At 60.5% G+C, this 57,671-nt stretch carries 50 protein-coding genes, 2 pseudogenes and 1 riboswitch (1 of these 53 running past the window's edge); of the genes and pseudogenes, 34 read left to right on the plus strand and 18 right to left on the minus strand.

Annotated elements, in window-relative coordinates:
• Window positions 1-63: 63 nt before the first annotated feature.
• On the minus strand, window positions 64-1,521 hold the full coding sequence (locus tag AB5287_RS01560; RefSeq protein ID WP_007053226.1) for an MFS transporter: 1,458 nt from the start codon (window positions 1,519-1,521) through the stop codon (window positions 64-66).
• Between the two features lie 298 nt (window positions 1,522-1,819).
• On the opposite strand from AB5287_RS01560, the gene AB5287_RS01565 reads away from it, so the two are divergent.
• Window positions 1,820-2,806, plus strand: a complete 987-nt coding sequence (locus tag AB5287_RS01565) for a D-2-hydroxyacid dehydrogenase (protein ID WP_015713771.1) — start codon at window positions 1,820-1,822, stop codon at window positions 2,804-2,806.
• A gap of 124 nt (window positions 2,807-2,930) precedes the next feature.
• Here the strand turns inward: AB5287_RS01565 and AB5287_RS01570 are convergent, their stop codons facing one another.
• Window positions 2,931-3,350: a hypothetical protein gene (locus AB5287_RS01570; protein ID WP_007053229.1), complete on the minus strand. Its 420-nt coding sequence runs from the start codon at window positions 3,348-3,350 to the stop codon at window positions 2,931-2,933.
• 425 nt (window positions 3,351-3,775) lie between these two features.
• Window positions 3,776-4,468: a TM2 domain-containing protein gene (locus AB5287_RS01575; protein WP_007055619.1), complete on the minus strand. Its 693-nt coding sequence runs from the start codon at window positions 4,466-4,468 to the stop codon at window positions 3,776-3,778.
• A 49-nt stretch (window positions 4,469-4,517) separates the two neighbouring features.
• Here AB5287_RS01575 and AB5287_RS01580 point away from each other — a divergent pair, with 49 nt between their 5' ends.
• A complete protein-coding gene (locus tag AB5287_RS01580; protein WP_007053231.1) occupies window positions 4,518-4,883 on the plus strand; it encodes a phage holin family protein in 366 nt (121 codons plus the stop codon).
• 98 nt (window positions 4,884-4,981) lie between these two features.
• On the opposite strand, the gene AB5287_RS01585 is transcribed toward AB5287_RS01580, so the two are convergent.
• The 3 genes from AB5287_RS01585 to AB5287_RS01595 all read right to left on the minus strand — a co-directional run bounded on the left by AB5287_RS01585 (window position 4,982) and on the right by AB5287_RS01595 (window position 8,575).
• Entirely contained in the window at window positions 4,982-5,287 is a 306-nt protein-coding gene (locus AB5287_RS01585) for a YhbY family RNA-binding protein (RefSeq protein WP_007053232.1), read from the minus strand.
• Window positions 5,288-5,358: 71 nt separating this feature from the next.
• Entirely contained in the window at window positions 5,359-7,791 is a 2,433-nt protein-coding gene (locus tag AB5287_RS01590) for an energy-coupling factor transporter ATPase (RefSeq protein ID WP_131206563.1), read from the minus strand.
• A 130-nt stretch (window positions 7,792-7,921) separates the two neighbouring features.
• On the minus strand, window positions 7,922-8,575 hold the full coding sequence (locus tag AB5287_RS01595) for an ECF transporter S component (protein ID WP_007053234.1): 654 nt from the start codon (window positions 8,573-8,575) through the stop codon (window positions 7,922-7,924).
• Between the two features lie 6 nt (window positions 8,576-8,581).
• Window positions 8,582-8,733: riboswitch (FMN riboswitch) on the minus strand.
• A gap of 84 nt (window positions 8,734-8,817) precedes the next feature.
• Between AB5287_RS01595 and AB5287_RS01600 the strand changes: the two genes are divergently transcribed.
• Window positions 8,818-9,840, plus strand: coding sequence for a glycosyltransferase family 2 protein (locus AB5287_RS01600; RefSeq protein ID WP_007054002.1), 1,023 nt, complete (start codon window positions 8,818-8,820; stop codon window positions 9,838-9,840).
• Window positions 9,841-9,881: 41 nt separating this feature from the next.
• Here the strand turns inward: AB5287_RS01600 and AB5287_RS01605 are convergent, their stop codons facing one another.
• Entirely contained in the window at window positions 9,882-10,667 is a 786-nt protein-coding gene (locus AB5287_RS01605; RefSeq protein WP_007053236.1) for a nitroreductase family protein, read from the minus strand.
• Window positions 10,668-10,912: 245 nt separating this feature from the next.
• Here AB5287_RS01605 and ppgK point away from each other — a divergent pair, with 245 nt between their 5' ends.
• From ppgK to AB5287_RS01620, 3 genes are all read left to right on the plus strand, one after another.
• Window positions 10,913-11,680: a polyphosphate--glucose phosphotransferase gene (gene ppgK, locus AB5287_RS01610; protein ID WP_007053237.1), complete on the plus strand. Its 768-nt coding sequence runs from the start codon at window positions 10,913-10,915 to the stop codon at window positions 11,678-11,680.
• Window positions 11,681-11,950: 270 nt separating this feature from the next.
• Window positions 11,951-13,216 (plus strand): pyridoxal phosphate-dependent aminotransferase, encoded by a 1,266-nt coding sequence (locus AB5287_RS01615; RefSeq protein ID WP_007054004.1) that lies wholly within the window; start codon window positions 11,951-11,953, stop codon window positions 13,214-13,216.
• Window positions 13,217-13,263: 47 nt separating this feature from the next.
• Window positions 13,264-14,049 carry an energy-coupling factor ABC transporter ATP-binding protein gene (locus AB5287_RS01620; RefSeq protein WP_007054005.1) on the plus strand — a complete coding sequence of 262 codons (786 nt, stop codon included), beginning with the start codon at window positions 13,264-13,266 and terminating at the stop codon, window positions 14,047-14,049.
• A 166-nt stretch (window positions 14,050-14,215) separates the two neighbouring features.
• Here AB5287_RS01620 and AB5287_RS01625 read toward each other — a convergent pair whose 3' ends face one another.
• Window positions 14,216-14,767, minus strand: a complete 552-nt coding sequence (locus AB5287_RS01625) for an aryl-sulfate sulfotransferase N-terminal domain-containing protein (RefSeq protein ID WP_007056954.1) — start codon at window positions 14,765-14,767, stop codon at window positions 14,216-14,218.
• Between the two features lie 134 nt (window positions 14,768-14,901).
• A complete protein-coding gene (locus AB5287_RS01630) occupies window positions 14,902-17,163 on the minus strand; it encodes a hypothetical protein (RefSeq protein WP_013410302.1) in 2,262 nt (753 codons plus the stop codon).
• 97 nt (window positions 17,164-17,260) lie between these two features.
• On the opposite strand from AB5287_RS01630, the gene AB5287_RS01635 reads away from it, so the two are divergent.
• The 3 genes from AB5287_RS01635 (at window position 17,261) to AB5287_RS01645 (ending at window position 25,002) form a co-directional block, all read left to right on the plus strand.
• Complete coding sequence (locus AB5287_RS01635) at window positions 17,261-20,884, plus strand: tetratricopeptide repeat protein (RefSeq protein ID WP_368220439.1); 3,624 nt, start codon at window positions 17,261-17,263, stop codon at window positions 20,882-20,884.
• A gap of 64 nt (window positions 20,885-20,948) precedes the next feature.
• On the plus strand, window positions 20,949-23,711 hold the full coding sequence (gene ligA / locus AB5287_RS01640; protein ID WP_007058309.1) for an NAD-dependent DNA ligase LigA: 2,763 nt from the start codon (window positions 20,949-20,951) through the stop codon (window positions 23,709-23,711).
• A 175-nt stretch (window positions 23,712-23,886) separates the two neighbouring features.
• Window positions 23,887-25,002, plus strand: coding sequence for an Mrp/NBP35 family ATP-binding protein (locus AB5287_RS01645; RefSeq protein ID WP_007054010.1), 1,116 nt, complete (start codon window positions 23,887-23,889; stop codon window positions 25,000-25,002).
• Window positions 25,003-25,275: 273 nt separating this feature from the next.
• On the opposite strand, the gene AB5287_RS01650 is transcribed toward AB5287_RS01645, so the two are convergent.
• Complete coding sequence (locus AB5287_RS01650; RefSeq protein ID WP_007054011.1) at window positions 25,276-26,106, minus strand: hypothetical protein; 831 nt, start codon at window positions 26,104-26,106, stop codon at window positions 25,276-25,278.
• Between the two features lie 229 nt (window positions 26,107-26,335).
• Here AB5287_RS01650 and AB5287_RS01655 point away from each other — a divergent pair, with 229 nt between their 5' ends.
• The 6 genes and pseudogenes from AB5287_RS01655 to AB5287_RS01680 all read left to right on the plus strand — a co-directional run bounded on the left by AB5287_RS01655 (window position 26,336) and on the right by AB5287_RS01680 (window position 33,375).
• Complete coding sequence (locus AB5287_RS01655) at window positions 26,336-26,557, plus strand: hypothetical protein (protein ID WP_171844017.1); 222 nt, start codon at window positions 26,336-26,338, stop codon at window positions 26,555-26,557.
• Between the two features lie 166 nt (window positions 26,558-26,723).
• Window positions 26,724-27,539, plus strand: a complete 816-nt coding sequence (locus AB5287_RS01660) for a carbohydrate ABC transporter permease (RefSeq protein WP_368220441.1) — start codon at window positions 26,724-26,726, stop codon at window positions 27,537-27,539.
• A 110-nt stretch (window positions 27,540-27,649) separates the two neighbouring features.
• Entirely contained in the window at window positions 27,650-29,785 is a 2,136-nt protein-coding gene (locus AB5287_RS01665; RefSeq protein ID WP_007053249.1) for a family 20 glycosylhydrolase, read from the plus strand.
• A 162-nt stretch (window positions 29,786-29,947) separates the two neighbouring features.
• Entirely contained in the window at window positions 29,948-30,247 is a 300-nt protein-coding gene (locus tag AB5287_RS01670; RefSeq protein WP_007055628.1) for an extracellular solute-binding protein, read from the plus strand.
• Between the two features lie 111 nt (window positions 30,248-30,358).
• Window positions 30,359-32,186: pseudogene (locus AB5287_RS01675) on the plus strand (TIM-barrel domain-containing protein).
• A 214-nt stretch (window positions 32,187-32,400) separates the two neighbouring features.
• Window positions 32,401-33,375, plus strand: a complete 975-nt coding sequence (locus tag AB5287_RS01680; RefSeq protein ID WP_349051884.1) for a 3-hydroxyacyl-CoA dehydrogenase family protein — start codon at window positions 32,401-32,403, stop codon at window positions 33,373-33,375.
• A gap of 96 nt (window positions 33,376-33,471) precedes the next feature.
• On the opposite strand, the gene AB5287_RS01685 is transcribed toward AB5287_RS01680, so the two are convergent.
• Window positions 33,472-33,900: a TetR/AcrR family transcriptional regulator gene (locus AB5287_RS01685; RefSeq protein WP_229025390.1), complete on the minus strand. Its 429-nt coding sequence runs from the start codon at window positions 33,898-33,900 to the stop codon at window positions 33,472-33,474.
• Here AB5287_RS01685 and AB5287_RS01690 point away from each other — a divergent pair.
• Both AB5287_RS01690 and AB5287_RS01695 read left to right on the plus strand, forming a co-directional pair.
• Window positions 33,884-34,174 (plus strand): hypothetical protein, encoded by a 291-nt coding sequence (locus AB5287_RS01690; protein ID WP_007058682.1) that lies wholly within the window; start codon window positions 33,884-33,886, stop codon window positions 34,172-34,174. The genes AB5287_RS01685 and AB5287_RS01690 overlap by 17 nt on opposite strands.
• A gap of 58 nt (window positions 34,175-34,232) precedes the next feature.
• Window positions 34,233-34,940: a L,D-transpeptidase gene (locus AB5287_RS01695; protein ID WP_038426488.1), complete on the plus strand. Its 708-nt coding sequence runs from the start codon at window positions 34,233-34,235 to the stop codon at window positions 34,938-34,940.
• 76 nt (window positions 34,941-35,016) lie between these two features.
• On the opposite strand, the gene fetB is transcribed toward AB5287_RS01695, so the two are convergent.
• The gene (gene fetB / locus AB5287_RS01700; protein WP_075661989.1) at window positions 35,017-35,817 is read right to left on the minus strand and encodes an iron export ABC transporter permease subunit FetB; all 801 of its coding nucleotides are present in this window, start codon (window positions 35,815-35,817) and stop codon (window positions 35,017-35,019) included.
• Window positions 35,814-36,581, minus strand: coding sequence for an ATP-binding cassette domain-containing protein (locus AB5287_RS01705; RefSeq protein ID WP_007058669.1), 768 nt, complete (start codon window positions 36,579-36,581; stop codon window positions 35,814-35,816). The genes fetB and AB5287_RS01705 overlap by 4 nt, the downstream gene beginning before the upstream one ends.
• Before the next feature lie 125 nt (window positions 36,582-36,706).
• Here AB5287_RS01705 and efp point away from each other — a divergent pair, with 125 nt between their 5' ends.
• From efp to gmk, 6 genes are all read left to right on the plus strand, one after another.
• Window positions 36,707-37,273: an elongation factor P gene (gene efp, locus AB5287_RS01710; protein WP_007056243.1), complete on the plus strand. Its 567-nt coding sequence runs from the start codon at window positions 36,707-36,709 to the stop codon at window positions 37,271-37,273.
• Between the two features lie 54 nt (window positions 37,274-37,327).
• Window positions 37,328-37,900, plus strand: coding sequence for a transcription antitermination factor NusB (nusB, locus tag AB5287_RS01715; RefSeq protein WP_368220446.1), 573 nt, complete (start codon window positions 37,328-37,330; stop codon window positions 37,898-37,900).
• 190 nt (window positions 37,901-38,090) lie between these two features.
• A complete protein-coding gene (gene carA, locus AB5287_RS01720) occupies window positions 38,091-39,314 on the plus strand; it encodes a glutamine-hydrolyzing carbamoyl-phosphate synthase small subunit (protein ID WP_007053264.1) in 1,224 nt (407 codons plus the stop codon).
• A gap of 1 nt (window position 39,315) precedes the next feature.
• Window positions 39,316-42,699: a carbamoyl-phosphate synthase large subunit gene (gene carB, locus AB5287_RS01725; RefSeq protein WP_007056955.1), complete on the plus strand. Its 3,384-nt coding sequence runs from the start codon at window positions 39,316-39,318 to the stop codon at window positions 42,697-42,699.
• Window positions 42,699-43,619 (plus strand): orotidine-5'-phosphate decarboxylase, encoded by a 921-nt coding sequence (gene pyrF, locus AB5287_RS01730; protein ID WP_007053266.1) that lies wholly within the window; start codon window positions 42,699-42,701, stop codon window positions 43,617-43,619. The genes carB and pyrF overlap by 1 nt, the downstream gene beginning before the upstream one ends.
• Before the next feature lie 179 nt (window positions 43,620-43,798).
• The gene (gmk, locus tag AB5287_RS01735; protein WP_007053267.1) at window positions 43,799-44,389 is read left to right on the plus strand and encodes a guanylate kinase; all 591 of its coding nucleotides are present in this window, start codon (window positions 43,799-43,801) and stop codon (window positions 44,387-44,389) included.
• Between the two features lies 1 nt (window position 44,390).
• Here the strand turns inward: gmk and AB5287_RS01740 are convergent, their stop codons facing one another.
• Window positions 44,391-45,098: a PolC-type DNA polymerase III gene (locus AB5287_RS01740; RefSeq protein ID WP_007053268.1), complete on the minus strand. Its 708-nt coding sequence runs from the start codon at window positions 45,096-45,098 to the stop codon at window positions 44,391-44,393.
• 146 nt (window positions 45,099-45,244) lie between these two features.
• Here AB5287_RS01740 and AB5287_RS01745 point away from each other — a divergent pair, with 146 nt between their 5' ends.
• Entirely contained in the window at window positions 45,245-47,500 is a 2,256-nt protein-coding gene (locus AB5287_RS01745) for a GTP-binding protein (RefSeq protein WP_368220451.1), read from the plus strand.
• A gap of 8 nt (window positions 47,501-47,508) precedes the next feature.
• Here AB5287_RS01745 and AB5287_RS01750 read toward each other — a convergent pair whose 3' ends face one another.
• Window positions 47,509-48,159, minus strand: coding sequence for an alpha/beta hydrolase (locus AB5287_RS01750; RefSeq protein WP_007053270.1), 651 nt, complete (start codon window positions 48,157-48,159; stop codon window positions 47,509-47,511).
• Window positions 48,160-48,386: 227 nt separating this feature from the next.
• Between AB5287_RS01750 and AB5287_RS01755 the strand changes: the two genes are divergently transcribed.
• The 6 genes from AB5287_RS01755 to AB5287_RS01780 all read left to right on the plus strand — a co-directional run bounded on the left by AB5287_RS01755 (window position 48,387) and on the right by AB5287_RS01780 (window position 53,428).
• On the plus strand, window positions 48,387-49,046 hold the full coding sequence (locus tag AB5287_RS01755; protein WP_007058318.1) for an amino acid ABC transporter permease: 660 nt from the start codon (window positions 48,387-48,389) through the stop codon (window positions 49,044-49,046).
• Window positions 49,033-49,707: an amino acid ABC transporter permease gene (locus AB5287_RS01760; RefSeq protein ID WP_007058670.1), complete on the plus strand. Its 675-nt coding sequence runs from the start codon at window positions 49,033-49,035 to the stop codon at window positions 49,705-49,707. Before AB5287_RS01755 ends, AB5287_RS01760 begins: the two co-directional genes overlap by 14 nt.
• Complete coding sequence (locus AB5287_RS01765; protein WP_007053273.1) at window positions 49,700-50,491, plus strand: amino acid ABC transporter ATP-binding protein; 792 nt, start codon at window positions 49,700-49,702, stop codon at window positions 50,489-50,491. The genes AB5287_RS01760 and AB5287_RS01765 overlap by 8 nt, the downstream gene beginning before the upstream one ends.
• Before the next feature lie 65 nt (window positions 50,492-50,556).
• On the plus strand, window positions 50,557-51,459 hold the full coding sequence (locus AB5287_RS01770; RefSeq protein WP_007056925.1) for a cysteine ABC transporter substrate-binding protein: 903 nt from the start codon (window positions 50,557-50,559) through the stop codon (window positions 51,457-51,459).
• 235 nt (window positions 51,460-51,694) lie between these two features.
• On the plus strand, window positions 51,695-52,933 hold the full coding sequence (locus AB5287_RS01775) for a PLP-dependent aspartate aminotransferase family protein (protein ID WP_007053275.1): 1,239 nt from the start codon (window positions 51,695-51,697) through the stop codon (window positions 52,931-52,933).
• Window positions 52,934-53,176: 243 nt separating this feature from the next.
• Window positions 53,177-53,428, plus strand: coding sequence for a mycoredoxin (locus AB5287_RS01780; protein WP_007054033.1), 252 nt, complete (start codon window positions 53,177-53,179; stop codon window positions 53,426-53,428).
• Window positions 53,429-53,538: 110 nt separating this feature from the next.
• Here the strand turns inward: AB5287_RS01780 and AB5287_RS01785 are convergent.
• A pseudogene (locus AB5287_RS01785) lies at window positions 53,539-53,858 on the minus strand (Rrf2 family transcriptional regulator).
• A gap of 10 nt (window positions 53,859-53,868) precedes the next feature.
• Here AB5287_RS01785 and AB5287_RS01790 point away from each other — a divergent pair.
• From AB5287_RS01790 to AB5287_RS01805, 4 genes are all read left to right on the plus strand, one after another.
• Complete coding sequence (locus AB5287_RS01790; protein WP_041080713.1) at window positions 53,869-54,054, plus strand: NADPH:quinone reductase; 186 nt, start codon at window positions 53,869-53,871, stop codon at window positions 54,052-54,054.
• A 58-nt stretch (window positions 54,055-54,112) separates the two neighbouring features.
• Complete coding sequence (locus AB5287_RS01795; RefSeq protein ID WP_236717088.1) at window positions 54,113-54,367, plus strand: NIL domain-containing protein; 255 nt, start codon at window positions 54,113-54,115, stop codon at window positions 54,365-54,367.
• 165 nt (window positions 54,368-54,532) lie between these two features.
• Window positions 54,533-54,802, plus strand: a complete 270-nt coding sequence (locus tag AB5287_RS01800) for a PLP-dependent transferase (RefSeq protein ID WP_007053280.1) — start codon at window positions 54,533-54,535, stop codon at window positions 54,800-54,802.
• A gap of 159 nt (window positions 54,803-54,961) precedes the next feature.
• On the plus strand, window positions 54,962-55,861 hold the full coding sequence (locus AB5287_RS01805) for an SPFH domain-containing protein (RefSeq protein ID WP_007053281.1): 900 nt from the start codon (window positions 54,962-54,964) through the stop codon (window positions 55,859-55,861).
• A 66-nt stretch (window positions 55,862-55,927) separates the two neighbouring features.
• On the opposite strand, the gene AB5287_RS01810 is transcribed toward AB5287_RS01805, so the two are convergent.
• Together AB5287_RS01810 and murI are read right to left on the minus strand one after the other, a co-directional pair.
• Window positions 55,928-56,773 (minus strand): patatin family protein, encoded by an 846-nt coding sequence (locus AB5287_RS01810; RefSeq protein ID WP_013410436.1) that lies wholly within the window; start codon window positions 56,771-56,773, stop codon window positions 55,928-55,930.
• 128 nt (window positions 56,774-56,901) lie between these two features.
• Window positions 56,902-57,671 carry the 3' portion of a glutamate racemase gene (gene murI, locus AB5287_RS01815; RefSeq protein WP_007053283.1) on the minus strand. It continues 25 nt past the right edge of the window, so the window shows 770 of its 795 coding nt (coding positions 26-795); the start codon falls outside the window, past its right edge; the stop codon is at window positions 56,902-56,904.

Consider the following 57,671-nt stretch of genomic DNA (forward strand, 5'->3'; position numbering starts at 1 on the left):
GGGATTCTCCCGGGGCACGCCCCACACGTGTTTGGAAAGCTGGGACTCTATTGGTAATCAGATTTATGCACGCTTACGTGCCGCGCGAATGCGGAACGCGGTGGCCAGACAGCACCAGCCAATCAGGCAGATAACCGTCATCGTTGCAAACGTCCATGTGCCGCCGACGGCAGTGGCGTGAGCAAACTCAGCGGTGCCTTCTTCTCCTGCGCCGGCCTGAGCCACGGAAAGAATCGTGGAGAACAGTGCGGTACCGGCAGCGCCGCCAAACTGAAGACACGTGTTGAAAATGGCGTTGCCGTCCGGCTTGAACTCGGGAGAGACCTCCGACAGGCCACTGGTCATCACATTCGCATTGCCGATGGAATAGAACAGACCGAAAATGAAATAGAATCCGGCGAGCAGCAAGGGCGTAAGCTGCATCGAGAACACCAGCATAAGCACTGGGCCCAAAATAGCGATGCCGATCGGAATCAGAATCGGCTTGACCGCGCCGAACTTATCGTAGAACCAGCCGCCAAGCGGGGCACAGACAGCGCCGACCAGTGCTCCGGGCAGTACCAGAGAGCCGGCCACAAATGCCGTGGTACCGAGCGAGAGCTGTGCCACATTGGTGATGACATAGCCGTAGCCGATGGCGACCAATGGCAGCAGCAGATATGCGCAGGCGTGTAACAGTACGGCGGGATCCTTGAGAATGCCAAGGCGCAGCAGCGGGGAGAAGGCACGCTTGGAACTCATGGCGAACACGATCAACAAGGCGAGGCCCGCAATCAGACTGACAATGGCGATAATGCCGGAGCGTGTGGCTGACTTGCCGGACACCGCCGCACTGATGGCCACGCCACCTTGGTTGAGCGCCAGCACCAGACCGACCAACGCGACAACAATGGACCCAAGCTGAATCGGGTCAAGATAGGCAGCCTCGGTCGGTGTCTTCTGCTCAATGCACTTCATGCCGATGCATGCTGCGATTAGCACCAGCGGAATGGCGATGACGAAAATCGCGCGCCACGGCAGCACTGTGGTCACCGCGCCGCCGACGGTCGGGCCGATGGCCGGAGCCACGGTAATGACCAGCGATCCTACGCCCATCAATCGGCCGATTTTCGAACGAGGAGACTGCTCCAGGATGATGTTGATCATCAACGGCGTGGCCACGCCTGAGCCAATGCCCTGAATAATGCGGGCGACAATCAGCAGCGGGAAGGCTTGGGCGACGATCATGATCAGCGAGCCAACGATGGCCAGAATCACAGCCGCAAGAAAAATGGTTTTCAGCGCGAATCGGCGCTTCAAAAACGAGCTGATGGGCATGGTAGCGGCCACCGCCAACAGATAAATCGTGGTAATCCATTGCACAGTGGCCGTGTCGACATGGAATTCGCGCATCAGTGCGGGGAAAAGCACGGTCATCACGGTTTCGGTCAGAATGCCAATGAAGGCAAGTGAGCCGACAGCCACAATCGCGCCGATAAGACGTGTGGGAATCTTCTCGTTATCAATATGCTGCTCAGGCATACATGCTCCTAAACGTTCGGTTGCAAGGTATGGAATGTAAGGTTTACCAACCGGCGTAGGTACCTGTGCGTGCGGATAAACCGGCAATCGTACTGCCTTGGCTGCACGCTATGGAATCACAAAACCACCTGTGAGTGTACGGTTCGGGGCGGACGCTACGGTCGATGCGCAATGGGTTGTCCCTTGGTTTGGTGGGGTTTGATGGGGCGGATTCGGCATTGGTCCGGTAGCAGTTCGGCATTGGTTCAGCATGAGGAAACCGCGATAATATCTGCCCTGCCGCCTAGTTTGGTGAACCATGGGTATTGAGAACACGCATAAGCTGATTGTCAACTGCCTGCCACTCAACGAAGGAGAACGGCGGGCTTTCGCCAAGGCGGCTCGCGATGTGCCGCAGGAATTCGTGGGCGACGAAGCGCACCGCGGCGACATGGTCTGGTCGGCCGCTGTTCCCGAGGAGCTTCGCTCCCGAGCTACCGCAGTCATCGGCAACTTTCCGGTCTCGCAGGCTTCCCAATACACCCGTCTTGAATGGTTGCAGACCTTCAGCGCCGGTGTGGATGCGTACATCTGCCCGGGTGTGCTGCCTCGCGGCACCATGGTCACCAATGCGAGCGGCGCGTATGGCCAAAGCGTGTCGGAACACCTGTTCGCCACCATGTGGGCATTGATGAAGAACCTCAACCGGTATGCCTCCAATCAGCGTGATCATCAGTGGCAGGATGAAGGACCGGTATTGAGCCCGGAAGGTGGCATCGCGCTGATTATCGGCGTCGGTGACATCGGGTCGCATTTCGCTCAGCTTGCCCAATCCGTAGGTATGCGTACTTTCGGCGTGCGCCGTCATGCGGACGTGCCGGCCAAGGGCATTGAAAAGATGTATGGCTTCGAGCGGCTGGAGACGCTGTTGCCATTGGCAGACGTGGTGGCGATGGCGGTGCCGCGCTCGCCGCAGACCCATCATCTGCTGAATGCGGATCGTCTGGGTCGTCTGAAATCCACAGCCATCGTGATTAATGCCGGGCGTGGCGACGCCATCGATCCCGAGGCCTTGGCTGACGCCTTGCACAATGGACGGCTCCACGGTGCCGGATTGGACGTCACCGAGCCTGAGCCGTTGCCGGCGGAAAGTCCGTTGTGGGATGAGCCGCATTGCCTGATCACCCCGCATGTGGCCGGCGGCAATCATTTGGAAAAGACTTCCGAACACATCATCCGCATCGCCCTGACCAACGTTTCCCGCTATGCCAAACAGCAGGAACTGTTGAATCTCGTGCGATACTGATTCGCCTGTGTCGGGCGGCGGGCGGCCATCGCCTGACACTGAATACAGATAAGGGGCGTATAACACCGTTGTTATACGCCCCTTATCGGGCAATCCGAAAAAGATGGTTGATAGTCAGTACCAATCAGTACTGGTTCGCGCCGATACCCTCGAACTTCACGTTGAAGCCACGCTGGTAATGCAGGAACATGCTGGCGCCATAGCGGTCGACCGGACGGTGCGTGAACAGCATACGAATGGCGAATGCGGTCTGCACGTCCTTAGGCAGCGCCAGGAATGCTTGGTGGGCGTCCCAGTACGGGTCGTACACCACGGCGGCACCGGGCACGTAGGCGTAACCGTAGCCATCCTCGTTGACGTATCCCATGAACGGCAGATCCCAGGCGTTGTGTTTGGTGAGTTGTGCCTTGAAGTCCTCGACCTCGGCCAACGCCGCGTCGCTCAGGCCGAAGCTCTTGGCCACTTCATTGGCCTTGGTTGTTTTCGAATCCGGGTCCTTGCCGAACATATCCGGGTTGACGATGATGACTTTTCCCTCCGCCATAATGTGTTCCTTTCAGCATGGCGTTCCCCAAGCAAGCACCTAGGGAAGTACTGGCATTGTTCGATTCACATATGAATTGAACAACATGTTACCTTCTCTGTAGAAAAGGATTGTGCACTTTGTTGATGTGCTGGTTTCAAAGCCTAGCATGAAAAATGGCGGATATAAGCCGTTTTGCCGGTTATTAATCTATTGGTAATGCAATTGGGAAGTTATGGTAGTCTGTGATGTCTGATGTTCATATCTTGCAAAAGTGAACATGATAAATGTTTGTTTTGAGGGTGAAAGCAACAAAGAAAACGGCCGTGTACATGAACTCATGTACACGGCCGGCGTGTCGCATCCCGCTGCGACTGCGGCATCGAGATGATACCTGCAGAGGCGTGGTTGATCAGGGGCCCAATGAACGTGGCCCGAGGTTAGTTTCAGTCTGATAGTTCGTAGCCGTTGGCGTCTTTATGCCACGGTGAGCCGGGCTTGCTGCACAGAATGATGATGCCTTCAACAAAGCCCCAGATGGCGGCTGCGATTGGGCCAAGTCCGAGCAGAATCCAGCCGACAAGCGTCAGCAGCAGCTGGGCCACGGCCTTGCCGGTGTTGCCGAGATAGAAGTTGTGCACACCAAGTCCGCCGAGGAAGATGCCCAACAGGCCGGCAGCCAGCTTGGACTTGGACGATTGCCCCACCGGGGCGGCGGCATACGGAGCGGCGGTGTATTGCGGCTGCGCGTAGGCGTTCGGCTGCTGGTAAGCCTGTCCATAGCCGGGCTGCTGGCCGTAGCCCGCTGCGGGCTGTGCGGGCTGGCCGTACTGCGGCTGGCCGTACTGCGGCTGGCCGTACTGAGGCTGAGCGTATGCGCCGGCGGGCTGGCCGTATTGCGGTTGCTGCTGGCCGTAGCTTCCGGCGGCGGGTTGAGCGTATGCGGCGGGCTGTGGGGCGCCATAGCCCTGCGGCTGCTGTGCGGCATCTTGGCCGTAAGACGGTTGTGCCGGCTGTGCGGGCTGTGCCGGCTGCGGAACACTGTCCGAACCGTACGGTTGTTGTTGATTATCAGTCATGCGGGTCAGTCCCCTCTCAATCGGGAACGGCAATACCTTCTTACCGTTTCTGCACAACATCATCTCATGTTTTGCCCAATAGTAAAACCTGCCGCGCTACGATTGGGCCATGAGAAGTTTCCTGACCAGCTGGTTGATTATGACTATCGCCGCCGCCGTCATGGTCGCGGTGACTCCCGGCATGACCCCGGTGGGGGAGCCTCCGATTCTCGGCATCGCCGCGTTCGCTTTGTTCATGGCGCTGATTAATGCGTCAATCAAGCCGATTGTGCATCTGATCGCACTGCCGTTTGCGATTCTGTCTCTCGGGCTGGTCACCTTGATTATCAATTGGCTGTTCATGCGACTCGCCAGCTGGCTGGCGGTCAGTCTGTTCGGCGTGGGCGTCTTCGTACACGGTTTCTGGTGGTCGGTACTGGGGTCCTTGGTCCTGACCATTGTTGCGGGAATCGTCGGGTCCATCTTGGATCAGTGACGGTGCTCGCTGGGCGAATATGAGTAATGGCGGTTGGAATCGGACTGATTCCAACCGCCATTACTCATATCAAGCTACGGGATCGAGCGGGGCGAACATTACTCGCGCACCAAGCGGATATGCTCCACATCGTCGCGCCGGGAGCGACGGAACAGCACGAAACGATTGCCGATGGACTGCACCACTTCGGCGTTCAGCTGCTCGGCAAGCTCGGCGGCGGCTTCCTTGGCGGTCAGGCCAGAACCGTCCTGCACGGCGCACTTGATGAGCTCGTGCTTCTCAATGGTCTCATCGGCCTGATTGACGGCCGACTCGGTCAAATCGTTCTTGCCCACATAGAACAGGGGCTTCAGCGAGTTCGCCATCGCGCGCAGCTGCTTGATTTGCTTCTTGGTCAATGCCATGGGAATTTCCTTACATCTTTCGTATAACCACACCAGCATAGCAACCGGTGCTGTCTGCGCTGTTTGCCGCCCTACAGCGCGATGATGGCCGCGATGTAGATGATGACGGCAGCGGCGAATATGAGATCTCGCGCGGCGATGGTCAGGGCACGCCAGTGGGTGCGGCGGATGCCCTCCTCGTAGCAGCGGGCGTCAAGTGCGAGGCTCAGGTTGTCCGCGTGACGCAACGTGCCGGCGAAAATCGGCACGATAATCGCGCTCATCGCCTTGATGCGCTGGGCCAGTGAACCGGTTTCGATGGAACCGCCACGCGCGGATTGGGCGTCGACGATGGCGCGGGTTTCGTCGGTCAGCGTTGGAATGAATCGCAATGCCAGACTCATGACCAGCGCGATTTCTTGGGCATGGATACCGAGCCGGTTGAGCGGACTGATCAAGGTGGCGAAGGCGTCGGTCATGGCGGTAGGCGTGGTGGTAGTGAGGAACACCGCGCCCAGAATGATTACCAATGCGAAACGGCAGGCGTACAGCACGGCTATGGTCACGCCCTGATCGGTGATGCTTAGCGGGCCAAGCGCCACCACCGGCGTGCCGGTGCGTACCACAAACAGATTGACCACGCCCATCAGCACCAGCAGGATCAGAATCGGATGAATGGATTCAAGCACCCGTAACGGGTTCAGGCGTGCCGCCGCGATAACGGCCAGGGTGATGGCGATGCCCAGCGCGAGCTGGGTTGGCGTGTTCACCGCGAACATCGTGAACATGGCGGCCAGGAAGCCCACCATCTTCACGCGCGGGTCAAGTCGGTGTATCACTGAGTGCGCAGGGCCGTTGGAGGATACGGCCGGCTCGGTGACGGTGGCCGTGACGGGGCCGCCGGATGCGGGGGCGGCAATCGGCATACGGACCACGCGGTCGGCGATTTGCTCGGCCTCCTCCCGGTCATGGGTGATGATGAGCACGGTCACGCCACGCGATTTGAGCGTGCGCAACAGCTCATGGATACGCTTCTTGGCTTGGGCGTCCAGACTCGCGGTCGGCTCGTCCATGATGAGCACGTCAGGATTGCAAGCCAGCACGCCGGCAATGGCTGCCAATCGTTGTTGCCCGCCGGACAGGTCGAAGGGGGAGCGGTCGGCAAGATGCCCGATATGCAGCAGTTCCAGTGATTCGCGCACGCGGTCGGCTACCTCGGTCTCGCCAAGCCCTTGGTTGCGTGGGCCGTACGCCACGTCCTCGGCTACCGTGTCAGCGAACAGCTGATGCTCTGGATGCTGCATCACGTAACCCACATGCCGGCGCAATTGCGCTAATTGCTTGCGATTCGCCGACTTCGGGCGCACGTTGCGACCGCGCTTGCCGGTCGAGGCCACCGGAACACCGGCCACTTCGATGCTGCCGGCGGTCGGCGCAGTCAGTGCGCACAACATGCGCACCAGCGTCGACTTGCCCGAACCATTCACGCCCATCAGTGCCACGGTTTCACCGCGCGCGATGGTGAACGACAGGTCATCGATAACCGCCCGTTTGGCCGAAGGATAGCGATAGGTCAGATGCGAGACGCGAATAATGGGGTTCGTCATATCACCGATGCCATCGGAGAGCAGCGGCAGTTCGGAGCCGTCTTCGCGCTCCCGCTGGCGGGGGCTGTCGTTCGTAGGGCGACTGGGGGCGGCTTCTGTGCCGATACTACCCTCAGTCTCGCTTTGCGAGACAGCCTCCGCTAGCGGGGATCGATTATCGACGGCTGCAGTGATACCAATGATTCGCCCGGCCTCCATGTGCACGATGCGATCGGCATGAACGGTTTCATCTGGATGATGCGTGACATGCACAATAGTGGTGCCGCGCGCCTGCAAATCATCCAAAATGCGCATAACTTCGGCGCGTGCGGATTCGTCCAGCATGGCGGTCGGCTCATCCAATACCAGCATTGCCGGGTTCATGGCCAGCATGCCGGCGATGGAGGCGCGTTGCTGCTGCCCGCCGCTCATACGGGTCGGGTCGGACTGGCGTAAGTTCGCCAACCCCACGGCCTGCAATGAATCAACGATACGCTCGCCGATGAGCTCGCGCTCCAGCCCGAGATTCTCCGGGCCAAAGGCCACGTCATCCTCCAACACGGTGGTGACCAGCTGATCCTCGGGATTCTGGAACACCATACCGATGCCGTGGCGGGCAGCACGATAGGCATCGGCATTCGGGCCGGCTGCGTACACGCGTTGCCCCAGTAACGTCACTTCACCACCGTCCGGCGCGGTCAATCCCGCAATCAGACGGGCTAACGTGGATTTGCCCGACCCGTTCGGACCGACCAAGCATAGGCGCTCGCCGGCATGGACCGTGAGTGAAACGCCATCCAAAGCCCATGAGGTGCCGCGGTCATAGCTGAAACGAATGTCCTTGAGCGCGGCGGCGGGGGAGGCAGGCTCGGCGGAAGCGTGAGGTTCGGCAGAATCGTGGAACTCGTCGGCGTCGAAGGAATGGGGTGCAACGGTCATGAAACAGCAATCCGTAACTGATAGGCGAAAACGCAGAATCCCGGCCCGTGCCGGGATTCTGCGTTCTGGTTCTTTGAGTGGTCTTTGAGTGGTCGTTAGTCGTGGCGGGCATCGGCCCGTCTCAGGCCAGTCACTGCTGCTTGGACAGCAGGTTGGAGATCGGCTTGTAGATCAGGAAGGTGATCACGGCGTGAATCGCCATCTTAGCCACGTTGAACGGCAGCAGAATCGGCAGAATCATCGCGGCCACAGCTTGGTAGGTCATGTGCGCGTAAATCGGCGTGACAATCAGGTTGCTCACCAGCGCCACCACGATGGCCAGCACCGCACCCACCAGAATGCCGATGGCGGCACCCTTGCGCGTACGGATCTTACGGTAGATGAACGCGGCCGGCACAGACAGGAACAGCGCCACCAGCACAGCCATCAGCGAACCCCACGGATTGGCGAACATGTGCGGCACAAAGCCGAGCACAGACACGATTGCGGCGGCAGCCGGGCCATACGCAAAGCCGGCAATCAGGCAGACGATGCCGGACGGGTCGTACTTCAGCCAAGTGACCGGCGTAATCGGGAATTCAATGAAGCTGGTGACCATCGCCAGCGCCACGAACAGTGCATACATGGCGATACGGCGCGTGGACCAGCGGCCAGAATCGGCCACACCAGTGGTGTGTGAGCCAAGTTTGGCGCTGGTGCTGGCGGTGGACGTGCTGGCCGAACCCTCGGCCTCGGGTGCCACAGAACGAACAACTTGCATGCGAATACGCGAAGATACACTCATAATGAGCCCTCGTTTCTCCCATCCGGACTATACCGTTGGCTCCGGAATCTCACCGGATCAGCCGCTTGCGCGGGTCGCGGGCTTCCTGCCATCCCCGTTATGAAACCCGGGGTGCAGGTTACCGCCAGTAAGGAATTGCACCTTCCCTGAAACTGACAGGCTTATTCATACGCCATGCGCCGGACGTATGCAACCCGCGTTTCACTGTGCAGAAATTCGTCTTGTGCCGGTCAAGTGCAACAATGGGAGCCATGGCTGAAGTGAAGAAACCCAACAACACCATCGACAAGCTTGCCCTGATCGTCACCACCTACAAACGTCAGCAGTTGCTTGAGACACTGTTCGATTCGATTCTGGCGCTTGAACAGGCACCGTGGCGCATTGTCATCGTGGACAATGAGCAGTCCGATCAGACGGCGGACATGGTCGCTGCGTTTGCCGGCAAGGTGACCGGCCAATGGGGCACCACCGTGGCCGACCAGTCCGGTAACGAAGAACGTGTGGTCTATGCGCCGCAGACCGAGAACCTGGGTGGTGCGGGCGGTTTCTCCGCCGGCGTGGCCAAAGCCTACGAGCTGGGTGCCGCATGGTTCTGGGTGATGGATGACGATGTGGCCGTGCTGCCGGACGCCATTGCCAAGCTGTCCAAGTGGACCGACAAGCACGAGGTGATTCAGGGCTCCCGATTCGACTACGATGGCGGCCCGTTCTACTGGCAGTACGACTTCATTGTGCCGCTGGGCATCCCGAACCCGATTGCGCCCGCCGCATTCGGCCCGGCCGGATACCGAGTGATGGACACGCTGTGCTTCGAAGGCGGCCTGTTCAACCGCCGTGTGGTTACGGAAATCGGTCTGCCGGACCCGCGCTTCTTCATCTACTGGGATGACACGATGTATGGCTACCGCGCCAGCAAGGTCACCAACCCGATTGTGGTGCCCGACGTGATCCTGCGCCGTACGCGCGAAATCGGCAATTGGGATATCGCCGGCGTGCGCCAGCTCAACTCCACATCCGACATGAACCGGTATCACATCATGCGCAACCGCGGATACATGGCCCGGTACTTCATGACCTATGGTGACTTCCGTCCGCTGGTGTTTGGACTGGGTACCGTGCTCACCGCGGCCAAGGAAGTCATTCGCCTGGTGATGGTGGATCGCGAGCACCTCAAGACCGGTTTGGTACAGATTGCCAAGGGCTGGTGGGACTCGCGCAAGCTGATGCACGACCCCACCTGGAAGCCCATGCCGTCGCTGAAGTAGCCGTAGTAGTGGCTCCCCTCTATGAGGGGGGTCACTACAGGTTACTTATGGATGAACAGGCCACCGTCGCCCCAAGCCCACTGGCCTTGGCCGGCACCGATCTGGAAGTGCAGCTTGGCGATGCCCATGTCATTGAACGCGTGATGCTCATCTTCCGCACTCTGATCGATATGCGCGGCGGCGGTATCGTCGGCCGGATTATACGAGAAGGTGATTGGCTGACGGTTCATCGCGCTCGGCGCCTTCATCGCAGCCTCGACGCCGGACTTGAACCAATCCGGAGCGGCCTCGCGCCCCTCATCGCTCATTGTGGCGGTGAACTGCTCATAGGTCTTGGTGGCGCGGTGCGTGCGTTGCGCTTCGCATAGCTCCTCATAGGATTTCGCCTGATAATCCAGATGATTCTTCGGATGCCCGATCACCACACCGAGATACAGCTCCTGGCCAGAGGTGACGCGGCAATGCTTGGCCGCCTCCGCCTTGTCCCATGAGCCGGCGACCCATAAGGTGCCGAGGCCGCGCAACGTGGCCGTGAGCACCATGCGTTCGGCATAGAAGCCGGCACGCTCTTTGGCTTCCTCATCGTTCGCGGGGCCGACGATGGCCAGATAATTCGCCGCATTGGTCAGATGACCTGAAGCATTGGCTTCGGCGAACACCTTGGGCTGGTCGCGCACCAGCTGAATGTTGAGATCGCCGAGTAAGTTGATCGGCTGAAGCGCCATCTCGAGCTGGCGGGCCGTATCGTCGTCGATCGGCTCATCATCGTAGGCGCGTACGGCGGTGCGGATGTTAATTGCATCAATAAGTTGGGTATGTTCTGCCATACCTCCCATTATCGCGCGCGACACAGAGTCAGGCCACCATAGACGCCGATTTTTCCTAGTATGCGAAATCGCATGCATTGCCCATTGTCAGGCTTGAAAAACGATACGAATAGGGTACGTAGTGACCGGCGACGATGCACACGTTTGCACAATTGGTGTGTAATGGTTTCGTGTTGAGCGTAATTCGCGTTAAACTGGGCGCAACCTTACGAACTGATGAAAACGTATGGAAAGGAAGGTCAACGATGATTGAAACTGCACAGGCTTTCGGTGTTGACATTGGCGGTTCCGGCATCAAGGCCGCACCTGTCGATCTGACCAAGGGCGATTTCGCCGAGCCACGATTGAAGATTCTCACTCCCGAGGTCTCCACTCCTCAGGCCGTGGCCAAAATCGTCAAGCAGCAGCTCGACCACTTCGAAGTGCCTGAATCCGCACCCGTTGGCATCGCTTTCCCCGCGCCGATCAAGCCCGGCCAGAAGCTCGACTTCATGGCCAACCTTGACCAGTCTTGGATTGGCGTGGACGTTACTGAAGTGTTCTCCGAAGCCTGCGGCCGCCCGGTCGTCGTGGTAAACGACGCCGACGCCGCCGGCCTGGCCGAAGTCCAGTTCGGTGCCGCCAAGGGCCAGGATGGTCTGGTCATCGCCACCACACTGGGCACCGGCATCGGCACCGCCTTGATTTACAACGGCGTGCTCATCCCGAACACCGAACTCGGACACATCATCCTGAGCGCCAAGCATCTGGACGCCGAGAAGTATGCCTCCTCCGCGATTCGCGAGAATGAGGAACTGGGCTACAAGAAGTGGGCCAAGCGTCTGACCAAGTACTACGGCCTTATGGAGAAGTACTTCAACCCGGACCTGTTCACCGTCGGCGGCGGCGTGAGCCGTCAGAGCGAAAAGTTCCTGCCGTACGTGGATATCAAGACCCCGATCGTGCCCGCCAAGCTGCGTAACCAGGCCGGCATCGTCGGTGCCGCCTACTATGCCAGCACCAAGCAGCAGTGAGCCAGTGAGCGTGGGTGTGCAGCGCTGACCCGCGAATATGCTTCAGGCCGTCCGACTAGTCGGGCGGCCTTTTGCATTGCATAGGAAAGGTATGCGACGCGTTCCCGGGAATGTTGCGCAAAGTGGGCGTGTGTATGGAGGTCTGTGGCGACGCGTTCCCGGGAATGTGTCGCGTTTGAGGGTGTGATTCGGGTCCAGAGCGACGCATTTCCGGGAATGTTGCGCGTTTGAGAGCGGGGCAGGGGGCACCACGCTCTATCGTGGGAGGGTATGAGCGTGCATTTCTCTTCTCGTGTGGATATTTCTGCGCCGAATCCCATTGCGGCGGCCGAGGCGGCAGCCAAGGCAAACGGCATCGCACTCAGCAAACTCAACGATTCCAATCCGACCCGCCACGGGCTGGCACCTGAATTGGTGCCGAGCGTGTATACGGCCGACCCGCGTGGACCGCGTGCGGCGCGAGAAGCATTGGCCGCATTCCTCAATACGGCAAAGGCGGTAGACGCAAGCAGCCCTCAGTCGACTTCGCCCGCCGCCAGCGAGGGCGGGAACGAGCGCCATGCCGCTTTCAACAATGCGAATACCGCCATCGAGGGCGTTGACCCGGACGCCCTGTACTTGCTGAGCTCCACGTCCGAGGCGTATTCGTGGCTGATTAAGTTACTTTGCGATGCCGGCGACGCGGTGCTGGCACCCAAACCCGGCTATCCGCTGATTGAGTCGATTGCACGGCTTGAATGCGTTGACACGGTCGAATACCAGTTGCAATTCGACGGCTCCTGGTTCATCGACATCGCCGAACTCGAGCGGCTGCTCAGCGAGCCCGGTGGCGAACGCATCAGAGCATTGGTGCTCATCAACCCGAACAATCCGACCGGTTCGTACGTAAAACCAACCGAGCGTGCACGTATCGTGACATTGTGCCGTGAGCATGGCATCGCCCTTATCGCCGATGAAGTGTTCTTCGATTACTCTCTCGAACCTTTCCCCGGCAACGCACGGCTCGCAGGGGAGCGCGGCGTGCTCACCTTCGCCCTAGACGGATTCTCCAAAATGCTGGCCGCGCCGCACGCCAAAGTCGGGTGGATTCAGGTGTCCGGACCTGCCGAGGACGTTGCCGAGGCACAGCGTCGACTGGACGTCATCGCCGATGATTATCTGCCGATGAGCGACATCATCGCCGAACGGATTCCCGCATTATTGAACGCCGCGCCCGCACAGACCAGACGGGTGGGGGAGCGCGTGCGCAATAACCTGGCCAAGTTGCACGAGTTGCTTGACGCCGATCCCAACGGGCTGGTCAGCGTGCTACGGGCCGAAGGCGGCTGGAACGTGCTGCTACGAGTGCCTTCAGTCATCGATGAGAACGAGCTGGTGCTGCGGTTGATTGACGAGCACAAACTGACCGGACAGCCCGGCTACTTCTTCGACATGACTTCCAATGGATACCTGGCCGTTTCCCTGCTACCCGAACCGGACGAATTCGAGCGTGGCATCCGCGCCGTGCTCAATACCGTCGCCGCTTTGCTGCGATAGGCCGGTGTTTGCCGGCACCACGCCTGTACTCCACGTACAATAGCGGCATGGGATTCTTGTTTAGACCGAAAGAACTGCCACGCCCGGCGTCGCTGACGTTCACTTTGGATCAGGCCGGGCATACGTATGATGATGGGCACGTGGGACTTGCTCCCACGGACATCACCATCAGCGAGCTGCGGGTGGCTGTGATCGGACTGAACGGCGCAGGCAAATCCACATTGCTGGGTCTGCTGGACGGTTCGTTGAAGGCCAACGCCGGCACGGTGACCATTGCGGGCGGTGAGGAACGTCTTGACCCGGCTGTGAAGAAGGACGCGAAGCGCATCGATAATCTGGTCGGCAAAGTTCGCCGCGAGGAGATTCCGAACAGCTTTTACCAAGCGGCGAATATTTCCGAGGCTGTTTCCGAAGCGCTGAAAAAGCACAAGGTGCCCGAGTCAGAACGTCATGCGCGCATCGGCAATCTGTTCGCGCATTTTGATTTGGCGCAGGTCTCCAAGGCCAAGGCCAGCGAACTGGACTCCGAGAAACGGCACCTGCTGGCTATTGCGGCCGCGCTGAGCTTTGAGCCGAGTGCGATTGTGGCGGATGAGCCGAGCAAGGGATTGGATGAGATTGGCGCCGCGCATGTGGCCAAGGCGTTGTTCAGCTACAACAAGCAGGTGATTTTCGCCACGCATGACACGGATATGATCCGCCGGCCCGAATACGCCATCGACCGCGTACTGGTGCTGGACGAGCACGCGGTCGCGTTTGACGGAGCGCCGGCTGAGGCTGTGGCGTTTTATGAGGATCTGATTCGCCGCAAGTATGAGGCTGCGAAGCGGTAGCAGATAGGAATCGGCCGTTGGAGGATTGGAATCGGCCGTGAGGTCGATGCCAATCCTCACGCGAAGTAGAAGCCGCGGAAGCCGTACTGGTAGACGCGGCAGATGCATCCCGAACTGAGCACCATCTTGTACTGTGCCTTGAGGTTGCCGTCGGTGTCGGTGATGGTCAGGGTAATGGTGTTCTTGACCTTGGGATCAGTCCCAACACCAGAAACTCGTGCTCGGTGGAGGCGATGTCATTGCTCGATACCGTGGTCGTCTGACTCGCCGTGCTGGTACCGCCGACATTGCCGGAACCGTCGGCGTCGCCGGCGGCGGCCTCACGGTATGCGGCGGCCGCCTCATCGCTGGTGATGGCGTTGGCCGTGTAATCCGGGTACCCCTCAGCGGAAACGGTGTAGCTGACGGTGGAGGCCTGATCGGTGGTGAAGTACACGTACATGGACGTGGTGTTGGTGCCGTACGGGTTCACCTTGGTGTAGATGCTGTCGACTGTGCGTTCTTTGGCGTCGCGCTCGTCGGCGATCTCGGTGTCCATCATCTGCTGGTATTCGTCGGTATAGACGTTCTCGATCTGGGCGTTGAGCCGCTCCACGCGGCGTTCCTTGATGGAGGCGCTGACGTCGTCCTGTGAGAACAGGCACAGACCAATGGCGATGGCTGCGGTGACGGCTGCTGCGGATATTTTGAAGACGCGACTACGGACGGCAGTGGACACGGGGAAACCCTCACGACAGTATGGGTAAACGATTAGTGAATTACGTCACATACATTATGCCGCAGGTCTTGGAAAACACCGGCCGGAATGCTGGGAGAATACTGAAGCTTGGCGGGTCGCCGAGCGGTCCGGTCCTATAGCAGGGTGAACCAAGACTGAACCTGATGCCAGAGCGTCGGATTGTTGGCGATCATCGAATCGCTGCGCGACTGCACGAAGCAACTTAGTATGGCTATGCCCAGCGCCCACAATACGGCCAGCATCACGACCCAGCGCATCAGCCAACGCCACGGAGTGACGCGGGCGATGCCATCGCCTGAAGCGGCGTCGTTGGCCCCCGCCAATGAGCGGCTCGGTTCGCGCCCATTGACCAGCCACAGTAGCCCCGGTATGGACGCCAGCGAGATCAGCCAGCCGAAATCGGCGGAATACCGCCATCCCAAACCGCCGACGCGGCTGTCGAATACGACCAGCACCGCCGCCACGGCCAAGCAAGACATCAGCCATGGCCGCATGCCGTGTGTTTCCAATCTGCGCAGCAGGGGCAGCGCCAAAGCCATCAAGGTCAGTGGCGTGGCCGTGAAAATCGCGCCGACCATCACCTCGTAATAACCCCATTGCGGCATCGGGGCGGGAGAGCCCGCCAGCCACGGGAAACGATCCATGAAGCGCAGCGGCAGGAACAGGTAATACCAGATGTTGGCGGGCATATCCGCGGACGGGGTGGTATACCGGGTCATATCGGATATGGAGAACTGATACGCATTGCCGAAATTGAACGGGGAATCGAACCGAACCATGTTCCACGCCATCAGAGGCGTCACGACGAGAATGGCGGGAATGATTACCGCCAGCGGCGCGCGCAACGCCTGCAACGGCTTGATGCGGCGTGTGCGCAGACCGGTGCCCAGCGCGCGAATCTGCGGCCAGAACAGGGGGAACGCAAGCAATGCGGCCAAGGTGAACGTCGGTCGGCATCCGAAATTCGCCGCAATGCACAAGGCGCCCAAGGCCAGTCGTGGCAGGGAGAGAGGCTTGGCATCGCCCGCCTGCCATCGGTCCGATGGTCTCAGCGGACGGCGGGACGTGTCCGCGCCGAGCCATAGCCATAGTCCCAGCGACGTCAACGTCAGCGATGCGGCGAACGGTATCTGATAGAAGTTCGTGCGATACAGCAAATACCCCATTTGCGCGCTCACCAACGATGAGACCACTACTAACGACGCGGCCGCCACCGAAGTCTTCGGCATCACACGATGGATGACGCGCAGCACCAGCAAGGAGAAGAAGATGATGAACAGCAGCACGAGAATATACTCGGCGGCGGATGTCGGCAGATTATGACCGGCCAGCAGACGATAGGGGACGAACAGCAGCACTGCGGGCAACACGCCAAAATAGGAATACCAGTGACCGTCATAATACGCGTAATCCCAGTAGAGCGGACTGGCTCCATTGGCGAGTAGCTGGGCACGTGTGGCTACGTCATAGGGGTGCTCGGTGGCGGCCAGCTGTTCGGGAACCGGCAAGTCGAGCCAGGGCCGGCCGGCGACCAGCGCATCGGCCACATGCCCATACTGGTCGAAATCATAGGTGTAATCGCCGGAAACGTGGAAGACGAGCGAAGACGTGTACCACAGTTCGTGGATGATGGATACGCCGATAAGCAGGGTAGGAATCGCCAGAAGCCCCACGAAAGCAAGTCGTTGCCGAGTGCTGGACGGGTCAAGCGTGATACGCCACAGGCGCGATCCCGGCCTCCAGACGGCAATCATCAGCAACACCAAGGCCATGGCGAGCACGCGCATCCAATTGATGACGAACGGTACGCGCACGTTGGCGCGGGCGTCGGTGACCGGTACGATCGCGCCGCGCTCTTCCTGAATCCAAATACGCACGATGCCGGCACCCGGCGCCTTGACATAATGGCTGCGAATAGCGTCGGGATTCATCGACTGGGCCTTGCCGGTGATGCCATCGACATCCGCGCGCACATGAATGGTCGCCAGCGGTTTGAAGACTTCCTTATCGTCGTTCGCTTTGGATTCGGCCTCGGCCTGCTCGCGGGCCTTATCGATGACCTTGCTGCTCTCGGTATCGATGCGGAGGTAATCCGACGTGCCGTCCGCGGTCAGTTCAAGATAGGCCTTGGTCGGATCGGTGACGGTCAACATGCCATCATTCCGGCGCGTGAGACCCGAACCCAGCGTGTTATGCACGGCGTTCGTATCCGTGCTCGCTCCGAGCGTACGCCAGAACGGCAGGTTGAACACGATGCACTCCATGGCGGCGATGGCGGCGACGGCGGCCAGCAAGGCGATCAGCAGGCGCACCAAACGCAGCCGGTGCCGGGTATCCGGGCGGCTGGGCAGGTGCCGTTCATGATTCGACGGCATCGGACGGTCTGCGCGAGTGTGGTCTATGGAATGCACGCATTTATTCTATAGGCTTTATTCGGGCTTGATGTCGGGCAAACAAGAGACAATGTGAATCATGCCAAAACGTACATCGGACCATGGGAAGCACAACCGCACGCCACTGCTGGGCGGGCTGAAGGATTCGATGAACGCGCTCGCGGCCGATCTGGGACTGTCCAAGCCGAAGAAGCACGATACGAATCCGTTCGGCGATGCCTTGCGGGAGATCAGTGAGCGTAAAGGCGGCATTATCGACGAACTGACTCGCCATGCAGTGGCGCTGAGTCCTGTAATCAAGCGGCGCACCTTCCCCGAATTGGAGAACGTGCCGGAAGGGCTGGTGCTTGGATGGGCGCAGCTGCCCTCCACCAGAGGCCGTGGCTTTTCGCTTGGCATTTTCCCCGACCGCGATCATTTTGCGCAGGTGGCGTTCGCCGATACGCATGGCCGCGTATTCGTGGGCACCGACCCCAACATGGACGTGCAGGATATGCAGGCGCGATTCATGTTCGGCAAGGAAAAGGAAGTGACTCTGCCGGACGGTGAGCGGCTGGGCGAAAGCGACGAGCCGCGTTCACGTTCCGGTTTCTCCCGTGCAGGCCATGGCCTGGGAAGTGCGCTGCATCATGGGCGTGGTTTGGGGCGTGGCCTTGGTCATGGTGCTGACGGCGTGAAGGCCATTACCGGTGGCGTGGTGGGGCGTGACGACACCGGACGCATGACGTGGCTCGCCTCATGGCTCAAGGCCGGCAACCGGTACACGCTTGAGCAGATGCGTGCCAATCTGCCGCCTGTGATGCGTCATGATTTGGAATACCGCGATGCCATTACCATCGCGTTCTTCGCCACGTATATGTTGCCGCAGATCAATGGTCTGCTCATCGGATTCGGTTCCGGCAATATCTTCCGCCGTCTCAACCGTGAGGCGCCAATCGGTGCGATTCGCCGTTCGGTGCGTGACACTTTGGCGGCACGAGCCCACGGCATGCGGGCCTCCGGTCTGGAGGATCACTTCGCCGATCTGATGCGCGAAGCCGGCGCCCTCGACACCACGCCGGGACTGGAAGCGGTGCATGGCGCCGAACCGTTGCACCTGTACACCTCGACGTATTCGAGCGGCTATTTCTTTACGTGGGATAAGTCCTTGGCATTCGGGCAGGCGCTGAAATCCTTGAAGATCGAAGGCAACCTCAACCGATTCGCTGCGGTGAGCGCTTGGCTGGAGCGCAACGCTTCCTTGGGGCGCAACCCTACGGAAGATACGGTGACCCGTGCCGAGGCCGCGCAAATCGACATGAAACTCATTGAGAACCCTGCGATTATGGCGCTTGACCCGTATGATGGCGAGCAGGAGCGTCGGGCCGTGCTGAGCCTGGTCGATATCGCCGCACGCACGGCTGGGCAGATTCGCAGTGAATTCCCTGATCCTCGAGATGTGCTGACCCAGCAGAACGTGCCGGATTCGGGTGTGACGAATGCTGCGGGCGCTGAAAGTACTGAGAGTGTTGAGGGCGCTGTAGAACGGACCGATAAGAGCGACACCAACACTCAAGCCGCTCGTCCTTCGTATTCGCCGGCGAGGAGCGACGAATGGGTGTATCGTCAGACCCTCTCTTCACTGTTGCGCCGGTTACGGTTGCCGTATCGGTTTGATGTGGAGTTCCGGTCGCGCTTGGATTCGGGTGAAGTGGCCATTGGCTTCACCACTGCCGGCACCTCGATGATGCCCGATAGCCGGTATGACACCACTCGCCGTACGTGGCGTGCGCTGAGCAGCGCCGAACGCGCGTCGATGAGCGCCGCCTACAACCTGCGTGTCGGCCTGATGATGGCAGCGCTGAGTTTCGGCACCAGCGAATCCGTGCGCCAGGTGTCGTTGCACATCGATTCCATTGGTCTTGAAGAGGCGATTGCCGAACAGGATTCCGCCATCGAGGCGATGATGAGCGAGGCCCTAAGCGCCTTCGAACATCTACGCAGTGGCGATTTGGGGCGTGTGGGTTCCAAAGCCGACCCCAAAGATGGTGATTTCCATGGCGACCCGACCCGCCCCATCACCCATGAGGAGACGTTCGGGCAGACGGCGTCCGGTGACGAACGCGGCACGGCCGGGGGAGCAGGCAACGGTACCGGACCGTCTGCGGATGCTACGGATCAGGCCGCGGCCGAATCCGCTGACGCCGATGGCGCTGCGTCCATCGATTCGCAGTTCGAAGACCTGATGAAGGGCATCGATATCGACGAAATGGCGTTCGGCATGCCGGACGATACCGGCGCAGGCGACGACCTGGGCGGTATCGGCGGCGAGGGCGTCGGCACTGACGGTGCTGATGGGGCCGCCGGCATGGACGATGATCCGATGAGTGTGCTGCGCCGCAATCCCACCGTGCGCAATATGGTCACCGTCACCTTCACCCGTGATGCCTTCCTCAAGCGACTGGACACCGCTGGGCTTGACAATCCCGAGGAAACCTACCGCATGTTCGGTGCCGTGATGGACGTGGACGGCGAAGGTGGTCTGAAACCCATCAGCGCCGACTTCGACTTGGCGGACAGCCGGTTCTCTCCCACCGGATCCCAGGAGGAGCCCGAACTGGCCGACCGTCAATTCAGTCCGGCGACCGCTCACGTGCTGGGCGCACAGAATAGTGCCGGACTGGCTATCCAGCGAGTGGACCTGCTGCAGCATGGCGTCAACGAATTCCACGATATCGCCAGGAACACGTCGCTCGGCTCCGTGGAAAAGGCCCAGCGAGCCATGCAGGTCATCGAATCGATATGCGATCCCGAACTGACCGGTTTGGCCTCTCAGGTCACCAGTGCGTTGATCGATGGCAAGGACACGCCGGACTTCACGTTCACGCTTGCCGACGATCTTGACAAGGAGCGTCTGCGCGCCCGAGATATGCTGTTCTCGGGCCAAGCCGATCAGGCCATCGAAGCGGCCGAAGCGGCCGTGGCCCATTTGGACCAGGTGTATGCGGCAGGCCATGGCGTACCTCGATACTTCAACTCCTATGCCGAGCGCGTGGTCTACAACCGGCTGTTCGCCACATTGGACGAGCGTACGGTGCTTATCCCGGACAATCTGTTCTACGCGCACATGGAGCTGGCTGACGTGTTGAGTCAGATCAAGGGTGCCGAGGCGGCCATCCCGCATCTCAACCGTATGGTGGCGTACGCGCCCGCCTACCCGCTCTCACATCTGAAGCTCGCCATTCAACTGGCCCGCAATGAGGATTGGGATTCGGCACGCGCCGCCTGCCTGAATGCTCTGCGCGTGGCCTTGGACCGCGACGATGCCGCGTTCGCCTATTACCGGTTCGCGTACGCCGAATGGATGCTTGACCGGTTCGACACAGCCGCCGCAGCCTACATTATGAGCGATCACATCGCTCCCGGGGCCATTGGTTCGCTGGAAAGCGAACTGCAGGAACTGGTTTCCCGTGCGGACTCGCAGTGCATACCGGTGCCTGAATCGGTGGAGGCCGCCGCCCATGTGCTTGCCACGCATGATCTGCCGGTCTGGCCGCATATCGAAGTGGCTGACATCGTGCGTGACGCCGCTCGCGTGTGCGTGGATGAGGACATGTTCGTGCCGGCCCGCACGCTCTCGGTGGCTGTGGCCCGCATGAATGACGGCGAAGGCGATAACATCGACATCATCCAAGCCCAGTTCCTGCGCTCGCTATCCGCGTAGCCGCCTGAGGGGAGTTGACGGTATAGCCGGCCGAGGGGAGCCGAGCCCGCTAGGATAGACAACCATGAGCACGAACGAACAACTGGCATGGGATTTCGACGATGGGGATGTGGCCGAGGTCCGGCCTGATACCGGTATTGCACGTTTTGCCCCTGGCTCCGAACAATGGATAGCCGCACTGCAGCCCACTGACGACGACGCGATACGCCTCGACCGTTTCGACGTGAACACGATGACCGCTGAGGCCGCCGCCCGCCTGTGGGCTCGCGTGGCCGCATGGGTGGAATCCGATCAGATCGCCTACTACATCGACGACTCACCCGTCAGCTCCGACGCCGCTTACGATGCGCGCATGCGTTGCCTCGAACGACTCGAAGCGGCGTTCCCCTCACTGGACAATCCGCAGTCGCCCACCCATCGCGTCGGCGGTTCCTTCTCCAACGACTTCGCCTCCGTGCGCCACCCCAGCCGCATGATGAGCCTTGACGACGTCTTCTCCATCGAAGAACTCAAGGATTGGTACGACTCGGTGATTCGCGACCTCGATTGGCCTGAATCCAAGCCCCTGCCCATGAGCTGCGAGGTCAAAATCGACGGCCTCGCCCTGAACCTCATCTATCGCAACGGCGTGCTTGAACAGGGCCTGACGCGCGGCGATGGCGTTACCGGCGAAGACATCACCCTGAATGTGCGAACCATCGGCTCCATTCCCGCAAACCTCGGCGGCCCCAAGGAAGACGTTCCGGACTTCGTGGAAATCCGAGGCGAAGTGTTCATGCGTTGGGATGATTTCCACACCCTGAACAACGAGCAGGAGGACGCCGGACGAGCGCCCTTCGCCAACCCACGCAACGCGGCTGCCGGCTCGCTGCGTCAAAAAGACCCTCGCATCACCGCCACCCGTCGCCTGAGCTTCTATGCGCATGGTCTGGGGCAGCTCACTTGGGGGCCGGACCATCCGCGCGGCACCCATGACGTGGTCGCCGACCAGTCGCAGGCCTACGATCTATACACCAAGTGGGGCGTGCCGGTCTCCCCGCACAATCGTGCGGTGACCTCATTCCAGGAGATCCTGGACATGATCGAGTACTACGGCGAGCATCGTGGCGACATCGAGCATGCACTTGACGGCATCGTCGTCAAGGTCGATGACCTGGGCCTGCAGCGTACCCTCGGCGCCACTTCGCGCGCGCCGCGCTGGGCCATCGCCTACAAATACCCGCCCGAAGAGGTCAACACCGAACTGCTCAACATCACCGTGCAGGTGGGGCGTACCGGCCGTGTGACGCCGGTCGCCGTGCTCAAACCTGTCTACGTGGCCGGCTCCACCGTGGCTCGTACCACGCTGCACAATGGATTTGAAGTCAAACGCAAGGGCATTCTGATCGGCGACACCGTGGTGGTGCGCAAGGCCGGCGATGTGATTCCCGAACTGGTCGGCCCGGTGCTTGAACGGCGCAAAGGGCGTGAGGACCAGCTGCGCGAATTCGTCATGCCCGAGTTCTGCCCTTCATGCGGCGCGAAACTGTCACCCGCCAAGGAGGGTGACAAGGACATTCGCTGCCCGAATGTGGAGAGCTGCCCGGCCCAGTTGACCGAGCGCGTGATTTCGCTGGCCTCACGCAAGGCGTTCGACATCGAGCACTTGGGCGAACAATCGGCCATCGCTCTGACCAACCCGGAGGAGAACCGGCCTGATTCGGTGGCGACCTACGCGCCGAACATCACCGAGGTTCTGGTCGCCCCCGGCGAAGAGCCTGACCCGTACGAGCCGGTGGAAGGGCTGGAATTGCCGGCCGCGCAGAAGCCGGTGTTGTCTAACGAATCCGGGTTGTTCAACCTGACCGCCGCCGATCTGCGCGACGTGCGCGTGTGGCGTGAGGCCGCAATCGTCGAGGTGCATGAGACGGTCGGTGCGAACGGTAAGAAGAAAAAGGTGCGTAAGCGTGTCGGCGGCTCTGGCCTGTGGCATCAGGTGCCTGCTTTCTGGACCGCGCCCACGCCGGCCAAAAAGCTCACGGCCAAGCAGCTGGCCGAACGCGCACAAGGGGAGGCCGCAATCGAATCTGCCGAAACACAGGGAGGTACCGCCAGCGAGACGACCGGCGCACCTACCGGGGCTGAGGCGCCACTTGGTACTATGCCGGGCTTTGCCGCAGCTTCCTATCCTGAGTATGACGTGCCGGCCGACGCGGTTATCGTGCGCGTGGATCACAAGACCACGCGCACTGGCGTCACGGATGTACCGGTGATCATTCGGCCCGGCGAAAACACGCGCAAGATGTTCGACGAAATGGACAAGGCCCGTCACGCCGACCTGTGGCGTGTGCTGGTCGCGTTGTCGATTCGCCGGCTCGGTCCGCCTACCGCACGCCTGATTGCCTCGGCGATGGGCTCGCTGGCAGCCATCGAAAACGCCACGATTGAAGATCTGACGGCCATCGACGGGGTGGGCCCGGAAATCGCCGAATCGGTGGTGAACTGGTTCGCCGCCACCCGCGAACCCGGCGACTGGCGCGGCGCGACTTTGCGTGCTTGGCAGGCCGCCGGCGTGGGCGTCGACGAGGCCGAGACCAGTTCGTTGCCGCAGACGCTGGCCGGCAAAACCGTGGTGGTCACCGGTTCATTGGAGGGCTATTCGCGTGATTCCGCCAAAGAGGCGATTATCGAGCGCGGCGGCAAGGCGGCCGGTTCGGTGAGCAAGAAGACCGATTACGTGGTGATTGGCGCAAACGCCGGCTCCAAGGCCGCCAAGGCCGAGGAACTCGGCATCCCCATGCTGAGCGAAACCCAATTCGCCCAGCTCCTAGCCACCGGCACCATCTAAAATAGCCCCCTCAGACGCTTCATTAACCCCCTCTGATGAGGGGGCTGTCAGCCTTTAGGCTGACTGGGGGAGAGAAAAAGCGAATCCCGCCCCAGTGTGACTTACTCCACTCCCTCTGGCATGCCGCCGCATCACACGCTAGGGTAGAACAGGCCCTAAAGGAGGATACGGATTTATGAGCGACGCACGTCAGATCGAAGCCGACATCTACGAACGCCTGAGCAAGGTCATCGACCCCGAGCTCGGTCGTTCGGTCACCGACCTCGGCATGATTGCCGCCATCGAAGCCGCGCCCGCATCGTCGGACGCCGGCACTTACGACGTCACCGTGCACGTTGAGCTGACGGTTCCCGGATGCCCACTGAGCGAGACCATCACCAGCCAGATCAATGGCGCGGTCAGCTCCTATCCGGGCGCACAGCTGCTGCCTCATATCGAAGTCGGTTCGATGAGCCGTGACAAGCTGGCCGATCTGGTCGCCGACCTCAAGGCCGAACGCAAGCAGAACCCCTTCAGCAAACCGGGTGTCAAGACCCGCATCTTCGCCATCGCCTCCGGTAAGGGCGGCGTCGGCAAGTCCTCGGTTACCGCGAACCTGGCCGCCACGTTTGCGGCCCTCGGCTTCGACACGGCCGCCATCGACGCGGACATTTATGGCTTCTCACTGCCGCGCCTGTTCGGCGTGCATACACAGCCCACCAATCTGAATGGCATGCTCATGCCGGTCACCGCGTGGGGCGTGAAACTGATCTCCATCGGCATGTTCGCCGGTGCTGACCGGGCGATTCTGTGGCGTGGGCCGCGACTGCAGCGCTCCTTGGAACAGTTCCTGTCTGACGTATGGTGGGGCGAGCCGGACGTCCTCTTGCTCGACTTGGCTCCCGGCACCGGCGACATGGCGATTTCCGTGGCCCAGGCGCTGCCCAACGCCGAACTTGTGGTGGTCACCACCCCGCAGCCCTCCGCCTCTGACATCGCCGTGCGCTCCGGACTCGTGGCCCTGCAGGTGCCGATGAAGGTGCGTGGCGTGGTGGAGAACATGAGCTACTACGAGCACAAGGGCGAGAAGCTGGAGATTTTCGGTGCCGGCGGCGGTCAGCGCGTGTCTGAACAGCTCACTCAGGCGCTGGGCTATGACGTGCCGCTGATGGCCCAGCTGCCGCTGGAACCCGAAGTGCGCGAGACCGGCGAGGCCGGCCGGCCGGCGGTGCTGGACGCCGACGGCGCTTTGCGTACGGATGGCATTGGCCAGACCTTCCGAGGGTTGGCTGAACGGCTGTTGGCAGTGTGAGCCTGCGCAGCCTCACACTTTTGTAGGCGGCGCTGGCGTTTAAGTCCGGTTCGCTGCTGGTGGGCGAATCGCTTGACCACAGCACCTGCGACCTGGTGGTCGAGGCAATGGAGCGCACTGCCGGCGTGGATAGGCTCATTAACCTGCAGGCCATTCACATGGACGAGGACGCCGTGCCGCGCTGCCTTGGTATGAATGGGAGATCTACGTTGAGCCCGATATCTGGCGGGTGCCTCGCAGTAAATAACGGCATAGCGCATTGTCGGTGCGATGCTAAGAGGTAATGGCCCATGAGCGGTTCCAATCGGCGAGATTGCGTTGCCGGGACACCACGACATGGGCCATCTCGATAAAACGATGCCGCGTGTCGGCTGTTCTCAGGTCATCCGCAGTGACGAGAATGACGATCCAGCCGAGCAGTTGCAATGCGTTTCGCTTTGCCGCGTCGATTCGCATTTGTGCCGGATCGGCGTGATAGGCTCCCTGATATTCGAACGCGACGCGGCAGTCCGGATATGCCATATCCAATATGACGTATGAGTTGCCGATATTCACGCGATAGTTGGCGGTGGGGCATCCCAAGCCTGAATCCTTCAGCATCCCAAACAGCGTGTTTTCCGGCGGAGAATCCGTGTTCTCTGTCATGTAGGGCAGTGCCTCGTGGCATTTGTTACGACCTATGAACCGCGGACTGATTTCCAAGTAAGTATCGAAATCCTTGCGAGTGGCCATTCTGCGCCGTTTATCGCGGCTCATCAAAGAGGCTCCAATGGCCGCAAGTTCCTCCAATGTAGAGTATTGGGCCATCTGAGCCCACATCATGACCGGCGAGGCAATCCAGAACTGTTCATAATCCTTTTTGCGGATATCCAGTTTTCCCTTAAACACATGGAAGACCACGCCTTTGATTCGTCTGCGTTTGTTGGCACTGGAAACACAGGCGTGCACGGCATCAACAGATAGCGTGCAATGTCGGGGGATGGGCGCGCCGTAGTAGTTGGCCGCATTGATGTATCCCACCAGCAATGGACCTTTCGAACGGCGCGCAGCATCATTGCAGCGTTCACGTTCTGCTCGGCGTCGGCCGACAATATCCTCATGCATAAAAGAGCTCATGGTGCGACCGTAAAGCTGATTTGGACTTGAATGCAAGCCAGGCAGGGCAATGTGGTTCCAGCTTATGGAGTTATCCACATTGTCTATTTGCGCAGAGAACGGTTCTCAGTAGTATCTGTGCGCTCAAATGAACAAGAACATAACAATCTCACATCATCGCAAATGGCGACATGGCAGTGATTAGGGCATATTCCATGTGTGCTTCGGGCGTAGAGAAGTGTGCACAGACATTATTGAGAACCGTTCTCTGCGCGCCTATCTGGCTACGACCTCGGTGGGCAGGAGCCCCGTGCGCTGGAACGGCCGGTCCTCGATCTGGTCAAGCACTAGGGTAGCCAAGCTGACGCCGAATGCGTCCATTGGCTGGCGCACGGTGGTCAGCTGCGGGCACGCTGGCGTCGGCGTCGACGTCGGCAAGTACGACGGTCCGATGATATAGGCGATTCGTCGATACCCGCGCCCCAACATATGCTCGGTGAGCTTGCGTGAAGCGAGTCGGTTGTCGATGTCGACGGTGGGGAAGGGGTGGCGCTGCCATAGCCGACGCCGGAAATGGCGACTGGCACGCTGATATTGGCGAATCCCTGAAATAGAGGGTCGTCCTTATGAAATGTGTTGAGAATCCACGGGCCGTATCGCATGGCGCAGCGCAGTCTGCACCGCCCCGCCGCCGAACCAACCCCGGCAAGATCGCGCGCCGCGCCGGCACCACTATCCTCGCCCTGCTGTTCTGCGTCGTATGGTTCTTCCCGGTCTACTGGATGATTATCACCGCCGTAAAGCCGCGCGATGAGATCATGACCACGACCCCCGTGTTCTGGCCCATGCACCTCTCGATCGTCCTGTCGATTATTGTCGCGTTCTTCGCGTGCACAGCCCTGACCCTGTACCGCTTCCGCGGGCGCAAGCCGATCATGGTGTTCGTGCTGGCCATCCAGATGACCTCTGGCGGCATCATCCCGCAGATCATCATCTACAACCAGCTCGGCCTGCTCAACAAATACAGCGGCCTGATCCTGGCGTACATCGCCATGGTGCTGCCGTTCGCGATCTGGAACATGCGCGGGTTCTTCCTGAACATCCCGAAGGACATCTTCGAATCCGCGGCCGTGGAAGGCGCGAACGACTGGCAGATCCTGTGGAAGATCACCTTCCCGCTGGCCGCGCCCGGCATCGTCTCGACCTCGGTGTTCGCGTTCATCAACGCCTGGAACGACTACATGATCGCCTATACGTTCATGAAGGACCAGTCGAAGTACACGCTGCCGGTATGGCTGTCGTCCTTCTCGACACCCACCATGGGCACCGATTCCGGCGGGCAGATGGCCGCTTCGGTGACCTTCTCGTCGCCGGTGGTGGTGTTCTTCATGCTCATCCAGCGCAACATCATGAAGGGTGTGACGACCGGTGCCGTGAAATAGCGTATGCCGCCGTACCTCACCAAACGATTCGTCCGCTGATGGCGGCGTGACCGCGTGTCGCCTGCCGTCAGCGGATGAACGATAATAAAAACAGTATGAAAGGAACAGCTGTGCCCACATTCGAATATAAGGCTGATGCCGCAACGCCGTGTCTCACCCTGATTCCCGCTCCGGTGACATTGGAATACACGCATGGCACGGCTATGATTGGGTCCTTGGTGACGATCGAGAAACGAATTCCCGAATATGCCGTCACCGAAGATGCCGATGAGACCTGGGAAACGCTGCCAATCGAGCAGCTGTCCAGCGAACTCGAGCGTTACTGCGGCGTCGCCGTCCGTACGCGCCGAGTACTCACAGCCACAGATGAAGCCGACGCCGGTGCCAATGCCGCCGAAAAAGCGCGAGATGCGGGCGTGGGTGCGGGTGCGGGCGCGGGTGCGCCGGCAGCGATGAACGGCACCGTCATATTGCTGTGTGTGGATGCGCGATTGGCGCATGACGAATACACGCTGGATGTGTTCGCCTCAGATACCATCGCCGTGCGTGGTGGCAGCGAAAGCGGATTGCGGTACGGCATGCAGACACTGCGGCAGATGATCAGGCAAACCTCGCGGACCTTGCCCTGCCTGCATATCCAAGACAAGCCTGCGTTCGCGGTGCGCGCCTACAGTCTTGACGTGACGCGCGGGCGTGTGCCGACGATGGCGTTCCTCACCTGGTTCATCGACCAGCTGGCGTTGTATAAGTACAACCAATTCCAGCTGTACGTGGAACATGCCTTCGCTTTCGGCGAGCTCAGCGAAGCGTGGCGCGGCACTGACCCGCTCACGGCCGACGACATCATGTTCCTGGACGAATACTGCGCACACCACGGCATCGAACTGGTGCCGTCCTTGGCCACTTTCGGGCACATGTATATGAACCTGCGCACCCGTGAACATCGTGGACTGGGAGAGTTCCCCGAAGACGCCGACCGTCCGTTCAGTTTCATCGAACGAATGGAACACCACACACTGAACGCAGCCAACCCCAAGTCGCACGATTTCGCCTCGCGCCTAATCGAGGAATACGCGCCGCTGTTCCGCTCGCGGTCCTTCAATATTGGTGGCGATGAGACTTTCGACTTGGGCCGTGGCCGGTCCGTACAGGACTCGCCGGGCGCCAGTCGCGATGAGCTGTATGCCGATTTCGTCAAAGACCTATGCAGCACGCTTGCCCATCGTGGTCTACAACCGATGCTGTGGGCGGATATCGCGCTCGAGAATCCGCACACCATGGACTTGCTGCCCGGCGACATCACGATGCTCAACTGGATGTATGAGCCGGATATCGACGAAAGCAAGATCCAGACCATCGCATCACAAGGCCGCCGCCAATTCGTGTGCCCTGCCGTGCGTGCGTGGAGCCGGTTCTTCCCCGACTATGACGGTGCCTGGCTGAACACGTACCGCATGGCGGTGGCTGGGCTCAAATATGGTGCGGAAGGCATGGTGGTCACCGATTGGGGTGACTATGGGCATGTCAATGATCCGCGGTTGAGCGTGCCGGGACTGTGCTACGGTGCGCAAAACGCGTGGAACCCGGTTGCAATTGACGCATGCGAAATGAACCATCGGATTTCTAATCTGGCGTATGGCGACGAATCCGGTTGGCTTATGGATTCACTCGCTCGCATCGACTCCGATGGAGTGTCGTTCCCCTGGGACCTCGCCGTGCAAGTGCTGGAACTGGAATACGGTTCCGGCACCGGCATGCTGAATACGGATGTGGCATCGTATGTGGAACGGTCGTGCGGGGGAGAGCTCATGTTTGACCGTGCGCTGGGATGCGCCGACGCGCGCCGCCGATTGCTCCTGCGGAACCATGCCCGTCTCGAACGACGCCGGGATTGCGACCGGGCGTTGATTGATTGCGGCAGTGCGGTTGTCGCGGTGCTCGATGGCTCGGCACGAGGAGGATTGAACCCGGAGCTGCTGTGGGTGATGCTGGATGGGCAGCGGTTGTTCAATAGACTGGGTGAGGAACTGCTGGTATTGGCTGGCGGCGAGGACGCCTGTGGCACCAAGGATGTGACCGGCCGTGCGCTGGATGCCTCGCGCCGCGCCCGTCTTGCCGCCGATTTGGAGTTGTGGTTCGAACGGTACCGTGTGCAGTGGCTGTCCATCGGCCGTTACGCCGAATTGGCGCGTATCGCCCATGTGGTGTGGTCGTTTGCGGACATATTGCGTAGGGGAGCGCTATAGGGGGGGCTCGCAGAAATTCGGTCCTGCTGAGAACAATGTGAGGCTTACGCGCCGTCAAACGCACATGGTGATTTCAAAAATGGCGAATTGCTGCCATTCTTGCACCTGTGCGTTTGATGGGAAATGTGCGTATGCCTCACATTTTTTGCATAAAGCATGAAAATGTGTGAGACCGGCGTCAAGGTCGAATTCGAGAAGAAGGCCTTCGAACAGATTCGCCAGAACGCCTCCCAGGTCCTCAACTCCGACGACGCTCCGGACGTTACGGAATACAACAAGGGCAACGCCACGTCCGGCCTGCTCGCCAGCCAAGGCCTGCTCACCAACCTCAACGATTACGTGTCCGAATATGGCTGGGACAAGATTATCACCGGTTCCTTGGCCGACACCGGCAAGTACGATGAGCAAGGCATGATGGGCTCCGGCGACTGGTACGGCATCACCACCGGCGCGGTGAAGTAAGGTCATTCGCACAACAGGCAATTCAATCAACAAGCAGCACATATTGATTTTGGTTTCGGCTGCCTTGTTCCCTAGCGGTCGAAACCACCTCTCCACCAAGGAGCAGCAACAATGAAGTTCACCAACGGCTACTGGATGATTCGTGACGGCGTCGACGCCCTCTACGCTCGTGAAGCCTACGAACTGGCGGCGGATGCCACCACCGAAAGCCTCAACGTCCTCGCCCCGACCTCCGTGGTGCGCGGCCGATACGATACCCTGAACCTGCCCACATTCAATGTGGACATCACCACACCTGCGGAAGGCGTGATTCGTGTGTGTGCCGAACACTGGCAAGGCGCCACCGAATACCCCGGATTCCCGCTCAATGCCGACGAACCCGGCAACCGTGATTACGTGACCGTTCAGGCGAACGGCAATGGCGACGGCGAAGTCGGCGTCAATGGCGCGGATGTCACGCTGACCACTGGCGGACTTACCGTGAAGGTCGTCAAGGGCGCCCCCTGGAACCTGACCTTCATCGGCGAGGACGGCAAGGTGCTCACTGAGTCCGCAGGCAAGTCGCTGGGCCGATTCAAGCTCGGTGCCGAATCGAACGTCACCGCCCAGCCGGTCAGCGAATTCGGTGTGACCATGGACGGTTCCGCCCGTGATGAATCCGACGTGTTCATTGCCATCCAGCTGCATCTGTCGGTTGGCGAAGACGTATACGGCTTGGGCGAACGCTTCGGCGCTTACGTGAAGAATGGTCAGAGCGTCGACATCTGGAATGAGGATGGCGGCACTGCTTCCGAGCAGGGCTACAAGGACATCCCGTTCTACATGACCTCCAATGGGTATGGCGTACTGGTCAACAACCGCGGCCATGTCTCCTTTGAGATCGGTTCCGAGAACACCGAGGCCACCATCAACTCCTTCATCGACGGTATGGCCGAGCGTGATATTCCGCTGGCCGCCTTCCACTACGACTGCTACTGGATGCGCGAGTTCCATTGGTGCGATTTCGAGTGGGACAAGCGTTTCTTCGGCGACATCGAATCCACGCTGAAGCGCCTGCACGAAGACAAGGGCTATCTGGTGCGCAAGCCCAATGGCGAAGTCTGGCAGACCGACTTCTGGCAGGCCGGCATGGGCTTGGTGGACTTCACCAACCCGGCCGCCCGTGAATGGTTCAAGGACAAGGTCAAGGCCCTGCTGAATCAGGGCGTGGACGCCATCAAGACCGATTTCGGCGAGCGCATCCCGCGCGACGTCGTCTGGTATGACGGCTCTCCGAAGCTCTCCATGCACAACTGGTACACCCAGCTGTACAACCAGGCCGTGTTCGAAGCCATCGAAGAAACCTACGGCAAGGGCAACGCCTGCCTGTATGCGCGCTCCGCGACGGTCGGCGGCCAGCAGCAGCCCGTGCACTGGGGCGGTGACTGCGAATCCACCTTCAATGGCATGGCCCAGTCCCTGCGTGCCGGCCTGTCGCTGACCTCCTCCGGCTTCGGCTTCTGGAGTCACGACATCGGCGGTTTCGAGGGCGCGTTCCCGGACCCGGCCGTCTACAAGCGTTGGGTGGCGTTCGGCATGCTCGGCTCCCACTCGCGACTGCACGGTTCCACCGTGTACCGTGTGCCGTGGCTGTTCGACGAGGAAGACGAGAAGAACGGCGTCGCATTGGTGCCCGGCCAGACCGCCGTGGATGTGGTGCGCGAGTTCACCAAGCTCAAGCTTGAACTCATGCCGTATGTCTACCAGCTTGGCCTGCAGCCTCATGTGAACGGTACTCCGGTCATGCGTTCCATGTTCGTGGAGTTCCCCGATGACCCGGCATGCCGCACGCTGGACCGTCAGTATATGTTCGGTCCGTCCATGCTGGTCGCCCCCCGTGTTCACCTACTCCGGTGAGGTTTCCTATCGATTCCGCTGTGGGTGCGCGATAGCAGCGTAACGACATGAACATTTCAGCGTGGTGCTGTAACACTTCGGTGTTGCGGCACCACGTTTTTGTGCTGATATGGGGATTTGTACTAGTCGAATCCGCGAAATGTTCAGTAAATGTTCACGTAGCGAAATCGGCATAGAATGCGAGCAAACGCATAACGGCACGGTGCTGTTCATGCGTACACCAACGCCAGACGAACCGCCGGAAAGAAGGGGTCTCCGTGATTGAGACAGTGGACGATATCAAGACGATTGCGAACGTCGGCACGGGAACCATGGGCCACGCGATCACGTTGCAGTTCGCGTTGGCCGGATATCCGGTGCATCTGGTCGGCCGCGGCGAGGCCTCGCTGGAGAAGGCGATGAAGGCGATTCGTTCGGATGCCGAGGACTTCGCCGAAGCCGGACTGCTCAAGGATGGCGACACCGTGGACGCGGTGCTGGCCCGCATCACCGGTTACGCCGACTATGCGAGCGGCGTGGCGGACGTGGACTTCGTCATCGAATCCGTGGCCGAGAACCTTGACATCAAGAAGTCCGTCTGGACCGAAGTGGAGCACGCCGCCCCCAAGGACGCGATTCTGTCCACGAACACCTCCGGCCTGAGCCCCACCGCGCTGCAGTCGGTGATGGGGCACCCCGAGCGCTTCGTGGTGGCGCACTTCTGGAACCCCGCGCAGTTGATGCCGCTGGTCGAAGTGGTGCCGGGTGAGAAGACCGACCCGAAGGTAGTGGACATCACCTTCGACCTCATGGCCAAGATCGGCAAGAAGCCGGCGAAGATCAAGAAGGAATCGCTGGGCTTTGTGGGCAATCGCCTGCAACTGGCCGTGCTGCGCGAGGCGTTCCACATCGTCCAGCAGGGCATCGCGGACGCGGCCACCGTGGATGACGTGATGAAGTACAGCCTCGGCCGCCGCTGGAATCTGGTCGGTCCGATCGCCAGCATCGACCTCGGCGGACTCGACGTGTTCTACAACATCAGCACCTACCTGTTCGACGACATGGACAACGGCACTGGCCCGAGCCCGCTGCTCGCCGAGAAGGTCAAGGAAGGCAACCTCGGCGCCAAGACCGGTCAGGGCTTCTTCTCCTGGCAAGGCGAGGACGGCAAGCGCATCATCGAAACCCGCAACAAGGCCCTGCTGCGTGCCCTGAAGGACGACGCCGCGGATGCCGCCGCTGCGCAGGCGTGAGGCACGAATGACGAATGTTCGTGCGTGACGTATATCACGATGGAAGGCTCCCCTCAGGGGAGCCTTCGTTGTACTTACGTCGTTCTCTGATTTGGCTCATCGGCATGCGTATGCGTCGCCGATAGCGACAATTGCGGAAACGCTTACAGTGTGATGTGCACACGGACAACAAACCGATACACGCAAGGATCGGTGACGACGATGACATCCACAGAACACAGCACGCGAGCCGACATGCTGGCCCATTTCCAGTGTGCCGTCATGCATGCACTGCTTCAATATGAGGTCTCGCTGGGCGATGAGGTCGTCTTCGATCTGGTCACGCACGTCACGCACGGACGAGAAATACAGGTAGAACGTGGCGTGGTTGTAGCCGGCGAGTTCGGTGATCTGACGCACCGAGATCTTCTCGATCGGCTTGGTCTCGTACAGCTTCCAGAACGCCTCCTTGAGGCTCTTGACCGTCTGCTGCGTAAGTTGCGGGTTCTTCTTGATTGCGATTCGCGGTATGGTTATTGCGCACAAAACGCACAATCCCATCGACTCGTCGGTCAAGTTCGTGACCTTCATCGACGCGATGCTCTCGCTGGTGGTCACGCAGGACGTGCTTTTGGAATCCCAGGGAACCGCGCACGCGGCGCAATCCTCGGGACTGTTCGGCATCGGGCTTGGTGCGGTGACCATGATCATCGGCCTGTGGATGCTGCTGCGGCGGCGCTGGACGGTGCCGGCGTCGGGCGAAGATTCCCCGGACGATGCCGTTCCTGCAGTCGAGATCACGGCTGAAACCGAGGCGTAGGGCGTCGCAATGCCTGTTTACAATCGACCCGAATGGTCTTTGTGGTGAGAAGAGGCATATGGTGAGGCTGCCGACGTTGAACGTGAATTGGAGTCGCGATCGGGTCTACGCGATTCGGCGCGGAGTGGTCGCCTGCTGTATCCTGTTCTGCCTGATCGGCGCCGGAGTCGAGACCGCGGCGGCGCAGCGCAGCTGGCCGCGAGCCGACACCGCATCCGCCGCCGCAACCGCAGCGGCGAACGAGCCCACGGCCGTTACCCGCAAGCAGGTTCCCGATAGCGGCAAACAGGGCGGGTCGCGGAAGACGCAGAACACGCAGAACGGCGATGACAAAGCCGCGCAAAGCGTGGACTGGAAGGGGCCGACCGGCAAACAGCCCGACCTATCCCAGTACTCCGACCTGAGCGTGGAGGTCAGTCTCGCCAAACAACGGGTGTACGTCAAGTCCGGTGGCCAGACCATTTATACGATGATCGCCAGTACCGGCGTCGACGACGCCACCCCGCACGGCTCGTACACCATCGATACGCGCGGCGAACACTTCTACAATGCCGAAGAAGGCATGGGCGCCGACTATTGGGTGCAGTTCTACGGTTCGTACCTGTTCCACTCGGTGCCGACCGGCGAGGCCTTCGGCGACTATCTGCCGGAGGAGGGTGCCAAACTCGGCCAGCCCGCCTCGCACGGCTGCGTGCGCCTGACTGTGGCCGACGCGCAATGGTTCTATGACCAGGTGCCGGACGGCACGCTGGTCACCATCGCGTAGGGTGGTCTCTCGCTCAGTCTCGTTGCGTTCGACAGCTCCCTCGTCAGAGGGAGCTTATCAGAGGGAGCTTAGCTGATTAGCGCGCTTCGGGCGGGCGGTATTGGTCGTCGGCGGTGAAGCAGGTGCGGTAGATCATGACCATGATCAGGCCGTCGGCCAGCAGGGTCAGCGCGGCGATGGCGTCGAGGACCACGAACTGGTACTTGGCGGCGTTGAGCGGGTCGCCGCCGGCGATCACCTGACCGGCCATCATGCCCGGGATCGTCACGATGCCGCTGGACGCCAGCGAGGCGGTGGTGGGCAGCAGGCCCAGGCGAATCGACGAGACGATGGACGGGCGGGCCGACTCCCACGGGGTCGCTCCCAGCGCCAGCATCATATCCACCTCGTCACGCCGCTCCTCCATGCTCTCGTAGAAACGGCTCAATCCCACCGCCAAGGCGGTTACGGTGTTGCCCAGCAGCATGCCGGTCAGCGGCACCACCAGCTGGGGCGCGTACCACGGGTGCGGGCGCACGATGAGCTCGGTGACCAGCGCCAGCATCAGCAGCATGGTGATGACCAGGCTCAGGAAGATCGGCCCGGCAAGGCCCTTGGGGATGCCGCGTGCGCGGGACATCACGATCTGCACGGCCGTCACCAGCATGACCGCCATCAGGGCGAACACCATCCACACGCTGTTCGAACGAATCACATAGCTGATGATGAATCCCATGGCGCACAGCTGCACGAGGGCGCGGCATGCCGACCACATCAGGGTTCTGCCGATGCCCATATGCATGAGTTCGCTGATGATGGCCGCCACGGCCACCATGCCCAGCGCGATGAGCAGACCCCAGATATCGATGTTGTAGGAATTGCCCAGATCGCCGCTCATGCCTGCGTCTCCTCATTTTCATCGGCGCCGGCAGGCACCGCGTTCGCGTCCTGCGCCGCCGAATCCGTCATCTCGCGTTCGGTCAGCCGCCCCTTGTCCAGCGTCAGCGTGCGGGTGGCCCGTCCGTCCGGCGGGCGGTGGCGGATGCGGATGATCGCCATGCCGCGTGTGGCGGCATCCGCCATGATCGTAGCCACCTTGGCCGCGTTGTCGTCGTCGAGACCGGCATCTACCTCGTCGGCCAGCAGCACCTTCGGGTCGGTGAGCAGTGTGCGGGCCAGGGCCACGCGGGCCGTCTGCCCGCCGGACAGGTCGTGCGGGGCGCGCTCCAGATCGATGTCCTCGCAGCCCATCGCGTCCAACGTCGTGCGGATGCGCTCGTCGGGCAGCAGCTGCTCGGCCTTGCCGCCCTTGCCGCGAATCGCGAGCGTCCAGGGCAGGCGGATCGCCTCGGCCACGTTCTTGCCCGTCAGAATCGGCTTCTGCGGCAGGTAGGCGACATCCCGCCGCCACTGCTGCGGCGTGAACTCGCCGCTGCCCTTGCCTTCAAGGGCGAACGTGCCGTGCGCATGCGGGTTGAGCCGGGCGCACGCGGTCAACAGACTCGACTTGCCGGAGCCGGACGGTCCCACCAGATCGACGATCTCGCCGCGCTCCACAGCAAAGGACAGGTTCTCGAACACCGTGCGTTCGTCGTCCGCCGGCGATTGCGCGGGGATGACGCAGGACACGGATATGGCTTCGAAGAAGGATCGCATATTCATCCAGTCTAGCCGGGGGCACATGGGAAACCCCAGCGTTCACTTCCTGTATACCCGGTGTGGCATAATAGCCGAGGCAATTTTTGGGCTTTGCCTAAGCTAGTTTGAATTTGAAATAGGTGAATAACGTGGCACAGACTACTAACGACATCAAGAACGGATCCGTCCTGAACCTCGACGGGCAGCTGTGGACCGTCATGAAGTTCCAGCACGTCAAGCCGGGCAAGGGCCCCGCCTTCGTGCGCACCACCATCAAGAACGTGCTCTCCGGCAAGATCGTCGACAAGACCTTCAACGCGGGCATGAAGATGGAATTCGAGACCGTGGACAACCGCACTCTCCAGTACTCCTACGAGGACGGTGACAACTTCGTGTTCATGGACATGACCACCTACGATCAGATCATGGTTCCGAAGACCCTCGTGGGCGACAAGGCCAAGTTCTTGCTCGAAGGCACTGACTGCCTAGTCTCCTTCCACGACGGCACCCCGCTGAGCGTCGATCTGCCGGGCTCCGTGGTCCTGACCATCACCCACACCGAGCCGGGCCTGCAGGGCAACCGCTCCAACGCCGGCACCAAGCCGGCCACCGTTGAGACCGGAGCCGAGATTCAGGTCCCGCTGTTCATCAATGAGGGCGACCGCGTCAAGATCAACACCGAGGACGGTTCCTACACCGGCCGCGAGAACAACTGATCTCCGCATCCTCAACAGACGACCGACCGTATAAAGGACTAGGACAGCAGCAGTATGGCACGTTCCACCGCGCGCAAAAGGGCTCTGAACACCCTGTACGAAGCCGACGAAAAAAGCCAGGATATCCTCTCCCTGCTTGACGAGCGCATCGCACATCCCGGTGCCCAGACCCCGCTTCCCGACTATGCCATTGAAATCGTCAAGGGCGTGGCCGAGCACCGTCGTCAGATCGACATGACCCTGGACGAACACTCCACGGGTTGGAAGGTCCGCCGTATGGGCGTGGTCGATCGCAACATTCTGCGTATCGCCGCTTGGGAGATTCTGTTCACCGATGATGTGCCGGACAAGGTCGCCATCGACGAGGCTCTGGCATTGGCCAAGACCCTGTGCGATGACGATTCGCCCGCTTTCATCCATGGCCTGCTGTCTGCGGTGTGCACCGCCAAGAACGCAGCACCGGCACCGGAGTCCGTGGCAGAAGAGGCCGATGAGGAATCGTCCGATTCCGCTGCCGCCGCATCCGAGCCGACCGATGAGGGCGATGTTTCCGATTCGCCCGATTCGTCCGGTGCATCCGACGAGCCTGCTGCCCTGTCCGCTGAGATTCAGCCGACGGTCGATTAGTCATTTGTTGTTCAGCCTCCCCATTCGGGAGGCTTTTTCATGGGCGGACACTTGTGCCGCCGTACATTCTCAAGTCGGCACCTTGCCGACAGCCCCGCCAGCGGGGGTGAGACTTTGCGTCCAACGGCGTGTGAGTCTGCGCTGGCCGTTAACCTTGGTACGAATACCCGAAAAACATAAGGGGGTTTTGGTGAGCCAGAACGAGTCCGGGACCATCGCAATTCCGATGTATGACAAGGACGATGCAGTCCTCGTTTTGGAAGACGGACAGGTATATGTGGGGGAGCCATACGGCGCCCTCGGCGAGACGACCGGTGAGATCGTCTTCGCCACCGGTATGACCGGATACCAGGAGACGCTCACCGATCCGAGCTACGATCGCCAGATCGTTGTGCAGACGTTCCCGCACATCGGCGATACCGGCGTCAACAGCGAAGACCCTGAGTCCTCCCGCATCTGGGTTGCCGGATACATTGTGCGTGATCCCTCTCCGAACGTGAGCAACTGGCGTGCCGAAGGCAGCCTGGACGACGACCTCGCCAAGAACGGCATCGTCGGCCTGAGCCACATCGACACCCGCAAGCTGGTGCGCCACCTGCGTTCCGCAGGCGTGATGCGCGCCGGCATCTTCTCCGGCGACGCCCTGACCGATCAGGCCACCGGCGCGCTCAAGACCATCGAGCAGCTGCTCGAAGACGTCAAGAACACCCCGCAGATGCAGGGTCTGAGCCTGTACGACGAGGTGTCCACCAAGGAGACCTACACCATCGAACCGTGCGGCGAGTACGAAGGCAAGGAGCCGCTGTACACCGTGGCCGCTGTGGACCTCGGTATCAAGGGCATGACCCCGCACCGCATGGCCGAACGCGGCTGCCGCGTGCACGTGGTGCCCTCCACCATCACCTTCGCCGAAATCGAGAACCTGAACCCGGACGGCGTCTTCTTCTCCAACGGTCCGGGCGACCCGGAACAGGCCGGTCCCGAAATCGAGCTGCTGCGCCAGGTACTTGACGCCGGCTACCCGTTCTTCGGCATCTGCTTTGGCAACCAGCTGCTCGGCCGCGCACTCGGCTTCGGCACCTACAAGCTCAAGTTCGGCCACCGCGGCATCAACCAGCCGGTCAAGGATCTGACCACCGGCAAGGTCGAGGTCACCGCCCACAACCACGGCTTCGCGGTCGACGCCCCGATCGGCAAGCAGGTCGACGCGCCGTTTGAAAACGGCAAGTACGGCAAGGTGTTTGTCTCCCACATCGATCTGAACGACGACGTGGTCGAAGGCCTGCAGTGCGTGGACATCCCCGCATTCTCCGTGCAGTACCACCCGGAGGCCGCAGCAGGCCCGCACGATGCGGCCTACCTGTTCGACCGTTTCTGCGAACTTATGAAGAACAACTCCAAGGAAGGTAAGTGATATGCCGAAGCGCACCGACATCAAATCCGTGATGGTCATCGGCTCCGGCCCGATCGTGATCGGTCAGGCTGCGGAGTTCGATTACTCGGGCACCCAGGCATGCCGCGTCCTTCGTGAGGAAGGCATCCGCGTCATCCTCGTCAACTCCAACCCGGCCACCATCATGACCGACCCGGAGATGGCTGACGCCACCTACATCGAGCCGATCGCCACCCCGATCCTCGAGCAGATCATCGCCAAGGAACGCCCCGACGCGCTCCTGCCCACCTTGGGCGGCCAGACCGCACTCAACGCCGCCATGGCGCTGGGCGAGGCCGGCGTCCTGGAGAAGTACAACGTCGAACTGATCGGTGCTTCCCTGGAAGCCATCGACCGTGGCGAGGACCGTGAACTGTTCAAGAAGGTCGTTGACGAGGCCGGCGCCGAATCCGCCCGCTCCGACATCGCCCACAGCATCGAGGAAGTCGACAAGATCGCCGAGAAGTTCGGCTACCCGCTGGTCGTGCGCCCGAGCTTCACCATGGGCGGCCTGGGCTCCGGCATCGCCCACAACGAGGAGGAGCTGCACCGCATCGCCGGCGCCGGCATCCATTACTCGCCCACCGACGAAGTCCTGATCGAAGAGGGCATCGAGGGTTGGAAGGAATTCGAGCTCGAGCTCATGCGCGACCGCAACGACAACGTCGTGGTCGTCTGCCCGATCGAGAACGTCGACCCGGTCGGCGTGCACACCGGTGACTCCATCACCGTGGCCCCCTGCTTCACCCTGACCGACCGCGAATACCAGAAGCTGCGTGACATCGGCATCGCCATCATCCGTGGCGTGGGCGTGGACACCGGCGGCTGCAACATCCAGTTCGCTGTTCATCCGGACACCGGCCGCATCATCGTCATCGAGATGAACCCGCGCGTCTCCCGTTCCTCCGCACTGGCCTCCAAGGCCACCGGCTTCCCGATCGCCAAGATCGCCACCAAGCTGGCCCTCGGCTACACGCTCGACGAGATTCGCAACGACATCACCCAGTCCACGCCGGCCTCCTTCGAGCCGACCATCGACTACGTGGTCACCAAGGTGCCGCGCTTCGCTTTCGAGAAGTTCCCGGGCGCCGACCCCACCCTGACCACCTCCATGAAGTCCGTGGGCGAGGCCATGGCCCTGGCCGGCAACTTCCAGGAGTCCCTCGGCAAGGCCATGCGCTCCATCGACAAGCGCCACATGGGCTTCAATTGGGATGGCGAGAAGCCGTCCGCCGAAGAAGTGGCCGAACTGCTTGAGGCCATCCACACCCCGACCGAACACCGTTACCTGCAGCTCATGCGCGCCATCTGGGGCGGTGCCACGCTGGAGCAGGTGTTCGCGGCCACCAAGATCGACCCGTGGTTCCTGAAGCAGATCTTCCTCATCAATGAGACCGCCATGACGGTGCGCGAGGCCGAAACCCTCACCCCGAGGCTGCTCAAGAAGGCCAAGCTCGCCGGTCTGTCCGACGTGCAGGTGGCCCACCTGCGTGGTTTGGGCGATGAAGGCGAGAACACCATCCGCGAACTGCGCTGGACCTACGGTCTGCGCCCGGTCTACAAGACCGTCGACACCTGCGCCGCCGAGTTCGACGCCGCCACGCCGTACTACTACAGCTGCTACGCCGACGAAACCGAGCTGCGCCCGCGCGAACGCGAGGCTGTGATCATCCTCGGCTCCGGCCCGAACCGCATCGGTCAGGGCATCGAGTTCGACTACACGTGCGTGCACGCCGTGCAGGAGCTTGGCAAGGACTATGACACCATCATGGTCAACTGCAACCCGGAGACCGTGTCCACCGATTACGACATGTCCGACCGCCTCTACTTCGAGCCGCTCACCTTCGAAGACGTGCTCGAGATCTACGAGGCCGAGAAGAAGATGGGCCCGGTCAAGGGCGTCATCGTCCAGCTCGGCGGCCAGACCCCGCTGTCCCTGGCCGCGCGTCTGAAGGCTGCCGGCGTGCCGATTCTCGGCACCACCCCGGAATCCATCGACTTGGCCGAGAACCGTGAGCTGTTCGGCGAAGTACTCAAGAAGGCGGAGATGAACGCCCCGCGTTACGGCACCGCCCTGAGCCTCGAAGAGGCCAAGGAAGCCGCCCACCGCATCGGTTACCCGGTGCTCGTGCGCCCGAGCTACGTGCTCGGCGGTCGTGGCATGGAAATCGTCTACGATGACAAGCAGCTCAACAAGTACGTGGACCGCGCACTTGCCGAGGCCAAGGCCGATACCGTGGTCTCCGGCCGCCTGCCCTCCCCGCTGCTCATCGACAAGTTCCTGCAAGACGCCATCGAAATCGATGTCGACGCACTGTTCGACGGCGAGGAACTATACATCGGCGGCATTATGGAGCACGTCGAGGAGGCCGGTGTCCACTCCGGCGACGCCGCCTGCACCCTGCCTCCGTCCACCCTGTCCGACGACCAGATTCGTCGCCTGCGTGAAGGCACCTACGCCATCGCCAAGGGCTGCCATGTGCAGGGCCTGATCAACGTGCAGTACGCCTTCATGGCCAACACGCTGTACGTGATCGAAGCCAACCCGCGCGCCTCCCGTACCGTGCCGTTCGCCTCCAAGGCCACCGGCGTGGCACTGGCCAAGGCTGCTGCCCGCATCATGGCCGGCGAAACCATCGCCGATCAGCGTGCCAACGGTCTGCTGCTGCCTAAGGGCGACGGCGGCGACATCCACCCCGGCCAGCAGGTCGCGGTTAAGGAATCCGTGCTGCCGTTCAAGCGCTTCCGCACCCCGGTGGGCAAGACCGTCGACATCCTGCTCGGACCTGAGATGCGTTCCACCGGTGAGGTCATGGGCTTCGACCGTGACTTCCCGCACGCCTTCGCCAAGAGCCAGCTCGCCGCCTACGACGGTGGCCTGCCGACCCACGGCAACGTGTTCATCTCCGTGAACGACACCGACAAGCGTCAGCTGCCGTTGATCGCCGTTCGTCTCGAGGAGCTTGGATTCAAGCTCTGGGCCACCGAGGGCACCGCCTCCGTGCTTCGCCGTTACGGCATCGAGTCGAACATCGTGGACAAGATCAGCACCCGCGTGGACACCGATCCGGAAGCCCCGGTCGAGGTGCATCACGCTGCCGGATCCGTGGGCAAGAACGTGGTTCAGCTCATCGAGGAAGGCAAGATCGACATGATCCTCAACACGCCGAACTCGCGCGGCTCCCGTTCCGACGGCTACTCCATCCGTGCCGCCGCCATTGCCGCCGATCTGCCGCAGTTCACCACCATCACCGAGTTCCAGGCCGCACTGCTCGCTATCGAGGCCGTGAAGCATAATGATTATCAGATCATGAGCATTCAGGAGCATTCGAAGCAGCTGTTCGAATTGGAGCGACGGGAGTTCTGATGACTACACTCAGCAGTGAGGAATTGCAGGCACAACGTTCGGATTTCGGTCTGCGATTAAGCAATTCAATGGCCAAATACGGGCCGCTGTGTGTGGGCATTGACCCGCATCGCAAGCTCCTCACCGACTGGGGATACAACGTCGACGCCGAAGGCGCCGAACTCTTCTCCATGCGTATGCTGCAGGCCGCCAACGGGCGCGCCGCAGCAGTCAAATTCCAGACGCCGATGTTCGAGCGCTACGGAGCCAAAGGTTTCGAAGCGCTCGAGCGCGTGCTCTACGCGGCACGACAAATGGGCGTCATCACCATCGTCGATTGCCTGCGCGGCGGCCTGTCCACCACGATTTCCGCCATCGCAGACGCCTATTTCAAGCCCGGTGCACCGTTGCTGGCCGACGCCATCACGCTGCTGCCGTACTATGGCGCGCGTTCGTTGAACGGCCTGATTACCGAAGCGCTGGAAAACGGACGCGGCGTGTTCATCGCCTCCCTGACCTCCAACCCGGAAGGCATGAGTCTGCAGACCGCGTTGCGCCAGAGCGGCGATTACAAGGGACGTACCGTGGCCTACGGCATCGCCTCCACCGCGCAGAAGCATAACGTGGATATCGAAGGCATGGGCTCGGTTGGTCTGATTATCGGTGCCACCATCGGCCAATGGATGCAGGATTCCGGCGTGGACCCCTCCAAGTTCACCGGTCCGATTCTTTCCCCCGGTTACGGTTGGCAGGGTGCCGAGGCCAAGGATCTGAAAACCGTGTTCCGCGGTACGCGCGGCAACGTGCTGGTCACCGTGTCCCGCTTTATCGCCTCGCATGGGCCGGATATCGCCGCACTGAGCCAAGCCACCGAGTCGATTGCGCTTGACGTACGTCAGGCGCTGATGGAAGCCACTGTCGAAGGCTCGGAAAACCAGTAATCAGAACGGAATCAGATGTCGCGGCATGCGTACGTGTCTATCTCATCGCGTACGTCGCATCACGATTCATATTCTTCCCTGTTCGTCGGGGCTGTAGCAGTTACCGGTCATCTCGCCGGTGAGCCGTTACCACATTGGATTCATAATCGCTGCACACCACATCATCTCCGGAGGAACCCATGACTGAAAACACCCATGCTGGCCGTCTAATCGTCCTGACTGGCCCCACCGCAGTAGGTAAGGGCACCGTGGAAGCCAAGCTGCGCGCCGACCACCCCGAAGTGTGGGTGTCCGTCTCCGCCACCACACGCGCTCCGCGCCCGGGCGAGGTTGATGGCGTCAACTATTGGTTCCTTACTGAAGACGAGTTCCTGGCCCGCGAAGCGGCCGGTGAGTTCCTGGAAACCGCCGTGGTGCACGGCATGGCCCACTACGGTACATTGCTCAAGCCTGTGGAGGAACATCTGGCCGCCGGTGTGCCCACGATTCTGGAAATCGACCTGCAGGGTGCCCGCCGCGTCAAGCAGCGCGCCGCCGAGCTCGACCTCGAAGTGGTGTACGTGTTCATCGCGCCGCCAAGCTTCGAAGAGCTCGAGCGCCGCCTGATCGGCCGCGGCACCGAAACCGCCGAACAGCAGGCCCGTCGCTTGGAGACCGCCAAGGTGGAGCTCGCCGCCGAAAGCGAATTCGACGTCACCATCGTCAACGAAACCGTTGATCAGGCCGCTGCCGACCTCTGGTCCGTCATCGCCAAGGAATACGGGCTGTAAACTACCGCTTTACCACCAACTGCTGGTGGAGGATTTCGGCGCTGTTTTTGGCCGGCGCCTGCTTCCAGCGGATCGCTTCGGATTCGTGATGCTCGGTGACATAATGCCGCATCCATTCGAAGCACTGCTGGGTTTGGATGGCATCGCTTAATGCGCGGTGCTCCTCATTGTCCGCGATGCCGAAGCGTACGATCAGGTCGGCCAGACGGTGATGCCGCTGCGCGGGGAACAGGGCGCGGCTGATCTGCATCGTGTCATAATCCGCGCAGGCAAAGCCGCAGCCGGCGATATGCCGGGTGTTGTAATCCAGGAATCGCAGATCGAAGCTGACGTTATGGCCGACAATCGGCTCGACGGCGGGACCGGCAGCCGGGGTAGCGAGCCATGCGATGAATCGGGGAAGCACCTCGTCAATCGGATCGAGGTCGGCCACCATCGCATCGGTGATGCCGGTCAGCGTAGTGATCTGACGCGGAATCGGCCGCAAGGGATTCACCAGCTGCTGGAATTGATCGACGATATGCCCCTCCCGCACGCGCACGGCACCGATTTCCGTGATGGCGCAACTGTTCGGGTAAAAGCCGGTGGTCTCCAAATCCAGCGCCACATAATCGGTGGGGAAGACGGCATCGTCCATGGCGATTCGCCCGCCGGCACCATGATTGGGCTGGGATGGTTGGCCGAAAACGGTAATGCCGGAAGTGGTCACGGAGGCTCCTCATATCAGTCGGTGTTCGGTGACTTATTGTACCGGCATCCCGGTCTGACGGTAAAATTATTCCCTCCCGGTTTTTCTCGGATATATTGGTTAGGCGGCCGGCAATTGCGCGGCGCATCGGGAAGGGAGCACAGCTGATGAAACAGATAGTGGCAGGCATCGTGGCGCATGTGGACGCGGGCAAGACCACGCTGTCCGAGGCGCTGCTCTACCGTACCGGTGAGATCCGCAAATTGGGGCGAGTAGATCACGGCGATGCGTTTCTGGACACCAATTCCTTGGAGAAGGCGCGAGGCATCACGATCTTCGCGCACCAAGCGTTGGTTGAACACGGCGACCTGCGACTGACCCTGCTGGATACGCCGGGGCACGTGGACTTCGCAGCCGAAACCGAACGGGTGCTGCGTGTGCTTGATTACGCGATTCTTGTGGTCTCCGGCACGGATGGCGTGCAAGGCCATACCGAGACACTGTGGCGTCTGCTGGCCAGATACGGTGTGCCGACGTTCATCTTCGTCAACAAGTGCGACGCCGCCGGATTCGACCGCGAGGCCATTCTGGCACAGTTGCGCAAACGCCTGAGCGATGCGATATATCCGCTGCCGGCAATGGAGCAGTCCACTGAGGGCAGCGCGGTACCGTTGGACGCGCTTGCCGAGGATATCGCCACCCTGGACGAGGAGGCGATGAACGACTATCTGGAACATGGCGCGCTGTCCGTGGACAGATTGCGATCGATGATCGCCGTGCGCGAGCTGTTCCCCGTATATTTCGGCTCGGCATTGAAACTCGAAGGAGTCGAGGAATTCCTGGACGGGCTGGAGACGTTCACCCGCGAACGTGAATGGCCGGCCGCCTTCGCCGCACGCGTGTTCAAAATCGCCCACGACGGCCAGCACAACCGTATGACGTGGCTGCGCGTCACCGGCGGTGCGCTCAAAGCCAAGGAGATCGTCTCTTCATCCTCGTGCGCCGCGGCGTCGACAGCACCGTCGCCGGTACAGGGGGATGATGGCACGGTATGGTCCGAGAAAGTCGATCAGGTGCGCGTCTACAATGGCGCCAAATTCGAGACGGTCACCGAGATACCTGCCGGATCGGTGTGTGCGGTGACCGGACTGACGCGGACCTTCCCCGGCGAAGGGCTGGGAGCGGAACCGGACGCCGAATCACCGTCGCTGCAACCCGTGTTGACCTACACGGTGTTGCCCGCCGGAGCGGAATCCGATACGGCCGGCACCTCGGGAGCGGCCAAACGCGGTGGCGCCGGCCATAACAGCGTGAATCAGGACGATGCCGAGCATGATGCCGCCAAGTCGGGAACCGGCCGCAATGAGGAGAACGACACCGCTCGCCAGACCGCGGCGGACAATAGCTCGCCGGCCCGTCCCCAGTTCGATGATCTGACCTTGCATAAGGTCATCACCGCATTGCGTGAGCTGGAAGACGAAGACCCGTTGTTGCATGTGGTGTGGGTGGAACGGCTGGCCGAGATTCATGTGCAATTGATGGGCGCAGTCCAGCTGGAGATCATCCAGCAGACCCTGCACGACCGGTTCGGTCTGGATGTGTCGTTTGGCCCCGGCTCCATCCTGTACCGTGAGACCATCACTGCGCCAATCGAAGGCGCAGGTCATTTCGAGCCGCTCCGTCATTATGCCGAAGCACATATCCTGCTGGAACCAGGGGAGCCGGGCAGCGGAGTCACTGTGGCCTCGGCCCTGTCCGAAAACGATTTGGACCGCAATTGGCAACGGCTGATTCTGACCCATCTGACCGAGCGTGAGCATCTCGGTGTGCTCGTTGGCGCGCCGCTCACCGATATCAAGATGACTTTGGTGGCTGGCCGCGCGCATCTGAAGCATACCGAAGGCGGCGACTTCCGCCAAGCCACCTATCGTGCGATTCGTCAGGGGCTTATGGAAGCCAGAGCTGGAGTCAGTGGCCGGCCCGAGACGCCGGTCGAGAGCCGTCCGGACACCGCAGGGGAGGGCAACTGCCGACTGCTGGAACCGTGGTACCGGTTCCGGCTCGAAGTGCCAGCAGACATGATCGGCCGTGCCATGAGCGACATCCAGCGCATGGCCGGCACCTTCGAATCCCCGGTCACCGATAGCGAATACGCCGTGATCGAAGGCGAGGCGCCGGTGTCCGAGATGCGCGACTATGCGATGGACGTGAACCAGTACACGCACGGCCATGGCCGTTTCTCCGCCACCTTCGGCGGATACAAGCCATGCCATGACGCCGAACAGATCATCGCAGCCGCCGCTTACGATCCCGAAGCAGATCTGGACAACACCCCCGACTCGGTCTTCTGCGCCCACGGTGCCGGCTACCCCGTCAAATGGTATAAGGTCCCTGAATTCGCCCACGTAGACTACGCCATGTGAGGTGGTGACTACCAAATCTGCGGCCGAATGAATCCGTTGGTCTCCAAGAACCGTTGAATATCGCGCATTTCCGGCATATTAATGGAATGGGCCATGCCCGGATACACTTGTTCGGTCAACGTGCCGTGCTCGTGCCAGAACTCACCCATCGCCGTCACATCGGCTTTCGGGAAGATGTCGTCTGCAGCACCATGCCCGTAGAACACCGGCGGCTTCAACGCAGCCAGCTCGGCGTCTCCAGAGACCGGCCCCGGAGCCAACCAGCCGGAGCAGGAGACCGCTGCCGCATACCGTTGCGGATTGCATCGCAAAAGATGCGCGGCCAAGAGGCCGCCCTGCGAGAATCCCATGGCAACCACCGGCCGAGTGGCGGGAATATGCTCCGCAACCCATGCATCAATGGCTTGGGCGGCTTCAGTCGCCTGCTTGTCTAATGATTCGCCCTCCGGCACACCTTCATGCGCCCACGCACCGAACCATGTATATCCCATGCCATAGGCGATGGGTGCCTGCAAACTGGCATAATCAGCCGAACCGGCACCGCAATAGTTCAGCAGATCGGGCAAATCGTATTCATTGGAACCCCAGCCGTGCAACAGCACGAACACCGGAGCGGTTTCGGGACCGGTCAAACGGGTCAGAGCTTTGGTGATCTTCATAGCCTCAGTGTATCCACCGTTTGGGCGACAATAATGCCCTGATGTTCGCCCATCGAGTAACGTCCCATAAGTAATGCGTATAGCGCAGCGGCCGTGCCACGTGTTCTGATACTCTACGATGACACGGCAGGGGGACAGGTATGTTCGGCCCCCGAAATCGTACATGGGTGGCTAAGACCGTTTATGCGCAGGAGAAGAAACGAGAAGCAAAGGAAGGAGCGCGCCCAATGACATTCGATTGGTCGTTCGTGCAGCGTTACGCGCCTTTCTTCGTCAACGGCACATTGATGACCTTATTCATATCCGTGTTTGGCATATTGCTTGCCATCGCGGTGGGTCTGGTCTGCGCTGGCGTGGAAATCGCGCGTATCCCGGTCGCCCGGCAAATCGTGAGAATCTACATCGAACTCAGCCGCAATACGCCATTGCTGGTACAGCTGTACTTTCTGTACTTCGGCCTGCCCAAACTCGGCGTAGTATGGTCCGCCGAAACCTGCGCGATAGTCGGCCTTGGATTCTTGGGCGGTTCCTACATGGCCGAGGCAATGCGCGGCGGATTGGAAGCGGTGCCCAACGTGCAGCGCGAAACCGCGTACGTGCTGGGACTGACTTCCACGCAAACCATCACCCGAGTCATTCTGCCGCAAGCAGTGTCCACCGCCATTCCCGGCGTAGTGGCCAATGTGATCTTCCTGTTTAAGGAATCGAGCGTCGTCTCCGCCATTGCGCTCGCCGACGTGATGTACATGGCCAAGGATCTGATCGGCATGTATTACAGCACCTATGAGTCGTTGTTCATGCTGGTCGTGGCCTATCTGGTGATTCTGCTGCCGATTTCCATCTTCGGCACATGGTTGGAGCGGAGGTTCGATTATGAGCGGCGCTGAAATACTGCTCCAGCCGGGCGTATTCCCACGTCTGTTGCAAGGCCTGTGGGTCACCGTGTGGATAGCCGGCGTATCCGTAGGCGCGTCCATCCCGGTCGGCCTGTTGGTGGGCTGGTTGATGACGCTGAAGAATCCCGTGATCCGGGCCGCGATGCGCATCTACCTCGACTTCATCCGCATTATGCCTCAGCTGGCGTTGCTGTTCCTTGCCTACTACGGTTTTGCTCGATGGTTCGATTGGAATCTCGATGCCACCGGTGCCTGCGTGCTGGTGTTCATCCTGTGGGGAGGCGCCGAGCTGGGCGATCTGGTGCGTGGCGCATTGCAGTCGATTCCCAAAGTGCAGTACGAATCGAGCTACGTACTGGGGTTGAGCCCGTGGCAGACCTTCTCCCGGGTGATTCTGCCGCAGGCTGTTCGCCGTATGCTGCCGGCATCCGTAAACTTGGCGACACGTATCGTCAAAACGACATCATTGGCCGTGCTGCTCGGTGTGGTCGAGGTCATCAAGGTCGGCCATCAGATTATCGACGCGAACCGATTCCAGTTCCCGACTGGAACCTTGTGGATTTATGGCGTGATTTTCTTTATGTACTTCATCGTGTGCTGGCCGCTGTCCATTGTGGCCCGCCGACTGGAAAAGAGGTGGTCGAATGACTGAACCCGAAACGACCTGCAAGGGTTTCGAGGTGAATCATCTGGTCAAACAGTATGCGAATGCCGACAAGCCGGTGCTGGATGACATCTCCTTCAAGGTGGAGCATGGTTCGGTGCTCGTGGTGCTGGGTCCTTCCGGCTCGGGCAAGTCGACGCTGCTGCGCACCATCGCCGGTCTGGAACCGATTCAGGGCGGCACGATTTCCATCAACGATCAGGTGATCGATGCCGGCAAGCCTGGCACGGAACGAGCCGGACGATCCGACCGGTCCAGTGAACTGCGCACGCGTATCGGCATGGTGTTCCAAAGCTACGATTTGTTCCCGAACAAAACGGTGCTCGGCAACATCACCATGGCGCCGGTGCTCGTGCAGAAACGCGATAAGTCCGAGGTGGAGGCTGAAGCGATCCGGTTGCTTGGCCGCGTGGGACTTGCCGATCGCAAGGACTCTTGGCCGCACGAATTGTCCGGCGGTCAGCGCCAGCGTGTGGCCATTTGTCGTGCGCTGATTCTGCACCCGGAAGTACTGCTGCTCGATGAGATTACGGCGGCTCTCGACCCCGAAATGGTGCGTGAAGTGCTCGACGTGGTGCTCGAACTGGCCAAGTCCGGGCAGACGATGCTTATCGTCACCCACGAAATGCAGTTCGCGCGAGCCATCGCCGACCACATCATCTTGCTGGACGGCGGGCGCATCGTCGAGGAATCGTATGATGCGCAGGCGTTCTTCGAACACCCGCAAACCGAACGTGCGCAGCAGTTCCTGCACACCTTCGAATTCGAGTGATTCGATTGTGCCATATCGACGTATTTGAGAAGAAATATCAATAACAACAAGAGAAGGAGAACCCAATGAGTATCAAGGTTGGGAAATCATTCAAAGCACTGATTGCCGCAGGCGCGGCATTGGTAATGGCGGCGTCCATGGCCGCATGCGGTCCGTCGGCAGGCACCCCGAGCGAAGCGAAGTCCTCTGACACGGGCACCAGCTCCAGCGCCAATGCCAAGGCCCGCAGCCTCGACGAGATCAAGAAGAGCGGCAAGATCAAGATTGCCGTCTTCTCCGACAAGGCGCCATTCGGCTACGTGGACAAGGACGGCAAGTACCAGGGCTATGACGTCTACTTCGCCGAACAGCTGGCCAAGGATCTGGGTGTGGAGCCGGAATACACGTCGGTTGACCCGGCTGCCCGTGTGGACGTGCTCACCTCCAACAAGGTCGATCTGGTGCTCGCCAATTTCACCGTCACCGATGAGCGCAAGGAGAAGGTCGACTTCGCCAAGCCGTACATGAAGGTGGCGCTTGGTGTGGTCTCCCCGGAGAGCGCCCAGATCACCGATGTCAGTCAGCTCGACGGCAAGACCCTGATCATCGCTAAGGGCACCACCGCCGAAACCTGGTTCGAGAAGAACGCGCCGAACGTCAAGCTGCAGAAGTACGACCAGTACGCCGATGCCTACAACGCGCTGCTGGACGGCCGTGGTGACGCCTTCTCCACCGACAACACCGAGGTGCTCGCCTGGGCCAAGTCCAACAAGGGCTTCAAGGTTGGCATCACCCACCTTGGTGACGACGACACCATCGCGCCCGCCGTGCAGAAGGGCAACACCGAACTGCTGAACTTCGTGAACGACGAGATCGTCAAGCTCGGCAAAGACAACTTCTTCCACAAGGATTACCAGGAGACTCTGGAGCCGGTCTACGGCAACGAAGTCAACCCCGATGACATCGTGGTAGAAGGCGGAGCCGTCTGACGGACAGTCCGGTGGACTGTCCGTAGGCGACGCCGAGCCGCGGCAGCGGCGAGGTGTGTTGGGCCGGTCGTCAGGCCGTCCATTCTTGCAGGACGGAGAGGTCTGATTATACCCGTCCATAACCAACACATATAGCAACGCCGGCCTTCGGGCCGGCGTTTTGCGTTAAGGTCGTAATCGTGCCGCGCGGGGAACGGCTTCGCGCAGATGACGCAACACTTTAAGGGGGTGCGCAATGACCAGGTTCAACACTCAGCTCGTCCACGGACTGCCGGTTGGAGACAACAACACCGGAGCCGTGAACCCGCCGATCTACAACTCAACGACATATGCCTTCGAGAAGGTTGACGCGATGCCCCGCTATGACTACGCACGAAGCGGCAATCCCACACGTGACTTCCTGGAACAGCAGATCGCCCAGCTCGAGCAGGGAACGCGTGGTTTTGCGTTCGCCTCCGGTCTCGCGGCGATTCACGCGGTGCTGAGCATTTTCAAGCCCGGCGACCGCATCGTGGTCGGTGACAATATTTATGGCGGATCGTATTCCCAGCTCAATGAGTTCTTCACTCGCTGGGGAATCCTCGTCGAGGCCGTCGACACTCAGGACATCGCAGCATTGGAGGCCGCCGTCAAGGGCGACCGCGCGAACGGCATCGTGCCTGCCCAAGCCGTCTACTTTGAAACCCTGACCAATCCTCTACTCAAGGTGAACGACGTGCGCGCCATCTCCACGGTGGCCCACCGTTTCGGGGCGCTTTCGATTGTGGATAACACGTTCGTGACCCCGTATCTGCAGAAGCCGCTTGCTTTGGGTGCCGATGTGGTGATTCACTCCGCCACCAAGTATCTGGCCGGTCATTCTGATGTGAACGCCGGTCTGGTGGTCGTTTCCGGTGAGGATCTGGCGAGCCGCGTGTACTTCGCGCAGAACCGTTTGGGTGGTGTGTTGGCTCCTGCTGAGTGCGACGCGGTGCGCCGCGGCATTCAGACGCTGGCCCTTCGCATGGATCGTCAGCAGGAGAATGCCAATGCCATCGCCCGCTACCTGCTGGTGCATCCGCTGGTTAAGGCGGTGCATTACCCGGGTCTGCCCGGCGCAGGCGACCAGCGTCTGGCTGCCAAAGGTCTCAAGGGGGCCGGTGGCGTGTTGAGCTTCGAGGTCGTGCCTGGCGTTGATCCGGCTGACGTGCTCAACAACCTGCACCTGTTCCGTCTTGCTGTGTCGTTGGGTGCGGTGGAGTCTCTTGCCGAGCTGCCGTGTCGTATGACGCATTTCGAACTGCCTCGCGAGGAGCGTCTGAAGATCGGCATCACCGATGAATTGGTGCGTCTCGCCGTTGGCATCGAGGACGCCAACGATCTGATCGAAGATCTCGGCCAGGCGTTCGATATCGCTTACGCCCGTTACATCGATCGGCATGCCGACTTCGACGTGTTCCAACAGCTGACTTCGGGGGGTGTTTGCCTGATCTAATTCTTTTCTGCCTATTTTTCTACTCCTGGGGAGCGGCGTCGGTTGTGCCACACCGGAGCCGCTTTTTTATGCTCTGGTTCCGCCTCCGCTGGCAGAGGGCTGTCGGCGTAGCCGACTGGGGTGGTTAAGCGGACCGCCCGCATTATGCCAACCGCGATATCACAGCATCCCCGTTACGATGAATACGGTTTGATAGTGCACCGCGTAAAAGTCAAGCGCGGCGGAACAAAGAAAGGACCCGATATGACCATCGACGTCTACGGTGCCACATGGTGTGGCGACTGCCGCCAGGCAAAGAACACTCTCGACAAACTGGGCGCGGCATACACTTGGCACAACATCGAGGAAGAGGAAGGTGCCGCCGACCGTGCCGTGGCGATCAGCGGCCAGATGCACATTCCGGTGGTGCGGTACGATGACGGCTCGTTCCAAGTGGAACCCTCTGCAGTGGATATCAGGAACAAGCTGCAGGAGCTGGGGCTGCTGGCTGACTAGGAATCCGTGGTCTGAGCTGCATAAGGCGTGCGTCATCGATCGGTCTTGATGGCGCACGTCTTATCTGTTTATGCGGATCAGAGAGTAGGGGGCTTACGCTTCGGTGCCCACTACTGTTCCAGTTGCCGGGCTTTGACCCCAATGCGATTTCGGTAGTCGGCAAGCATATTGGCAAGCGTAACTTCCCTCATGGAATCCGACATGGCTTTGGCCACTGGAGCATACGCATCTTTGAGAACGTCGTGGATATTCCGAGCCACGGGGCATGTGTGATTTCCTCTCTCGTGGATGCCGATCACATCATCGAGGTTCGTGGATTCCACTGCCTGATAGATATCGAGCAGAGTGATTTCCTTGGGGGGCGGGCAAGTTCGGCACCGCCGGTTCCGCGTGCCACTGTGATGAGCCCCGCGCGTTTGAGCGCTCCCAAGGCGTTACGAATGCTGACGGCGTTCGTCCCGGTGCTTTCGGAGAGCAGCGCGCTGGGCGCCGATCGTTATTTCGACTATCGCATCGAGAACTATGCTGAAGCTCTTTTTGACGCACCGGTTGACCATGTCATCGACACCTTAGGCGAAACGGCAAAGTTGTTATCCGGATGGAGTGACCGAGCGTCTTTGCGCTGATTGCTGATTTGATATGCGTTATCGCCAGATATGAAAAGAGAACCATGACTCCCTTTTGATGAGATTGTCTGAAGGTCAACGATTGGTCCGGATGCAATATGTGTCCAAGGAAGTTTCTGAAGCGTTGGTGTCGCAAATTACTAAAGGGTTCGGCATCGATGTCAACATAATCTTTGGAGATATCGACATCGTCGCGGATACCCCGATAGGGGGCATCGTGGCCATTTTCGATGGTGAACCGGTACGGATTGACGCGGCTTTGAATTATTTGAGGCAGCGTAATATTGCGGCCGAGGTGCTGAAAGAGGGCTAGGCAGCTTGGTGTGTTCCGGCATTCGGCGGATATTCTATAGCCATTGCTTATAAGCGCGCATTGACAATTGCGATACCGATGTGCCGGTGTCGCGTACCATGACTTGCTAAGTTCGGGAATAGAGTCGAGCCCGCCACAATAGAGCGGCATGAGGAAGAAGGATTAATGGGCGTTGATTTCCGAACGCAAGCCATCCACGCCGGCTACGAGCCGCTGGATAACGGCCGTGCCGCTGTGCCGCCAATCTATGCCTCGGCCGCATTCGACCTGGGTGACGCGGCGCGCGGCGATGCGCTCGCGGGCGGTGACATCGACGGCTTCGAGTACTCCCGTGTGGCCAATCCCACTGTCGATGCACTGGAAAAGCGGCTTGCCGCGCTGGAGGACGGTATCGGCGCCGTGGCTGTCGGCTCAGGCATGGCCGCAGCATACTGATTGGATGCCGCACTTTTTTATAAGAAGCCAGCATGCACACATAGTGAACAGTTGTACACATATGCGTACGATGTCTACCGCTTTGTTTTGAACGCTGATACGATGGAAATCACGAGTCGAGGCCGAGGGCGGTTTCGACGTGGGTGAAGGGAAAACATCATGGCCGTATTCTTTGCTGGTCCGCTGATTATCATCGTGCTACTCATTGTTCTGCTGTCTGCCGCACTCTTCGTCGTGCCGCAGCAGCAGGCGTACATCATCGAACGCTTCGGCAAGTTCCTTAAGGTGCAGTTCGCCGGCATCCATATCCGCATTCCGTTTGTGGACCGCATCGCCATGAAAACGAACATGCGCGTCAACCAGCTTAACGTGCAGCTGGAAACCAAGACGCTCGACAACGTGTTCGTCACCGTGGTGGCCTCCACCCAGTTCCGCGTGAACCCGAACGATGTGGCCACCGCCTACTACGAGCTGCGTGACCCGGCCGGTCAGCTGCGCTCCTACATGGAGGACGCGCTGCGTTCCGCTATCCCCGCACTGTCTTTGGACGATGCCTTTGCCCGCAAGGACGATGTGGCGTTCGACGTGCAGAAGACCGTGGGCGCCGAAATGAGCCGTTTCGGCTTCACCGTGGTCAAGACGCTGATCACCGCCATCGACCCGAGCCCACAGGTCAAGAACGCGATGGACTCCATCAATGCCGCCCAGCGTGAAAAGGAAGCCACCCGTCAGCGTGCCGAGGCCCAGCGTATCCAGATCGAGACCCAAGCCGCCGCCGATGCGGAGAAGACTCGCTTGCAGGGTGAGGGCCAGGCCAATTACCGCCGCGAGATCGCCAACGGTATCGTCGACCAGATCAAGAGTCTGCAGGCTGTGGGCATGAACATCAACGACGTGAACAACGTGGTGCTGTTCAACCAGTACCTCGACGTGATGCGCTCGCTGTCCGAATCGAACAACACCAAGACCGTGGTGCTGCCCGCCTCCACGCCCGGCGGTTATCAGGATCTCTACGAGCAGGTCACCAAGGCCATGCTCACCGCTTCCGAGACGAAGTAATCACCCCGTTTGCGAATCCCCATCCATCGATAGTGAAGCCCCTCCAAGCGAGGGACTTCACTATCGCTATGCCTGAAGGAATGCCGGAATGGCCTCGGCCGCCGCGTATCCCTTGCGATACATCATTTCCAGGCCCTCGAAGTTCTTCTTCAGGGTGTTGAGACCATACAGGTCTTCGGGTGCGAGGATCAGCACTTTGCCTTCCGCCTCGTAATGCTTGGCGAGTTCGAGTTCGTCGTTGTAGGTCTTGTAGCGCATGCGCAGCTTCTCGGCCGCGGCGGGGTGGGAGCGTTCGAGGATGCGGGCCGGAGCCAAATCCTTCTGCTGCTTGCGCACTTCGTTACGCAAGCGGGACAGAATCAGAATCACGCGATCGTAGCCGTCCTCCAGCGCCTTCTGCACCGGCACCGGATCAGCGATGCCGCCATCGAAATACGGCACGCCATCCACCACATACGGCTCGCAGGCCACCGGCACGGCGGACGAAGCCTTGATGATGTCGAAATCATCAAAACGCACGCGCGATTTGTCGAAGTACTTGGTCGAGCCGTCCTCGGCATTGCAGGCCACCACGGTGAACCCGGTCTCATTGGCCTCGAACGCCGCGAAATCCAACGGATTCTCGCCATCGTGATTGCTCAGCGTGCCGTAGATGTAGTCGAGGTTGGCAAAGTTGTGGTTCTTGAAGAAGCTTTCCGCACTCGCGTACTCCTTGCGGAAGGCGTACTTGGTGTAGAAGGTGTGGTTGCGGCCGTGCTGGCGTGCGATGAATGAGGTCATATTGGCCGCGCCGGCGGAAACGCCGTAGCACATATCCACGTCGATGCCGTCCTCCAGCATGCGGTCCATAACACCACAGCCGAAAATCGCGCGGAACCCGCCGCCGACATCAATCATCGCCGTCTTTGTCATACCAACCCCCTGTTCACTTGAATCTGGTATGAGCTTACGCGTGCTGCACGGACAACGATATGGGCAGTGTGCTGTGAATTTGTCTGGTTCTTCCTTGGCTTCCCTCAGAGAGGGGAGCCAAGAACGGCTCATACGTTCAGCAATTTGCGTGACAACTCGGCAATCCGTTCGGACGGATCGGAATTGGCGAGCTCCACGCCGCCGGTCGCGTCTTCGGGTGCCAGTTTGCCCAGGGACTCCAACACCACGCCCAGATGGCGCACGGTACCCTCATTGCCGTCGATGACAGCAGCCCGTTCGGGCAGCAGCTCGCGGAAGTAGTCGCGGTAGAACACGAAATGCGTGCAGCCCAGCACCACCGAGTCGATATGCTCCATGTCGTACTGGTCGAAGTAGCCGTGCAGCGTGCGCATCACCAGGTCATGGTCGCCGAGCCGCCCGGATTCCACGATCTCCACCAAGTCGGGGCAAGGCTCCTTGAAAATCGTGTTGTTGGAATCGAATCGATCCATCAGTTTGGCGAACTTCCGCTCACGCAAGGTCAGGGGAGTGGCCGCCACAATCACCCTCTGGGGAATATGATGCGGGTCGGAAGGCACGTCACCACGGTCGCACGCCACTTTCAGGGCCGGCTCCATGCCGATGATCGGAATATCGTAGTGTTCGCGCAAATCGTTCACCGCGGCGGAAGTGGCGGTGTTGCATGCGATGACCACGGCCTTGACGCCTTGACGCACGAACCGTTCGACAATATCGAAACTCAGGGCCCTCACTTGTTCAGGCGTCTTGATGCCGTACGGTGCGTTGGCCGAATCACCAAAATACAGCACATGCTCGGCCGGCATATCCTTGGCGATTTGGCGAGCCACGGAAATACCGCCAAGACCCGAATCGAATA

Origin of the sequence: Bifidobacterium sp. RTP21102st3_E2_RTP21102_210122 (genome assembly GCF_040916945.1) — a bacterium.
In the GTDB taxonomy this organism is placed as follows: domain Bacteria; phylum Actinomycetota; class Actinomycetes; order Actinomycetales; family Bifidobacteriaceae; genus Bifidobacterium; species Bifidobacterium longum.

What these genes read in the sequence shown, in the direction of transcription:
- AB5287_RS01760 (WP_007058670.1), top strand. Translation starts at nt 49,033, where the DNA reads ATGAGCGGCGCTGAAATACTGCTCCAGCCGGGCGTATTCCCACGTCTG.
- fetB (WP_075661989.1), bottom strand. Translation starts at nt 35,817, where the DNA reads ATGAGCGGCGATCTGGGCAATTCCTACAACATCGATATCTGGGGTCTG.
- AB5287_RS01575 (WP_007055619.1), bottom strand. Translation starts at nt 4,468, where the DNA reads ATGTTGTGCAGAAACGGTAAGAAGGTATTGCCGTTCCCGATTGAGAGG.
- AB5287_RS01755 (WP_007058318.1), top strand. Translation starts at nt 48,387, where the DNA reads ATGACATTCGATTGGTCGTTCGTGCAGCGTTACGCGCCTTTCTTCGTC.
- AB5287_RS01645 (WP_007054010.1), top strand. Translation starts at nt 23,887, where the DNA reads ATGAGCGACGCACGTCAGATCGAAGCCGACATCTACGAACGCCTGAGC.
- AB5287_RS01560 (WP_007053226.1), bottom strand. Translation starts at nt 1,521, where the DNA reads ATGCCTGAGCAGCATATTGATAACGAGAAGATTCCCACACGTCTTATC.
- AB5287_RS01705 (WP_007058669.1), bottom strand. Translation starts at nt 36,581, where the DNA reads ATGAATATGCGATCCTTCTTCGAAGCCATATCCGTGTCCTGCGTCATC.
- AB5287_RS01590 (WP_131206563.1), bottom strand. Translation starts at nt 7,791, where the DNA reads ATGACCGTTGCACCCCATTCCTTCGACGCCGACGAGTTCCACGATTCT.
- AB5287_RS01750 (WP_007053270.1), bottom strand. Translation starts at nt 48,159, where the DNA reads ATGAAGATCACCAAAGCTCTGACCCGTTTGACCGGTCCCGAAACCGCT.
- AB5287_RS01775 (WP_007053275.1), top strand. Translation starts at nt 51,695, where the DNA reads ATGACCAGGTTCAACACTCAGCTCGTCCACGGACTGCCGGTTGGAGAC.
- AB5287_RS01765 (WP_007053273.1), top strand. Translation starts at nt 49,700, where the DNA reads ATGACTGAACCCGAAACGACCTGCAAGGGTTTCGAGGTGAATCATCTG.
- AB5287_RS01620 (WP_007054005.1), top strand. Translation starts at nt 13,264, where the DNA reads ATGGGATTCTTGTTTAGACCGAAAGAACTGCCACGCCCGGCGTCGCTG.
- AB5287_RS01690 (WP_007058682.1), top strand. Translation starts at nt 33,884, where the DNA reads ATGGTTATTGCGCACAAAACGCACAATCCCATCGACTCGTCGGTCAAG.
- AB5287_RS01570 (WP_007053229.1), bottom strand. Translation starts at nt 3,350, where the DNA reads ATGGCGGAGGGAAAAGTCATCATCGTCAACCCGGATATGTTCGGCAAG.
- ligA (WP_007058309.1), top strand. Translation starts at nt 20,949, where the DNA reads ATGAGCACGAACGAACAACTGGCATGGGATTTCGACGATGGGGATGTG.
- AB5287_RS01810 (WP_013410436.1), bottom strand. Translation starts at nt 56,773, where the DNA reads ATGACAAAGACGGCGATGATTGATGTCGGCGGCGGGTTCCGCGCGATT.
- AB5287_RS01770 (WP_007056925.1), top strand. Translation starts at nt 50,557, where the DNA reads ATGAGTATCAAGGTTGGGAAATCATTCAAAGCACTGATTGCCGCAGGC.
- pyrF (WP_007053266.1), top strand. Translation starts at nt 42,699, where the DNA reads ATGACTACACTCAGCAGTGAGGAATTGCAGGCACAACGTTCGGATTTC.
- AB5287_RS01580 (WP_007053231.1), top strand. Translation starts at nt 4,518, where the DNA reads ATGAGAAGTTTCCTGACCAGCTGGTTGATTATGACTATCGCCGCCGCC.
- AB5287_RS01605 (WP_007053236.1), bottom strand. Translation starts at nt 10,667, where the DNA reads ATGGCAGAACATACCCAACTTATTGATGCAATTAACATCCGCACCGCC.
- AB5287_RS01615 (WP_007054004.1), top strand. Translation starts at nt 11,951, where the DNA reads ATGAGCGTGCATTTCTCTTCTCGTGTGGATATTTCTGCGCCGAATCCC.
- gmk (WP_007053267.1), top strand. Translation starts at nt 43,799, where the DNA reads ATGACTGAAAACACCCATGCTGGCCGTCTAATCGTCCTGACTGGCCCC.
- AB5287_RS01595 (WP_007053234.1), bottom strand. Translation starts at nt 8,575, where the DNA reads ATGAGTGTATCTTCGCGTATTCGCATGCAAGTTGTTCGTTCTGTGGCA.
- AB5287_RS01695 (WP_038426488.1), top strand. Translation starts at nt 34,233, where the DNA reads ATGGTGAGGCTGCCGACGTTGAACGTGAATTGGAGTCGCGATCGGGTC.
- AB5287_RS01795 (WP_236717088.1), top strand. Translation starts at nt 54,113, where the DNA reads ATGAGATTGTCTGAAGGTCAACGATTGGTCCGGATGCAATATGTGTCC.
- AB5287_RS01600 (WP_007054002.1), top strand. Translation starts at nt 8,818, where the DNA reads ATGGGAGCCATGGCTGAAGTGAAGAAACCCAACAACACCATCGACAAG.
- carB (WP_007056955.1), top strand. Translation starts at nt 39,316, where the DNA reads ATGCCGAAGCGCACCGACATCAAATCCGTGATGGTCATCGGCTCCGGC.
- ppgK (WP_007053237.1), top strand. Translation starts at nt 10,913, where the DNA reads ATGATTGAAACTGCACAGGCTTTCGGTGTTGACATTGGCGGTTCCGGC.
- AB5287_RS01630 (WP_013410302.1), bottom strand. Translation starts at nt 17,163, where the DNA reads ATGCCGTCGAATCATGAACGGCACCTGCCCAGCCGCCCGGATACCCGG.
- AB5287_RS01790 (WP_041080713.1), top strand. Translation starts at nt 53,869, where the DNA reads ATGCTGACGGCGTTCGTCCCGGTGCTTTCGGAGAGCAGCGCGCTGGGC.
- AB5287_RS01565 (WP_015713771.1), top strand. Translation starts at nt 1,820, where the DNA reads ATGGGTATTGAGAACACGCATAAGCTGATTGTCAACTGCCTGCCACTC.
- AB5287_RS01670 (WP_007055628.1), top strand. Translation starts at nt 29,948, where the DNA reads ATGTGTGAGACCGGCGTCAAGGTCGAATTCGAGAAGAAGGCCTTCGAA.
- AB5287_RS01585 (WP_007053232.1), bottom strand. Translation starts at nt 5,287, where the DNA reads ATGGCATTGACCAAGAAGCAAATCAAGCAGCTGCGCGCGATGGCGAAC.
- AB5287_RS01660 (WP_368220441.1), top strand. Translation starts at nt 26,724, where the DNA reads ATGAAATGTGTTGAGAATCCACGGGCCGTATCGCATGGCGCAGCGCAG.
- nusB (WP_368220446.1), top strand. Translation starts at nt 37,328, where the DNA reads ATGGCACGTTCCACCGCGCGCAAAAGGGCTCTGAACACCCTGTACGAA.
- AB5287_RS01800 (WP_007053280.1), top strand. Translation starts at nt 54,533, where the DNA reads ATGGGCGTTGATTTCCGAACGCAAGCCATCCACGCCGGCTACGAGCCG.
- AB5287_RS01745 (WP_368220451.1), top strand. Translation starts at nt 45,245, where the DNA reads ATGAAACAGATAGTGGCAGGCATCGTGGCGCATGTGGACGCGGGCAAG.
- AB5287_RS01635 (WP_368220439.1), top strand. Translation starts at nt 17,261, where the DNA reads ATGCCAAAACGTACATCGGACCATGGGAAGCACAACCGCACGCCACTG.
- AB5287_RS01780 (WP_007054033.1), top strand. Translation starts at nt 53,177, where the DNA reads ATGACCATCGACGTCTACGGTGCCACATGGTGTGGCGACTGCCGCCAG.
- AB5287_RS01650 (WP_007054011.1), bottom strand. Translation starts at nt 26,106, where the DNA reads ATGCATGAGGATATTGTCGGCCGACGCCGAGCAGAACGTGAACGCTGC.
- AB5287_RS01805 (WP_007053281.1), top strand. Translation starts at nt 54,962, where the DNA reads ATGGCCGTATTCTTTGCTGGTCCGCTGATTATCATCGTGCTACTCATT.